This window comes from Gemmobacter aquatilis (assembly GCF_900110025.1).
GTDB lineage: Bacteria > Pseudomonadota > Alphaproteobacteria > Rhodobacterales > Rhodobacteraceae > Gemmobacter > Gemmobacter aquatilis.
Window position 1 is genome coordinate 56,059 of record NZ_FOCE01000008.1, and the last position, 55,558, is coordinate 111,616.

At 65.8% G+C, this 55,558-nt stretch carries 54 protein-coding genes (2 of these 54 running past the window's edge); 23 read left to right on the forward strand and 31 right to left on the reverse strand.

The features are described from left to right. Together BMX43_RS13685 and BMX43_RS13690 are read right to left on the reverse strand one after the other, a co-directional pair. On the reverse strand, window positions 1-505 hold the 5' portion of the coding sequence (locus tag BMX43_RS13685; RefSeq protein ID WP_091302325.1) for a response regulator transcription factor. 200 nt of this gene lie to the left of the window's left edge; only the first 505 of its 705 coding nucleotides appear in the window; its start codon is at window positions 503-505; its stop codon lies off the left edge, out of view. Further along, on the reverse strand, window positions 477-761 hold the full coding sequence (locus tag BMX43_RS13690; protein WP_091302326.1) for a hypothetical protein: 285 nt from the start codon (window positions 759-761) through the stop codon (window positions 477-479). Before BMX43_RS13690 ends, BMX43_RS13685 begins: the two co-directional genes overlap by 29 nt. 195 nt (window positions 762-956) lie before the next feature. Here BMX43_RS13690 and BMX43_RS13695 point away from each other — a divergent pair, with 195 nt between their 5' ends. From BMX43_RS13695 to BMX43_RS13710, 4 genes are all read left to right on the forward strand, one after another. Beyond that, entirely contained in the window at window positions 957-1,136 is a 180-nt protein-coding gene (locus tag BMX43_RS13695; protein WP_091302328.1) for a hypothetical protein, read from the forward strand. Between the two features lie 118 nt (window positions 1,137-1,254). After that, window positions 1,255-1,881 carry a ribonuclease HII gene (locus BMX43_RS13700; protein WP_091302330.1) on the forward strand — a complete coding sequence of 209 codons (627 nt, stop codon included), beginning with the start codon at window positions 1,255-1,257 and terminating at the stop codon, window positions 1,879-1,881. Between the two features lie 100 nt (window positions 1,882-1,981). After that, window positions 1,982-3,106: a site-specific DNA-methyltransferase gene (locus BMX43_RS13705; RefSeq protein WP_091302332.1), complete on the forward strand. Its 1,125-nt coding sequence runs from the start codon at window positions 1,982-1,984 to the stop codon at window positions 3,104-3,106. 233 nt (window positions 3,107-3,339) lie between these two features. After that, a complete protein-coding gene (locus BMX43_RS13710) occupies window positions 3,340-4,725 on the forward strand; it encodes a calcium-binding protein (RefSeq protein ID WP_091302334.1) in 1,386 nt (461 codons plus the stop codon). A 77-nt stretch (window positions 4,726-4,802) separates the two neighbouring features. Here the strand turns inward: BMX43_RS13710 and BMX43_RS13715 are convergent, their stop codons facing one another. From BMX43_RS13715 to BMX43_RS13760, 10 genes are all read right to left on the reverse strand, one after another. After that, window positions 4,803-5,045, reverse strand: coding sequence for a hypothetical protein (locus BMX43_RS13715; protein ID WP_091302336.1), 243 nt, complete (start codon window positions 5,043-5,045; stop codon window positions 4,803-4,805). A 91-nt stretch (window positions 5,046-5,136) separates the two neighbouring features. Further along, window positions 5,137-6,888, reverse strand: a complete 1,752-nt coding sequence (locus BMX43_RS13720; protein ID WP_091302338.1) for a PHA/PHB synthase family protein — start codon at window positions 6,886-6,888, stop codon at window positions 5,137-5,139. Between the two features lie 32 nt (window positions 6,889-6,920). Next, window positions 6,921-7,367, reverse strand: coding sequence for a MaoC family dehydratase (locus BMX43_RS13725; RefSeq protein WP_091302340.1), 447 nt, complete (start codon window positions 7,365-7,367; stop codon window positions 6,921-6,923). A gap of 67 nt (window positions 7,368-7,434) precedes the next feature. Continuing rightward, window positions 7,435-9,228 carry an acyl-CoA dehydrogenase family protein gene (locus BMX43_RS13730; protein WP_091302342.1) on the reverse strand — a complete coding sequence of 598 codons (1,794 nt, stop codon included), beginning with the start codon at window positions 9,226-9,228 and terminating at the stop codon, window positions 7,435-7,437. A gap of 42 nt (window positions 9,229-9,270) precedes the next feature. Then, window positions 9,271-10,194, reverse strand: a complete 924-nt coding sequence (locus BMX43_RS13735; protein ID WP_091302344.1) for a branched-chain amino acid ABC transporter permease — start codon at window positions 10,192-10,194, stop codon at window positions 9,271-9,273. A gap of 10 nt (window positions 10,195-10,204) precedes the next feature. Next, complete coding sequence (locus tag BMX43_RS13740; RefSeq protein WP_217643967.1) at window positions 10,205-11,095, reverse strand: branched-chain amino acid ABC transporter permease; 891 nt, start codon at window positions 11,093-11,095, stop codon at window positions 10,205-10,207. A 70-nt stretch (window positions 11,096-11,165) separates the two neighbouring features. Continuing rightward, window positions 11,166-12,371, reverse strand: a complete 1,206-nt coding sequence (locus tag BMX43_RS13745) for an ABC transporter substrate-binding protein (RefSeq protein ID WP_091302346.1) — start codon at window positions 12,369-12,371, stop codon at window positions 11,166-11,168. 34 nt (window positions 12,372-12,405) lie between these two features. Next, on the reverse strand, window positions 12,406-13,104 hold the full coding sequence (locus tag BMX43_RS13750; protein ID WP_425431808.1) for an ABC transporter ATP-binding protein: 699 nt from the start codon (window positions 13,102-13,104) through the stop codon (window positions 12,406-12,408). 50 nt (window positions 13,105-13,154) lie between these two features. Then, window positions 13,155-13,913 carry an ABC transporter ATP-binding protein gene (locus BMX43_RS13755; protein WP_091302349.1) on the reverse strand — a complete coding sequence of 253 codons (759 nt, stop codon included), beginning with the start codon at window positions 13,911-13,913 and terminating at the stop codon, window positions 13,155-13,157. Between the two features lie 72 nt (window positions 13,914-13,985). Beyond that, on the reverse strand, window positions 13,986-15,629 hold the full coding sequence (locus tag BMX43_RS13760) for an acyl-CoA synthetase (RefSeq protein ID WP_091302351.1): 1,644 nt from the start codon (window positions 15,627-15,629) through the stop codon (window positions 13,986-13,988). Between the two features lie 193 nt (window positions 15,630-15,822). On the opposite strand from BMX43_RS13760, the gene BMX43_RS13765 reads away from it, so the two are divergent. Then, window positions 15,823-17,778: a PAS-domain containing protein gene (locus tag BMX43_RS13765; protein ID WP_175482116.1), complete on the forward strand. Its 1,956-nt coding sequence runs from the start codon at window positions 15,823-15,825 to the stop codon at window positions 17,776-17,778. Next, entirely contained in the window at window positions 17,775-18,491 is a 717-nt protein-coding gene (locus tag BMX43_RS13770; RefSeq protein ID WP_091302354.1) for a winged helix-turn-helix domain-containing protein, read from the forward strand. Before BMX43_RS13765 ends, BMX43_RS13770 begins: the two co-directional genes overlap by 4 nt. A gap of 19 nt (window positions 18,492-18,510) precedes the next feature. Here the strand turns inward: BMX43_RS13770 and BMX43_RS13775 are convergent, their stop codons facing one another. Next, on the reverse strand, window positions 18,511-19,017 hold the full coding sequence (locus tag BMX43_RS13775) for a DUF4405 domain-containing protein (RefSeq protein WP_091302356.1): 507 nt from the start codon (window positions 19,015-19,017) through the stop codon (window positions 18,511-18,513). Window positions 19,018-19,221: 204 nt separating this feature from the next. Here BMX43_RS13775 and BMX43_RS13780 point away from each other — a divergent pair, with 204 nt between their 5' ends. Then, window positions 19,222-19,821: a LolA family protein gene (locus BMX43_RS13780; RefSeq protein WP_091302358.1), complete on the forward strand. Its 600-nt coding sequence runs from the start codon at window positions 19,222-19,224 to the stop codon at window positions 19,819-19,821. A 36-nt stretch (window positions 19,822-19,857) separates the two neighbouring features. Here the strand turns inward: BMX43_RS13780 and BMX43_RS13785 are convergent, their stop codons facing one another. After that, on the reverse strand, window positions 19,858-20,442 hold the full coding sequence (locus BMX43_RS13785; RefSeq protein WP_091302360.1) for a transglycosylase SLT domain-containing protein: 585 nt from the start codon (window positions 20,440-20,442) through the stop codon (window positions 19,858-19,860). A 221-nt stretch (window positions 20,443-20,663) separates the two neighbouring features. Between BMX43_RS13785 and hspQ the strand changes: the two genes are divergently transcribed. After that, window positions 20,664-20,990: a heat shock protein HspQ gene (gene hspQ, locus BMX43_RS13790; RefSeq protein WP_091302362.1), complete on the forward strand. Its 327-nt coding sequence runs from the start codon at window positions 20,664-20,666 to the stop codon at window positions 20,988-20,990. Here hspQ and BMX43_RS13795 read toward each other — a convergent pair. The 3 genes from BMX43_RS13795 to BMX43_RS13805 all read right to left on the reverse strand — a co-directional run bounded on the left by BMX43_RS13795 (window position 20,987) and on the right by BMX43_RS13805 (window position 23,563). Continuing rightward, window positions 20,987-22,564, reverse strand: coding sequence for a gamma-glutamyltransferase family protein (locus tag BMX43_RS13795; protein WP_091302364.1), 1,578 nt, complete (start codon window positions 22,562-22,564; stop codon window positions 20,987-20,989). The genes hspQ and BMX43_RS13795 overlap by 4 nt on opposite strands. 218 nt (window positions 22,565-22,782) lie before the next feature. Then, a complete protein-coding gene (locus BMX43_RS13800; RefSeq protein WP_245749476.1) occupies window positions 22,783-23,211 on the reverse strand; it encodes an ATP-binding protein in 429 nt (142 codons plus the stop codon). A 16-nt stretch (window positions 23,212-23,227) separates the two neighbouring features. Next, the gene (locus BMX43_RS13805; protein ID WP_091302367.1) at window positions 23,228-23,563 is read right to left on the reverse strand and encodes an STAS domain-containing protein; all 336 of its coding nucleotides are present in this window, start codon (window positions 23,561-23,563) and stop codon (window positions 23,228-23,230) included. 182 nt (window positions 23,564-23,745) lie between these two features. On the opposite strand from BMX43_RS13805, the gene BMX43_RS13810 reads away from it, so the two are divergent. From BMX43_RS13810 to BMX43_RS13830, 5 genes are all read left to right on the forward strand, one after another. Then, window positions 23,746-24,204 (forward strand): GAF domain-containing protein, encoded by a 459-nt coding sequence (locus BMX43_RS13810; protein WP_091302369.1) that lies wholly within the window; start codon window positions 23,746-23,748, stop codon window positions 24,202-24,204. Window positions 24,205-24,275: 71 nt separating this feature from the next. Beyond that, on the forward strand, window positions 24,276-25,040 hold the full coding sequence (locus BMX43_RS13815) for a DeoR/GlpR family DNA-binding transcription regulator (RefSeq protein WP_091302531.1): 765 nt from the start codon (window positions 24,276-24,278) through the stop codon (window positions 25,038-25,040). Between the two features lie 41 nt (window positions 25,041-25,081). Beyond that, window positions 25,082-25,705 (forward strand): LysE family translocator, encoded by a 624-nt coding sequence (locus tag BMX43_RS13820; RefSeq protein WP_091302533.1) that lies wholly within the window; start codon window positions 25,082-25,084, stop codon window positions 25,703-25,705. A 5-nt stretch (window positions 25,706-25,710) separates the two neighbouring features. After that, window positions 25,711-26,607: a homocysteine S-methyltransferase family protein gene (locus tag BMX43_RS13825; protein ID WP_091302535.1), complete on the forward strand. Its 897-nt coding sequence runs from the start codon at window positions 25,711-25,713 to the stop codon at window positions 26,605-26,607. Further along, window positions 26,607-27,260 carry an RluA family pseudouridine synthase gene (locus BMX43_RS13830; protein ID WP_091302371.1) on the forward strand — a complete coding sequence of 218 codons (654 nt, stop codon included), beginning with the start codon at window positions 26,607-26,609 and terminating at the stop codon, window positions 27,258-27,260. The genes BMX43_RS13825 and BMX43_RS13830 overlap by 1 nt, the downstream gene beginning before the upstream one ends. Here the strand turns inward: BMX43_RS13830 and BMX43_RS13835 are convergent, their stop codons facing one another. The 5 genes from BMX43_RS13835 to BMX43_RS13855 all read right to left on the reverse strand — a co-directional run bounded on the left by BMX43_RS13835 (window position 27,261) and on the right by BMX43_RS13855 (window position 31,622). Next, entirely contained in the window at window positions 27,261-27,674 is a 414-nt protein-coding gene (locus BMX43_RS13835; protein WP_091302373.1) for a PVV-CTERM domain-containing choice-of-anchor G protein, read from the reverse strand. Between the two features lie 3 nt (window positions 27,675-27,677). Beyond that, complete coding sequence (locus BMX43_RS13840) at window positions 27,678-27,956, reverse strand: glycine zipper domain-containing protein (RefSeq protein WP_091302375.1); 279 nt, start codon at window positions 27,954-27,956, stop codon at window positions 27,678-27,680. 210 nt (window positions 27,957-28,166) lie between these two features. After that, window positions 28,167-29,153 carry a TerC family protein gene (locus tag BMX43_RS13845; RefSeq protein ID WP_091302537.1) on the reverse strand — a complete coding sequence of 329 codons (987 nt, stop codon included), beginning with the start codon at window positions 29,151-29,153 and terminating at the stop codon, window positions 28,167-28,169. A gap of 166 nt (window positions 29,154-29,319) precedes the next feature. Continuing rightward, window positions 29,320-30,765 carry an aldehyde dehydrogenase family protein gene (locus tag BMX43_RS13850; RefSeq protein WP_091302377.1) on the reverse strand — a complete coding sequence of 482 codons (1,446 nt, stop codon included), beginning with the start codon at window positions 30,763-30,765 and terminating at the stop codon, window positions 29,320-29,322. 77 nt (window positions 30,766-30,842) lie between these two features. After that, window positions 30,843-31,622, reverse strand: a complete 780-nt coding sequence (locus BMX43_RS13855; RefSeq protein WP_091302379.1) for a sulfotransferase family 2 domain-containing protein — start codon at window positions 31,620-31,622, stop codon at window positions 30,843-30,845. 201 nt (window positions 31,623-31,823) lie between these two features. Between BMX43_RS13855 and BMX43_RS13860 the strand changes: the two genes are divergently transcribed. Further along, entirely contained in the window at window positions 31,824-32,480 is a 657-nt protein-coding gene (locus tag BMX43_RS13860; protein ID WP_091302381.1) for a peroxiredoxin, read from the forward strand. A 195-nt stretch (window positions 32,481-32,675) separates the two neighbouring features. Then, on the forward strand, window positions 32,676-32,891 hold the full coding sequence (locus BMX43_RS13865) for a DUF1127 domain-containing protein (RefSeq protein ID WP_175482117.1): 216 nt from the start codon (window positions 32,676-32,678) through the stop codon (window positions 32,889-32,891). Window positions 32,892-32,948: 57 nt separating this feature from the next. Here the strand turns inward: BMX43_RS13865 and BMX43_RS13870 are convergent, their stop codons facing one another. The 5 genes from BMX43_RS13870 to rpsO all read right to left on the reverse strand — a co-directional run bounded on the left by BMX43_RS13870 (window position 32,949) and on the right by rpsO (window position 37,850). Then, a complete protein-coding gene (locus BMX43_RS13870) occupies window positions 32,949-33,221 on the reverse strand; it encodes a DUF6525 family protein (RefSeq protein WP_091302383.1) in 273 nt (90 codons plus the stop codon). Then, a complete protein-coding gene (locus BMX43_RS13875) occupies window positions 33,218-34,435 on the reverse strand; it encodes a GTP-binding protein (RefSeq protein ID WP_091302385.1) in 1,218 nt (405 codons plus the stop codon). Before BMX43_RS13875 ends, BMX43_RS13870 begins: the two co-directional genes overlap by 4 nt. Window positions 34,436-34,502: 67 nt before the next feature. After that, window positions 34,503-35,090: a L,D-transpeptidase gene (locus BMX43_RS13880; protein ID WP_091302387.1), complete on the reverse strand. Its 588-nt coding sequence runs from the start codon at window positions 35,088-35,090 to the stop codon at window positions 34,503-34,505. A 147-nt stretch (window positions 35,091-35,237) separates the two neighbouring features. Further along, on the reverse strand, window positions 35,238-37,388 hold the full coding sequence (pnp, locus tag BMX43_RS13885) for a polyribonucleotide nucleotidyltransferase (protein WP_091302389.1): 2,151 nt from the start codon (window positions 37,386-37,388) through the stop codon (window positions 35,238-35,240). 192 nt (window positions 37,389-37,580) lie between these two features. Then, the gene (gene rpsO, locus BMX43_RS13890; RefSeq protein WP_091302541.1) at window positions 37,581-37,850 is read right to left on the reverse strand and encodes a 30S ribosomal protein S15; all 270 of its coding nucleotides are present in this window, start codon (window positions 37,848-37,850) and stop codon (window positions 37,581-37,583) included. A gap of 314 nt (window positions 37,851-38,164) precedes the next feature. Between rpsO and BMX43_RS13895 the strand changes: the two genes are divergently transcribed. Further along, on the forward strand, window positions 38,165-39,169 hold the full coding sequence (locus tag BMX43_RS13895; RefSeq protein WP_139201589.1) for a calcium-binding protein: 1,005 nt from the start codon (window positions 38,165-38,167) through the stop codon (window positions 39,167-39,169). 208 nt (window positions 39,170-39,377) lie between these two features. Here BMX43_RS13895 and BMX43_RS13900 read toward each other — a convergent pair whose 3' ends face one another. Beyond that, entirely contained in the window at window positions 39,378-40,577 is a 1,200-nt protein-coding gene (locus tag BMX43_RS13900; protein WP_091302543.1) for a glycosyltransferase, read from the reverse strand. Between the two features lie 113 nt (window positions 40,578-40,690). Here BMX43_RS13900 and BMX43_RS13905 point away from each other — a divergent pair, with 113 nt between their 5' ends. The 3 genes from BMX43_RS13905 to BMX43_RS13915 all read left to right on the forward strand — a co-directional run bounded on the left by BMX43_RS13905 (window position 40,691) and on the right by BMX43_RS13915 (window position 43,524). Then, a complete protein-coding gene (locus BMX43_RS13905; protein WP_091302393.1) occupies window positions 40,691-42,025 on the forward strand; it encodes an oligosaccharide flippase family protein in 1,335 nt (444 codons plus the stop codon). Between the two features lie 132 nt (window positions 42,026-42,157). Next, on the forward strand, window positions 42,158-42,367 hold the full coding sequence (locus BMX43_RS13910) for a hypothetical protein (protein WP_139201590.1): 210 nt from the start codon (window positions 42,158-42,160) through the stop codon (window positions 42,365-42,367). Between the two features lie 434 nt (window positions 42,368-42,801). Beyond that, window positions 42,802-43,524, forward strand: a complete 723-nt coding sequence (locus BMX43_RS13915; RefSeq protein ID WP_091302397.1) for a sugar transferase — start codon at window positions 42,802-42,804, stop codon at window positions 43,522-43,524. A gap of 83 nt (window positions 43,525-43,607) precedes the next feature. Here the strand turns inward: BMX43_RS13915 and BMX43_RS13920 are convergent, their stop codons facing one another. Both BMX43_RS13920 and BMX43_RS13925 read right to left on the reverse strand, forming a co-directional pair. After that, entirely contained in the window at window positions 43,608-44,888 is a 1,281-nt protein-coding gene (locus BMX43_RS13920; protein ID WP_175482118.1) for a Wzz/FepE/Etk N-terminal domain-containing protein, read from the reverse strand. A gap of 4 nt (window positions 44,889-44,892) precedes the next feature. Then, on the reverse strand, window positions 44,893-45,768 hold the full coding sequence (locus tag BMX43_RS13925) for a CpsD/CapB family tyrosine-protein kinase (RefSeq protein ID WP_139201591.1): 876 nt from the start codon (window positions 45,766-45,768) through the stop codon (window positions 44,893-44,895). A gap of 279 nt (window positions 45,769-46,047) precedes the next feature. On the opposite strand from BMX43_RS13925, the gene BMX43_RS13930 reads away from it, so the two are divergent. Continuing rightward, window positions 46,048-47,040: a glycosyltransferase family 2 protein gene (locus BMX43_RS13930; RefSeq protein WP_091302403.1), complete on the forward strand. Its 993-nt coding sequence runs from the start codon at window positions 46,048-46,050 to the stop codon at window positions 47,038-47,040. A gap of 16 nt (window positions 47,041-47,056) precedes the next feature. On the opposite strand, the gene BMX43_RS13935 is transcribed toward BMX43_RS13930, so the two are convergent. Beyond that, a complete protein-coding gene (locus BMX43_RS13935) occupies window positions 47,057-47,806 on the reverse strand; it encodes a WecB/TagA/CpsF family glycosyltransferase (protein WP_091302545.1) in 750 nt (249 codons plus the stop codon). A gap of 172 nt (window positions 47,807-47,978) precedes the next feature. Here BMX43_RS13935 and BMX43_RS13940 point away from each other — a divergent pair, with 172 nt between their 5' ends. The 3 genes from BMX43_RS13940 to BMX43_RS13950 all read left to right on the forward strand — a co-directional run. Continuing rightward, window positions 47,979-48,878, forward strand: coding sequence for an acyltransferase family protein (locus BMX43_RS13940; protein ID WP_091302405.1), 900 nt, complete (start codon window positions 47,979-47,981; stop codon window positions 48,876-48,878). An 84-nt stretch (window positions 48,879-48,962) separates the two neighbouring features. Then, window positions 48,963-50,336 carry a hypothetical protein gene (locus tag BMX43_RS13945; protein WP_091302407.1) on the forward strand — a complete coding sequence of 458 codons (1,374 nt, stop codon included), beginning with the start codon at window positions 48,963-48,965 and terminating at the stop codon, window positions 50,334-50,336. 564 nt (window positions 50,337-50,900) lie between these two features. Beyond that, window positions 50,901-55,558, forward strand: the 5' portion of a protein-coding gene (locus BMX43_RS13950; RefSeq protein WP_091302409.1) for a type I polyketide synthase. Its footprint extends 1,738 nt past the window's final position; 4,658 of the gene's 6,396 nt are visible here — the first part of the coding sequence; the start codon lies at window positions 50,901-50,903; its stop codon lies off the right edge, out of view.

Sequence of the window (55,558 nt, forward strand, 5' to 3'; positions counted from 1 at the left end):
CGTCATCCATCCGCGCCTCGGCCAGGACGGACAGGGTTTCGATCGCGGCCTCGGTCAGTTTGAATTCCAGATCGTTGATGAAGACCGAGCGCGATTCGCGGCTGATGGTCAGCGAGGCGACCTGGATGCCGGAGCGTTGAATGGCCGAGATGCGGCGGTTCTGCGTGACGATGGTGACGAGGAACACGAGGCAGGCCAGCAAGAGCGCGGTGGAGAACACCAGCAGCACGAAGATCACCATGCGGTAAGAGGCCAGCACCTCCTGAAAGCTGGTGCCGGACTGGGCGATGATTTCCAGCAGCTTGATTTCGGCCAGCGTGCGCAGGTCGTCATTTTCGACGAACAGCCGTTCCACCCTTGCGTTGAAGGCGTTGGCGTCGGGCAGGTTGAGGAACAGCAAAGCGGCGGCCGCCGCCAGAATGGCGACGATGGCGGCAATACCGAAGACCACGACGCGGCTGCCCGCGCGCAGGCTGTCAGTAACGGAGGAAGTAGTCTCCGGCACTCGACCTTCTTTCGTTCAGACCTTCGGGGCCGAAGGTGGACAACACGTTGAGGAGCTTCCACCCCCCGGCGGCAAGGCGGGGCTTCAACTCCTGCTTGGCGGCCTTGCGGTCGCCGCAGGCGCCGATTTGCGCCACACCGTAATGCAGGCGCAAGGGGTTATCCTGTTTCGCCTTGTAATCGGCAAAGCATTGCGCATGGGCCGGCAGCGCCATCACGGCCAGCAGCAGGGCAGCGGCGAGAAAGGGGCGGGTCATCAGGGATCCTCATGCGGTTCGCGGTTTGGGCGATACTGGACGGGGCGGCGGGGTAATTCAATATCAACCCCCCGAACGCGGCCTATACCCGGGGGTGGAGGCGTTGTTATCGCATGACAGGGGGGCTGATATTGCTTGCGGTGCGGGCTTTGCGGAAGGGTTGGGGCAGAAACGAACGCAACAGGGGGCAAACCCATGCAGGCAAATCGGGCAGAGATCTTTCGGCGGGCGGCGCGGCCCGAACGGCGCTTTGCGGTGCTGATGATCGGGGCGCTGGTGGTGGCAACGGCGGTAACGCTGGCGGGCGTGCCGGGGCAGGCCGAACATGCGGTGTGCCGCATGGCGCTGACCGGGGCGGCGGTGGGCTGCCTTTAAGATCGGGACAGATGCTCCTCTCATCCCCTCAGGGGGGCATCGCGGGGGCAGGGCGGATTGGCCGCCCTGCCCCTCATTTCAGGCTTTTCCTTGCGGCGCGGATCGGCTTTCTGGGGGTATGACCCGATTGATCGCCGATTTCAGTTTCGAGACCGCCGCCCGCGCCCGGGGCGCCACTGTCATTGCCGGGGTGGACGAGGTGGGGCGGGGGCCGCTGTGCGGGCCGGTGACGGCGGCGGCGGTGATTCTGGATCCGGCGCATATTCCGCAGGGTATAGGCGACAGCAAGGCGCTGTCATCCGCGAAGCGCGAACGGATTTATGTGGAACTGCTTGCGGTTGCGCAGGTCAGCGTCGCCCATGCCAGCGTGGAGGAGATCGACGCGCTGAACATCCTGCGCGCGTCACATCTGGCGATGGAGCGGGCGGTGGCGGGGCTGGTGATCCGCCCGGATTTCGTGCTGGTCGATGGCAACCGGCTGCCCAAGGGGCTGCCCTGCGGCGCCGAGGCGGTGGTGAAGGGCGATGCGAAAAGCCTGTCGATCGCCGCGGCCTCGATCGCGGCGAAAGTGGTGCGCGATCGCATCATGGTGGATTTGGCGCAACAGCATCCGGGCTATGGCTGGGAGCGGAATGCCGGTTACCCGACCAAGGACCATCTGGCGGCGCTTCTAAATCTTGGGGTGACCCCTCAGCATAGGCGTTCGTTCAGGCCCGTCCACAATATCTTGTATCAAGAGATTTAAGTAAGTGCTTGATTCAATAAAGAATTTGACGACGAATCGCCAATGACTCATCCTCTGTCTCAATAAATCGGCACAAAGAGGCCGAAAGCAGAGGCAGTACATGACGATCAGAAAAGCGCCTGCGGTGGCCCCCGTGCTACCGTTGAACCAGATTCTTGCCGGTGACTGTGTTGAGTTGATGAACGGCCTGCCCGAGGCCTCGGTGGATCTGATCTTCGCGGACCCCCCGTATAACCTTCAGTTGAAGGGCGATCTGCATCGGCCCGACAACAGCAAGGTCGATGCGGTGGATGACCACTGGGACCAGTTTTCCAGCTTTGCCGTGTATGACCGCTTTACCCGCGACTGGCTGGCGGCGGCGCGGCGCATCCTGAAGCCGAATGGCGCGATCTGGGTGATTGGCAGCTATCACAACATCTTTCGCGTTGGCGCCGCCATGCAGGATGCAGGATTCTGGATGCTGAACGATGTGGTCTGGCGCAAGACCAACCCGATGCCGAATTTCAAGGGCAAGCGGCTGACCAATGCGCATGAGACGCTGATCTGGGCCAGCAAGGAAGAAGGGTCCAAATACACGTTCCATTATGAGGCGCTGAAGGCGATGAATGATGGCGTGCAGATGCGCAGCGACTGGGTGCTGCCGATCTGCACCGGGCATGAACGCCTGAAGGACGAGAACGGCGACAAGGCGCATCCGACGCAGAAGCCGGAAAGCCTGCTGCACCGGATCATCGTGTCCACCACCAACCCCGGCGATGTGGTGCTGGACCCGTTCTTCGGCACCGGCACCACCGGGGCGGTGGCCAAGATGCTGGGCCGCGATTTCATCGGGATCGAGCGGGAAGAGGCCTATCGCAAGGTCGCGGAAGAGCGGATTGCGCGGGTGCGCAAGTTCGACGCCTCGGCGCTGGAGATCACCGGCAGCAAGCGGGCCGAGCCGCGCGTGCCCTTCGGGCAGGTGGTGGAGCGCGGGATGTTGCGCCCGGGCGAAGAGCTGTATTCCATCGGCAGCCGGTTCAAGGCCAAGGTGCGGGCCGATGGCACGCTGATCGGCAATGACGTGAAAGGTTCGATCCATCAGGTGGGGGCGTCGCTGGAAGGCGCACCAAGCTGCAATGGCTGGACCTATTGGCACTTCAAGCGCGACGGCAAGATGATCCCCATCGACCTGTTGCGCCAGCAGATCCGTGCCGAGATGGAGGCTGACGAGCGTCAGCGCCACTGAGGCGGGTGGCGGGGGACAGCCCCGCCCAAGGCACCCTAATCCGAAACAATCGGTTACGCCTGTGCTTCGGTCCGCCCGAAGCACACCTCCCCGCCATGTTCTCATGGCGGGGCTTTTTGGCATGTGCGGCAGGGCGGCCTGCCTGGGTGACGTTAGGGCAACTTGCGCTAGGGCGCTGCGGCCTGCGGGTTTACACTGGCATCGGGGACTGAACCATTTCGATGGGGGGAAACATGAGCCGGACCATTAATCTTGGGTATCGTACCGAACAGGCCCATTGCGCCGACGGCGCGGCGGGGTTTGAAATGGCGGTTGTCGCGCTGTATCTGAGCCGGGCAGATGATCTTGGCACGCCGCTGGACCGGGTGATGAAACTGGTGGGCGACACGCTGACCATCAACTGGACCGCGCAGGCGATTGCGGCCTTGCGCGGCGGGATCCTCGCCGATTATGGGCTGGATATCGCGGACACGCTGCGGGGCACCCGGACACGGATCACGCTGGACAACCCGGAGCTGGATTTCAACGGCGACGGCAGTCTGAAGACGCTGGGCGGCGACATCCGGTTCTTTGAACACGCCAACAGCGGCGGTGCGCGCGAGACAGAGTTCTTCGTGCCGGCGTCGATGAGTGACTTTCTGCTGCTGGCGACGGCGCTGGGCACGCTGAACGCGGCGCTGTGGCTGGAGGCGTTCATGGACCTGGTGATCCCGAACCAGACGGTCAGCTATTTCTACACCGGCGATGACGGGGCCGAGGCGATCGGGCTGGGGCAGGGCTGGAACAGCGCGCAGGGTGCTGGCGGCGACGATGTGTTTTTCGGGCCGGAGACCGGCAGCGGGCAGTTGTTCGGCGGCTTGGGGCGCGATGCGTTTTCGGCGGAGATGTGGAGCGCGGGGGCGAAGATCGACCTGCTGGGCGGGTTGGCGGCGAATGTGACGCTGGGCGCCAATTACGAGCTGGACGGGTTCGAGGATGCGAAGGGCTCGGGCTTCCGCGACCGGATCATCGGCGATGGCGCGGCGAATGGCCTGTTCGGGCGGGATGGCAATGATGTGCTGATCGGCAACGGCGGCGATGACACGCTGGCGGGCGGCAATGGCGGCGATGTGCTGGCGGGCGGCGCGGGCGGCGACAGTCAGGCCGGGGGCGACGGCAAGGACACGCTGACCGGCGGCGATGGCGATGACACGCTGGACGGGCAGGGAGGCAATGACCTGCTGCAAGGCGGCAAGGGCCATGACTCGCTGCTGGGCGGCGGCGGGCGCGATACGCTGGAGGGTGGCACCGGCAACGACTCGTTGGACGGGGGCGGCGGCAAGGATCTGCTGCTGGGTGACGAGGGGGACGACCGGCTGACCGGCGGCGCCAAGGAGGATGTGTTCCTGTTCATCCCCAAGGCGGAACAGGGCGATGACACGATCACCGATTTCAACCGCAGCGAGGGGGACCGGATCCGGTTCATCCAGAATGCGCTGCAATTCAGCGATCTGACCATCACCCCCACCGGCGATGGCGGCAGCCGCATCAGCTATCCCGACGGGGCGGGCGGGCAGAATGTGATCACGGTGGACGGTGTGGTGGTGCAGCAGGGCGATTTCGAATTCTTCGGCAACTGACCGGCGGGCTGCTGCGCAAGCGGGGGGCGGGGTGAACCCCGCCCGTCCCGAAGGGTTGCCCGTAGCGGGCGGGCCGTTCAGCCGATGCCGAGGATCGCCATGGCCTTGGCCAGCGTGGCGACCGAGGCGTCGTGATTGCCCGCGACATGCTGCGCCTCGCCCTCGGCGCGCAGGGCCGTCACCTCGGCCAGTTGTTCGGCGGTCAGTGCCGGATTGGCGGCGAGGGCTGCGTCAATCGCGGCCATGTCTGCGGGGCAATGGAAGGCGAGGGCGGGGGTGGCGGCGAGCAGGGCCGCAAGGATCAGGGCTGCGCGTTTCATGGTGCTCCTCCTACAGCGGGAAAATTCCGCTGGAGCATCATGCACCTGTTGGCCGAGTCGGCCCAGCCCCTTGCGGGGCCGGGCGCGGGGCTCATTTCGTCATCACATAGCTGCCGGGGGCATCTTCGATCACGCCCAGCTCGCCGGTGCCCGGCACGCGCGCGGGCACGCGCGCTTCGGGGGAATGGCTGTCGATCCAGTCGCTCCATTCCGGCCACCACGAGCCTTTGTGGGCAGTGGCGCCCTTCAGCCAGTCTTTCGCATCGGCGGGGTAATCGTCACGCGTCCAGTAGCCGTATTTCGGGCGTTCCGATGGCGGGTTGATCACCCCCGCGATATGGCCCGAGCCGCCGAGGACGAATTTCACCGGCCCGCCGAGCAGGCTGGTGGTCGGGTAGATCGAGGTCCAGGGGGCGATGTGATCCTCTTTCGTGGCCAGCACGAAGAAGGGCACGTCGATCTTGGAAATGTCGATCGGGGTGCCGTCCATCGACAGGTGGCCGGGGATGCGCAAGCCGTTTTCGATATAGATCTTTTCCAGATACCACAGCAGCATGGCGGCGGGCAGGCGGGTGCTGTCGGCGTTCCAGAACAGCAGATCGAAGGCCGGGGGCTTGCGGCCCATCAGGTAGTTCATCACATGGAAGGACCACACGAGATCATTCTCGCGGATCATCGAGAACATGTCCTGCAGGTGGTGGTTTTCCAGATAGCCCTTTTCGGCCATATGCGCGCGCAGGGCCACCAGACGGTCGCGGTCGATGAACACGCCGACCTCGCCCACATCGGTGAAATCGACCATGGTGGCCAGCGTGGTGGCGGTGACGATGCGCTTGTCGCCGCGCGCCGCAAGCCAGGCAAGCGTGGCGGTGGTGAGGATGCCGCCGATGCAGAAGCCCAGAATGTCAAAGCGGTCTTCGCCGGTGGCTTTCTGCATCGCCTCCAGCGCCGACAGCGGGCCGAGCTTCATGTAATCTTCGAACGACAGTTCGGCATGTTCCTGCGTGGGGTTGACCCAAGAGATCAGGAAGACGCTGTGCCCCTTTTCCAGCATGAAGCGCACGAGGCTGTTTTCGGGCTTCATGTCGAAGATATAGTATTTGTTGATCCATGGCGGCACGAACAGCAGCGGGCGCTTGTGCTGGGTGGGGGTGAGCGGCTCATACTGGATGAGCTGCATCAGGGTGTTCTGGTAGATGACCTTGCCGGGGGTGATGGCCAGATCCTTGCCCACCACAAAGGCCTGCGGGTCATTGGTGGCGATGTCGAGCCGGCCGTGGCCACGCTCCAGATCCTCGACCAGATTGCGCATCCCGTCGAGCAGGCTGCGGCCTTCGGTTTCGACAAAGCGTTCGCGGGCGGCGGGGTTGAGGAACAGGAAATTGGTGGGGGCAAGCGCGCTGAGCAACTGGCGGGTGTAGAAGCGGACGCGCAGCGATTCCTTGGTCTGGCCGGGCAGCAGGGTCAGGAATTGTTCGGTGGCCTTTTCCAGCGCGATATGGCTGTCGCGCAACCCGCGCGCCATGGGATCATTGCTCCACCGCCGGTCGCGGAAGCGTTTGTCGGCGGTTTCGGGTGCGGTGCCCGTCCAGGCGGCGTGCCAGGCCTGCGCCCAGTCGATCCACATGCGTTGCGAGCGGGCCAGCGTTTCATAGGGCTGTTCCAGAAACGCGGGCAGGGCCGCCGCATAGGCATCGGTGACCGAACGCAGATCGACGATCGAGAATTCTTCGCCTTTGGCCTTGGAGGCCGCGGTTTCCTGCGCGGATTGCAGCGCGGTTTGGGCGCGCAGCAGCAGTTCCATCATTTCTGACGTTTGTTTCGTGACAGTTTCAACATCCATGTCCGCAGCCCTCCCAGATTGCGCCAGCTCCCTCAGACCGTCGCCTCGCGCCGGGCGCGCGACGTGGTCCTGACCGTGGCTTCTCCCTCTACCACGACCTTGTCACCCACAGAACAAATTGTCAGCAAAACTGCGCGACTACGTTCACGGGTGAGTTGTTTTACGGTCACGCGGGCGGTGACGGTATCGCCGGGGCGGACGGGGCCGACAAAGCGCATTTCCTGCGCGATATAGATGGTGCCGGGGCCGGGCAGCCGGTTGGCAATCGCCGCCGAAATGGTGGAGGCGGTGAGGAAGCCATGGGCGATGCGGCCACCGAACGGGGTGGTGCGGGCGAAATCTTCGTTGATATGGATGGCGTTGTTATCGCCCGAGGCACCGGCGAACAGGATGATGTCGGCCTCGGTGATGGTTTTGGAGAAGCTGGCGGTCATGCCGACTTCGAGGTCTTCGATGTCATAGCCGTTGAGTTCGTTCATTCCGCTCTCCTTTGCGGGGCGGGCAGGGCCGGGGATCGGCCCTGCGCAGGCGTCAGGCGTTGGCCTGTCAGGCCACGGCGCCCAGATCTTCGGGCGTCAGGGCCAGCACGGTTTCGGCGCCTTCGGTGGCCATCACGCGCAGCGCCTGGGCCTGCGGAAAGACCTGCGTGCGATAGAAGGCGGCCAGACGCATCTGGCGGCCGGGCAGGGTGCCTGCATCGCCCCGCGCCTGACGTGCGGCGGCGGCAAGGGCGGCATCGGCCATGGCCCAACCGCCGAGGCAGATGCCGAACAGCTCCAGCAGCGCCGAGGCGGCGGCGGCGGGCAGTTGGGCGTTTTGTCGGGCAGAGGCGAGCAGCCAGTCGCCCGCCGCCTCCAGCGTCTCAATCACCTGCGCCAGCATGGCGGCCAGGGCGGCGAAATCGGCGCCCGGTGCGGCGCACAGCCGGGTGCGGCTGGCGCGGATGTCTTCGACCAGTTCGGCCAGTGCGGTGCCATTGTCGCGGATCACCTTGCGCCCCACGAGGTCCAGCGCCTGAATGCCGGTGGTGCCTTCGTAGATCGTGGTGATGCGGGCGTCGCGCAGATGCTGGGCGGCGCCGGTTTCCTCGATATAGCCCATGCCGCCATGCACCTGCACACCGAGCGAGGCCGAAAGGTTGCCGGTTTCGGTGGACCAGCCCTTGACCACCGGGATCAGCAGATCGAGCCGCCGTTGCGCGCGGGCGGCAACCGAGGGATCGGGGCAGCGGCTGGCGATGTCTTGCGCCGCCGCCGCGCGATAGGCGAGGATGCGGGCGGCCTGCGTGCGGGCCTTGATCAGCCCCAGCATCCGGCGCACATCGGGGTGCTGCGCAATGGCGACCGAGCCTTCGACCCCCGGCGCCCCGCCCTGTTTGCGGCCTGCGGCATAGGTGGCGGCCACTTGCCCCGCATGTTCGCCGATGCCGATGCCTTGCAGACCCACACCAAGGCGGGCGCTGTTCATCATGGCGAACATATAGGGCAGGCCCTGATGCGGTGCGCCCACCAGATAGCCGGTGGCCCCGCCATTGTCGCCAAAGGCCAGCGTGCAGGTCGGGCTGGCATGGATGCCCAGCTTGTGTTCGATCGACACGCAGCGCAGATCGTTCATCGCGCCAAGGCTGCCATCGGCGTTGACGAGGAATTTCGGCACGACGAACAGCGAGATCCCCTTCACCCCGGCGGGCGCGTCGGGCAGGCGGGCCAGCACGAGGTGGACGATATTCTCGGCCATGTCATGGTCGCCATAGGTGATGAAGATCTTTTGCCCCGAGATCAGATAATGATCGCCCTGCGGCACCGCCTTGCTGCGGATCGCCGCCAGATCGGACCCGGCTTGCGGTTCGGTCAGGTTCATCGTGCCGGTCCAGCGGCCTGCGACGAGATGATCCAGATAGGTGGCTTTCAGATCGTCCGAGGCATAGTGGCTGATCGCCTCGATCGCGCCCTGGGTCAGCAGCGGGCAAAGCTGGAAGGCCGTGTTGGCGCCGTTGAACATTTCCTGAATGCAGGCGTTGACCACGGCGGGCAGACCCATGCCGCCATGATCGGGCGCGGCGGTGGGGCTGTTCCAGCCCATGTCCACCAGCGTGGCATAAGCCTCTTTCCAGCCGGGCGGCGTGGTCACCGCCCCGTCGGCAAAGCCCAGGCCCGCCTGATCGCCGGTCCAGTTCAGCGGGGCCAGAACCTGACCGGCGAATTTGGCGGCCTCGTCCAGAATGGCGGCGACGGTTTCGGGCGACGCTTCCTCCAGACCGGGCAGGGTGGCGAGGGTGGACAGATCGCACAGATCCTCCAGCACGAAGAGCATGTCCTGAAGCGGGGCTTGATAGGTCATCGCGGGGTCCTGCGGATCAGAGTTTGCGGAAGGGGGCGGGCATCAGAAGGAATTGCGGATCAGGGCGCGCAATTCGCCGACGATGCCGCGGCGGAAGGCCAGAACGCAGATCACGAAGATCACCCCCAGCACCACCGGCACCCAGGCCGACAGCGGCCCCGACGCAAGGTAGTTCTGCAGCGTGACGATGACGCCTGCGCCCACGGCGGGGCCTGCCAGCGTGCCAAGGCCGCCCAGCAGCGTCATCAGCACCACCTCGCCCGACATGTGCCAATGCACATCGGTCAGCGAGGCAAGCTGGAACACCACGGTCTTGGTGGCACCCGCCAGCCCGGCCAGCCCGGCAGACAGCACGAAGGCTAGAAGCTTGTAGCGTTCGATGTCATAGCCGAGCGAGCGGGCGCGGTTTTCATTGTCGCGGATCGCGGCCAGCACCTGCCCGAAGGGCGAGCGGACGGTGCGGGCGATCAGCCCGATGCCCAGGGCGCAGATCGCCAGCACGAAGTAGTAGAGCGTGAGGTTGTTCTGCAGATCGAACAGGCCCAGAGCGGTGCCGCGCGGGATGCCCTGCAGGCCGTTCTCGCCGCCGGTGAAGGAGGAGGTGACGAACAGGAAATAGGCCATTTGCGCCATGGCCAGCGTGATCATGGCGAAATAGATGCCGTGGCGGCGGATCGCCAGTTGCCCGATGGCCAGCCCCATCAGTGCTGCGCCCAGTGCGCCGGCCAGAATCCCCAGCTCGGTCGGCAGGCCCCAGACCTTCAGCGCGTGGCCGGTGAAGTACCCCGCCCCGCCAAAGAAGGCGGCATGGCCGAAGCTGAGCAGCCCGCCATAGCCGAGGATCAGGTTGAAGGCGCTGGCGAACAGCGCGAAGCACAGCAGCTTCATCAGGAAGACGGGATAGACCAGAAAGGGCGCGACCAGCAGCAGGGCCAGCAGCAGAAGATAGGCGAGTTTGGTCTTCATCTGGGGCACCTTACGCGGTTTTGCCGAACAGGCCTGCAGGGCGCAGGATCAGGACGATGGCCATGACCAGGAAGATCACGGTGGCGGACGCCTCGGGCCAGAAGACCTTGGTCAGCCCTTCGATCATGCCCATGGCCAGCCCGGTGACGATGGCGCCGATGATCGAGCCCATGCCGCCGATCACCACCACGGCGAAGACGACGATGATGAGGTTGGAGCCCATCAGCGGGTTGACCTGCGTGATGGGGGCGGCCAGCACCCCGGCAAAGGCCGCCAGTGCCACGCCATAGCCATAGGCGAGCGTGGTCAGCATCGGCACGTTGACGCCGAAGGCCTGCAACAGTTTCGGGTTTTCGGTGCCTGCGCGCAGATAGGCGCCGATCTTGGTGCGTTCAAACAGCAGCCAGGTGGCGAGGCAGACCACGACCGAGGCCAGCACGACCCAGGCGCGATACCAGGGCAGGAACATGAAGCCCAGATTGACGCCACCCGACAGCGCGGCGGGGGCGGCATAGGGGATGCCCGAGGCGCCGAACAGCTTGACGAAGGTGCCCTCGATCACCAGCGCCAGACCGAAGGTCAGCAGCAGGCCATAAAGGTGATCCACGCCGACCAGACGGCGCAGCAGCAGCCGTTCGATCACGATGCCCAGCGCGCCGACCATCAGCGGCGCCAGCACCAGCGCGCCCCAGTAGCCGATGCCGAAAAACTGCACCAGCGCCAGCGTGGCAAAGGCGCCCAGCATGTACAGCGCGCCATGCGAGAAGTTCACGATGTTGAGCAGGCCGAAGATGACGGCCAGACCGAGCGAAAGCACCGCGTAGAACGCGCCGTTGATGAGACCAAGCAGAAGCTGGCCGAAAAGCACTTGCGGGGGGATGCCCAGCAGATCCGTCAGCATGGCGGGATGTCCTTGTTACCGTCGGGGGCAAAAGTCCCCACCGGAGCGGGCTCCGGTGGGGGTACTCGCCTTATTTCGTGGGGCAAGTGCTTTCGGACAGCGGTCCGAACGCCTCTTCTCCGGGGATGGTCCGCACGATTTTGAGGTAGTCCCACGGCTGGGAGGAGTCAGCCGGAGACTTGACCTCGGCGAGATACATGTCGTGCACCATCCGCCCGTCGCTGCGCAGCACGCCGTTTTCGGCGAAGATGTCGTTCACCGGCAGCTCGCGCATCTTGGCCAGAACGGTGTCGGTGTCATCCGAGCCGGTGGCCTCGATCGCTTTCAGGTAGTGGAGCACGGAGGAATAGGTGCCGGCCTGAACGCCCGTGGGCATCTTGCCGGTACGGTCGTAGAACCGCTTCGACCATTCACGGGTCGCATCGGTGCGATCCCAGTAGAAGCTGACGGTCATCTGCATGCCCTGCGCGGTTTCAAGGCCGAGCGCGTGGATGTCGGACAGGAAGACCAGCAGGCCCGCGATCTTTTGCCCGGCGTCAACGATGCCGAATTCCTTGGCGGCCTTGATGGCATTGATCGTGTCGTTGCCGGCATTGGCCAGACCGATCACCTTGGCGCCCGAAGCCTGCGCCTGCAGCATGAAGGACGAGAAATCCGACGCGGGGAAGGGGTGCTTGGCCGCGCCGACCACGGTGCCGCCCGCCGCTTCGACGACTTTGGACACGTCTTTCTGCAGCGCCTCGCCAAAGGCGTAATCGGCGGTGAGGAAATACCAGCTGTCGCCGCCTTCGGCGACGATGGAGGCGCCGGTGCCCACGGCCTGCGCACGGGTGTTGTAGGTCCAGTGCAGGCCGGTCGGGATGCAGGCGTCATTGGTCAGCGCCGAAGTGGCGGCGCCGGAAACGAGGGCGATCTTGTTCTGTTGCTTGGCCACTTCGAACACGGCCATGGCGACCGAGGTGGTCACCAGTTCGGCAAAGGCATCGACCTGGCCGGTATCGCCCCATTCGCGCGCGGTATTGGCGGCGATGTCGGCCTTGTTCTGGTGATCGGCCGAAACCAGTTCGACCGGCGCCCCGGCAACCTTGCCGCCAAATTCTTCGATCGCCATTTCGGCGGCGGCGATGGTGCCCGGACCGGCGAGATCGGAATAGGTGCCCGACATGTCGGTCAGCAGGCCGATCTTCACGCTGCCGCCGCTGATTTCGGCGCTGGCGCCCGAGGCCAGCAGGGCAAGCGCCGAGGCGCTGGCGGCGAGGGTATTGAACAATTTCATCTTTTCTCCTCCACAGATGAATCCGGCGGCGTTTTCAGACGCTCAGGTATTTGTCGAAAATGTGCTGTTTGGCGGCCAGTTCGTCTTGCCGGATGGTGGCGACGATCTTGCCGTGATCCATGACGAAATGCCGGTCGGCCAAGGGGGCGGCGAAGCGGAAGTTCTGTTCCACCAGCACCACGGTATAGCCGCGGGCCTTCAGCGCGATCAGCACCTCGGTCAGCTTGTCCACGATCACCGGGGCCAGACCTTCGGTGATTTCATCCAGCAACAGGATATTGGCGCCGGTGCGCAGGATGCGGGCCATGGCCAGCATCTGCTGTTCGCCCCCCGACAGCCGGGTGCCCTGACTGCGGCGGCGTTCGGCGAGGTTGGGGAACATGTCATAGAGTTCTTCGACCGACATGCCGCCTGCGGCGACACGGGGCGGCAGCATCAGGTTTTCTTCCACCGACAGGCTGGCGAAGATGCCGCGTTCCTCGGGGCAGTAGCCGACGCCGAGATGGGCGATGATGTGGGGGGCGGTGTTGATGACCTCGGTGCCCTTGACCATGATCGAGCCGGTGCGCCGCCCGATCAGCCCGACAATGGCGCGCAGCGTGGTGGTGCGGCCCGCGCCGTTGCGGCCCAGCAGGGTGACCAGTTCGCCCTGACAGACCGTCAGGTCGATGCCGTGCAGCGCGTGGCTTTCGCCGTAGAAGGCGTGCAGATCCTGAATCCGCAACTCCTCGATGCGTTCCGAGACGTGTTGGCCGCCCAGTTCGTGGTTTTCGATGATCGCGCTCATGCCGCCCGCCCCATATAGGCTTCCTTCACCCGCGGATCGGCCGAAACCTCCGCATAGGTGCCTTCGGTCAGCACCGCCCCGCGTTGCAGCACGGTGATCGTGTCGCAGAGCGTGGAGACGACGCCGAGATTGTGTTCGACCATCAGGATGGTGCGGTTGGCCGAAACCTTGCGGATGAGCTGGGTCACCAGTTCCACATCCTCGCGGCCCATGCCCTGCGTGGGTTCATCGAGCAGCATCAGTTCCGGGTCGAGCGCCAGCGTGGTGGCCAGTTCCAGCGCGCGTTTGCGGCCATAGGGCAGATCGGCGACCACGGCCTCGCGGAAGCGTTCCAGCCCGACCATGGCGAGCAATTCATCGGCGCGGTCGTTCAGCGGCGCCAAGGCGCGTTCGCCGCGCCAGAAGTGGAACGAGGTGCCCAGCTTGCGCAGCAAGGCCACGCGGACATTTTCGCGCGCGGTCATATGCGGGAACACGGCCGAGATCTGGAACGAGCGCACGACGCCCATGCGGGCGATTTCCGCCGGTTTGGCGGGTGTGATGTCGCGGCCATTGAAGGCGATGGTGCCGCGCGTCGGCGTCAGGAATTTGGTCAGCAGGTTGAAGACGGTGGTCTTGCCCGCGCCATTCGGCCCGATCAGCGCATGGATCGTATGGCGGCGGATGCGCAGATCGACGCCGTTCACCGCCGTGAACCCTTTGAATTCCTTGGTAAGCCCCTGCGTTTGCAGGATGAAATCGCCTGTCTCTGTCATGTTGTTGGCTTTCGTACAGGGGGGGCGTGCCGGTGGGGGCCGCGCGGTGGCGGCGCCCCGGCTGGCGGTGGGTCAGGTGGCGTCGTTGAGCGCGCGGGCCCGGTCACGCAGGACGAATTTCTGCACCTTGCCGGTGGAGGTTTTCGGCAATTCGCCGAAGACGACCGTCTTGGGGGTTTTGAAATGCGCCATGTTCTGGCGGCAGAAGGCGATCAGATCGGCCTCGGTGATCGTGGCGCCGGGTTTCAGCTCCACAAAGGCGCAGGGGGTTTCGCCCCATTTTTCGTTCGGGCGGGCCACCACGGCGGCCTCGTTCACGGCGGGGTGCTTGTACAGCACATCCTCGACCTCGACCGAGGAGATGTTTTCGCCGCCCGAAATGATGATGTCCTTGGACCGGTCTTTCAGCTCGACATAGCCATCGGGGTGCATGACGCCCAGATCGCCCGAGGCGAACCAGCCGCCGGTGAAGGAATCGTCGGTGGCGGTGGGGTTCTTGAGATAACCCTTCATCACGTTGTTGCCGCGCATGAAGATCTCGCCCATCGTCTGGCCATCGGCGGGGCAGGGGACAAGCGTTTCGGGATCGGCGACCATGAGGCCCGCCAGCGCGAGGTTCTTCACCCCTTGCCGGGCCTTCAGCCGGGCCCGGCGTTCGGGCGTTTCGGCGTTCCAGTCGGATTTCCACGCGCAGACCACCGAGGGGCCGTAGGTTTCGGTCAGGCCGTAAACATGGGTGACCTCGACGCCCATCGCCTCCATCTTCTCGATCACGGCGGCGGGCGGCGAGGCGCCTGCGGTCATCACCCGCACCTGATGCGAGAAGTCCTTCAGATGGTCGGGCGCATTGGCCAGCATGTTCAAGACGATGGGCGCGCCGCAGAAATGGGTGGCCTTTTCGTCGCGGATCAGTTGGAAGATCGGTTCGGCCCGCACGGCGCGCAGGCAGAGACAGACGCCGGCATTGGCGGCGATGGTCCAGGGGAAACACCAGCCGTTGCAATGGAACATCGGCAGCGTCCACAGGTAGCGCGAATGATGCGCCATGCCCCAGGTGGTGATGTTCGACATGGCGTTCAGTGCGGCCCCGCGATGGTGATAGACCACGCCCTTCGGGTTGCCGGTGGTGCCCGAGGTGTAGTTGAGGCTGATCGCATCCCATTCATTGTCGGGCAGGATCGGGTCGAAACCGGGGTCGCCCTCGGCCAGCAGGGCGTCATAGGTGGCCTGACCGACAAGGCGACCGCCGTCGAAGGACGGATCTTCGATGTCGATCACCAGCATGTCGCGGCGGCCGCTGATGCGGATGGCGCGGTCTGTCACCTCGGCAAATTCGGGATCGACGAAGATGGCCTTCGCTTCGGCATGGGCGAGGATGAAGGCGATCGCCTCGGCATCCAGGCGGGTGTTGATGGTGTTCAGAACGGCGCCGGCCATTGGCACGCTGAAATGCAGTTCGAACATTTCCGGGATATTGGCGGCGATCACCGAGACGGTATCGTCCTTGCCGATGCCACGCTGCACCAAGGCCGAAGCGATGCGGCGCATCCGGTCATAGGTTTCGCCCCAGGTGCGACGAATGTCGCCATAGACCACGGCGGGCAGTTCCGGGTAAATCCCGGCTGTGCGCTCCGCGAAGGACAGCGGTGTCAGGGCGACATGGTTGGCCGCAACCGCATCAAGCCCACTGGCGTAGATGCTTGTCTTGTTCAGCATTGTGATCTCCTCCCGAACCGTGCCGAAGTTCCCCCAACCCCGGCGCGACGCAGGCAGATACACATGGCGATGTTGCGCAACTTTCCGCGAAATGTAGCGAATTGTGACGCGGTGGCGTTTGGGGTTGGGAAACCCGCGCGGCTGGCGCAGATTGCGCGGCGGAAGCGGGGCTTGCCTGCGAGGGAATGGGATGATGCGTGACAATCCGTTCGGCCAGCGTCTGCCGCGGCTGGTGATGGAGGGGCTGGGCCATCTGGCGCAGGGCATCACGGTGTTCGATGCCGATCTGCGGCTGGTGGCATGGAACGCGCAGTTTCTGGAGACGCTGGGCTATCCGCCGGATCTGGCGTTCGAGGGGGCGGATTTCGCCTCTTTCATCCGGTTCAATGCCTTGCGCGGCGAATATGGCCCCGGCGACCCCGAAGCGCAGGTGGCCGAACGGGTGGCGGTGGCGCGGCGGTTCGAGAAGCATCAGGTGGAGCGGCGGCGGCCGGATGGATCGGTGATTCAGGTCACGGGAACGCCGCTGCCGAGCGGCGGCTTCGTGACCACCTATACCGATGTGACGGCGGTGCGGCGGCAGGAAGAGCGGCTGCAGGTGATGATCGCGCAGCGCACGCTGGCCTTGCAGGCCAGCGAGGCCCGGCTGAAGCTGATCGCCGACGAGGTGCCCGCCGGGATTGCGCATATCGACCGGGACATGAAGATCCTCTACGCCAACAAGCGCTTTGCCCATGCCTATGGCCTGACGCCCGAGCAGATGATCGGGCTGCGCGCCAGCGATGTGCTGCATCCGCGCACGCTGCGCGAATCGGCGCGGTTCTTTGAACAGGCGCGGCGCGGGTCTTTGGTGGATTTCGAGATGCGGGTGGAACTGCCGGGCGGGCAGATGAAGGACATCCGCACCCTGCTGCGCCCCGAGGCGCCCTCGGCGGGCGAGGTGATCGGGTTCTATCTGCTGTCGATCGACGTGACGCGGCGCAAGGCCACGATGTCGGCCTTGATGCGGTCGCAGAAGATGGATGCGCTGGGGCGGATGGCCAGCGGCATTTCGCATGATTTCAACAATCTGCTGACGATCATTCTGGGCAATCTGGGGCCGTTGCAAGACCAGTTGGGCGAGGGGGAGCTGTGCGACGAATATCTGCGCCCGGCGATTGCGGCGGCGCGGCGCGGGTCGTCGCTGACGCAGCGGTTGCTGGGGCTGGCGCGGCGCGAACAGTTCGACCCGCAGCCCACCGATATCGACGCGGCGGTGAGCGAGATCTGCAGCCTGCTGCGGTCTTCCTTGCCGCAGACGCTGGAACTGGTGCAGCGGCGCCATTCGGACCTGCCGCGCGCGCTGGTCGATCAGGCGCAGTTGGAAATGGCGCTGCTGAATCTGGCGCTGAATGCGCGGGATGCGACGGGCGGGCGCGGGCGGATCGTGATCGAGGCGGACCCCTATGCGCTGCCGCTGGAAGAGGCGGAAATGCTGCATCTGCCGGTAGGCGATTATGTGCGGCTGCGCTTTTCCGACGATGGCTGCGGCATGGGCGCCGATCATGCCGAGCGGATTTTCGAGCCGTTCTTCACCTCGAAAGCGGCGGGGGCCGGGTCTGGCCTCGGGCTTTCCATGGTGTATGGCTTTGTGAAGCAATCCAACGGGGCGATTTCGCTGGAAACGGCGCCGGGGGCGGGGACGGTGTTCACCATCCTGCTGCCGGGCGTGGGGATCGGCGAGCCGGTTGCGCCGGCGGCACACGAGCCGGAGCCGGTGCAGGAGGGCGGCGAAGTGCTGGTGCTGCTGGTGGAGGATGACGCCGAGGTGCGGCGCACCATAAGGCGCAAGCTGACCGGGCTGGGCTATCCGCTGATCGAGGCGGCGGATGGCGATGCGGCGCTGAGCCTGTTGCAGCGGCTGGACAGTATCGGGCTGGTGCTGTCGGATATCGAGATGCCGGGCAGTCTGGATGGGGTGCAACTGGCGCGCCGCATCCGCGACGGGTTTCCGGCGGTGGCGGTGGCACTGATGAGCGGCAAGGCCGGCAGCGCAAGGGCGATGGCCGAGGCGGGGTTGGCGGTGCCGTTCCTGCAAAAGCCGTTCAGCCCGACAGAGCTTGCGGCGGCCTTGACGCAGGCGCTGGATGCGGTGGAGCGGCGGGGATGAGCGATCTGATCTATCTGCTGGAAGACGATCTGGATGTGTCGCGGCTGATCGTGCGCACGCTGACCCAGCACGGCTTTGCCCCGCGCGCCTTTCGCCGCATGGCCGAGTTTGAACGCGAGGCACGGCGCCAGCCGCCCGATCTGTGCATCATCGACCTGTCGCTGCCCGATGGCGACGGGTTGTCGCTGCTGAGCGGCGGGGTGTTGCCGGTGACGGTGCCGCGCATCATCGTGACCGGGCGCATCAGCCTGACCGACCGGATCGTCGGGCTGGAAGTGGGCGCCGATGATTACATCGTCAAACCCTTCGAGCCGCGCGAGCTGGTGGCGCGCATCCGCGCCGTGTTGCGCCGCAGCCGCATCCTGCAGCGCGAGGCCGAGACGCGCGAGGGGCCGCTGGCGGTGTTCGGCTGCTGGACGGCGGATCTGGAGGCCTGCACGCTGACCCATGAAAGCGGGCGGGTGGTGGATCTGAGTTCGTCGGAAACCACGCTGCTGGCGGCGTTCCTGAAAGCGCCGGGCCGGGTGTTGAGCCGGTCGAACCTGCTGGATGCCACGATGGGCCGGGCCTCCGAGCCGTTCGACCGCAGCATGGATGCCCGCATCAGCCGGTTGCGCCGCAAGCTGGATGACGATTCCCGCGCGCCGGAGATCATCCGCACGGTCTATGGCGCGGGCTATATCTTTGCGCAGCGGGTGGCGTGGAGCGGCTGAGCGCCCCACGCCCTGTGGATCAGGGGGCGAGGCTGTTCAGCACCGCCGCAAGTTCGAAGGCGGATTTGCCCGAAGCGGTGGCGGCTTCGCCAAGGCTGGCCTCCTCGCCTGTCACATTGAACCCCGCGGCGGTCAGCGCGGCGACAATCGCCTCGGGCGTGCTGCCCAGCAGGGGCGCCAGTTCGGCGGCGGAATGGGCCATCACCCGGTTGGCCAGCACCAGCGGCGGCGGGCCGTCTGCGGTGGCCTCGCTGCCCCCCAGCGGCACGAGGAAGGCCAGCGCGGCGGCGAGCGAGATCGCCGAGGCAATCGCCATCGGCGCGCGGCGCAGATAGCCCAGCATCGGGCGTCCGTTCTTCCAGACATGCAGGCCGAAGGGCAGGATCAGCACGAGGCTGAGCCATTCATGCATCCCGTGAAAGCCGGAGGGGCCGATATGGAAGAACAGCGCAAGGCCAGAGATCAGCGACACGAGAAACAGGCCGGTGATGAACGGGGTGGCGTAACGGTTGAACAGGCTGGGCATCGAAGATCCTTGGTCTGGCTGGTGCGGACCCGCATGGGGTTGCCCGCGGCATTTGCATCCATGCGGGGGACAGGCGTTCAACGCGGCGGGATTCGGGTTCCGTCGCCCCTGGCGGGCCTCACGCGCGCTCACAGCTTCTACACAATGTCGCAGTCTGGCGCGCCGGGGGCTGTGCAAGCCCGGTGCAGGGCTTATATTCCGCGCATGAACCGCCGCATCCTGCTTCTTGCCCCGCTCGCCCTTGCCCTGTTTGCGCTGCCCGCGCAGGCGGAAAAGATCTCGCTTTCCGCGATCTCTGGCTATCTCAACGGGTTGAAGACCGCCGAGGCGGAATTTACCCAGATCAATTCCGATGGCAGCATCGCCACCGGCAAGCTGTTCATCCATCGGCCCGGACGGGTACGGTTTGAATATGCGCCGCCGGACAAGAGCCTTGTGCTGGCCAGCGCCGGGACGGTGGCGATTTTCGACACGAAATCCAACCAGCCGCCGGAACAGTATCCGCTGGCCAAGACGCCGCTGAACCTGATTCTGGCGCAGAATGTCGATCTGGCGAAGGCCAAGATGGTGATCGGTCACCGCGAGGATGGCACCTCGACCCGGGTGAAGGCCCAAGATCCGCAGCACCCGGAATATGGATCGATCGAGATGGTGTTCACCGGAAAGCCAGTGGAGCTGCGTCAATGGGTCATCACCGATGACGCGGGCGGGCAGACCACGGTGATTCTGGGCGATATGGCCAAGGGCAAAAGCTACCCCGCCAATCTGTTCAGCATTCAGGTCGAGGCTGAGAAGCGCAACTGACCGCATGGCACGCGGGCGGCCGGTGGCGCCGCCCGTTCAGCTGCGCCCGCAGGACGCCAGTTGCGCGGCATAGCGATCCGACCGGCGCTGCACCTTGTCGGCGACATCGACCAGCCAGCTTTTCGCGTTGTAGCTGCCTTTGGCAAAGCCCGTCCGGCCTTCGTGATAGGCCAGATACTGGCTGCGCGCATCCCATTTGGAAATGCCCAGCCCCTTGGTGCTGCCATCCATGTACCAACCCATGAAATCGGTGGCATCGGCGATGCGATCCCGCCGCGCGCCGCGATTGCGGGTTTCCTGCTCGTATTCCTCCCAGGTGCCATCCAGCGCCTGGCTATAGCCATAGGCGGTGCTTTGGCGGCCCATCGGGATGATGCCCAGCGCAAAGCGATGCGGGGTCTTGGCGTTGCCGACGAATTTGCTTTCCTGATGGATCGTCGCCATCTGGACATGCACGGGGATGCCCCAGCGACGCTCGGTATCCTTCATGGCGCGCCAATATTCCGGGCGCTCGCTCAGAATGGCGCAGGCGTCGTCCAGATTGCGTGGCGCCGAAAACCTGCCCCCACCGCACGAGGCGAGAAGCAAAAGCAGGATCGACGCACGGAGAAGTCTGCTCATCTGCCCCTCGTGTGTCTTTATCTTTTGCAGGCAGGATAGGGGAAATCGCCGGGCGGGGAAATGGGGCGCCGCATCCTTTCGCATCAGAAAAACGAGAGGCGCGGCTTGCAGATCGGCAAAAACTGTCGGATCGCGGGGCACAGACTGTTTCCCTGATTCGCTGTGCGTCATGTGGACCTTTGGCCACCTTGGGAGTATTTATGGTGTGGGGGACTGACCGAATGCTGAAAACTCAGGCCAAATATCATCTCGGGCAGGTGTTGCGCCATCGCAAGCACCCCTTTCGCGGGGTTGTCTTCGATGTGGACGCGATGTTCTCGAACACCGAGGAATGGTATGCCGCCATTCCCGAGGACAGCCGCCCCGACCGCGACCAGCCGTTCTATCACCTGCTGGCGGAGAACGACCAAAGCTTCTACGTCGCCTATGTGTCGGAGCAGAATCTGGTGCCCGATGAAACCGGCGAGCCGGTGGAGCATCCGGATGTGCATGACCTGTTTGGCGATTTTCAGGACGGGCGCTATCCGCTGCAGTTTCAGCTGAACTAGTATCCCAGCGCGCAGCCGTCCTTGCGCGGGTCTGACGCGCCTTCCAGCACGCCGCTGTCATGGATATGGATCGCCTGCGCGCCGCCGATCGGCTCTTCCGGGGCGATCACGCTATGGCCCATCGCGGCCAGTGCGGCGCGGGTTTCCGGGGCATAGCCGCTTTCCACCTTCATCCCCTCGGGCGCGGCAAAGCAGCGCGGCGCGTCGATGGCGCTTTGCAGATCCATGCCGTAATCGACCAGATTGGTAACGAAACGCGCATGGCCGCAGGGCTGATAGGCGCCGCCCATCACGCCGAAGGGCAGGGTGACGCGCCCGCCCGCAGCGATCATGCCGGGGATGATGGTGTGCATCGGGCGCTTGCCGCCGCCCGCCTCGTTCGGATGGCCGGGGGTCAGGCTGAACCCGGCGCCACGGTTCTGGAAGTTGATCCCGTATTTCTGCGAGGCAAGCCCCGCGCCGAAGCCCCAGAAGATCGAATAGATCAACGAAACCGCCATGCGATCCCGGTCCACCACGGTGATATAGACGGTGTCACGATGCACCGCCTCGGTCAGCGGGGTGGCGGCGGGCAGGGCGCGGCGCGGGTCGATCAGCGCGGCCAGACGGGCGGCGGTTTCGGGCGCCAGCATATGGGCCAGGCGGGTGGTGCGGTCAGGATCGGCGAGGAAACGGTTGCGCGCATCATAGGCCAGCTTGGCGGCCTCGGCCTCCAGATGCGCGCGGGGGGCGCCCAGCGGATCAAGCGCCGTAAGGTCGAAGTGCTTGAGAATATTGAGCATCAGCAGCGCTGTGGCGCCCTGGCCATTCGGCGGATGCTCGATCAGCTCGATCCCCTTGTAGGCGGTGCTGACCGGATCGGTGTAAAAGCTCTGCGTTGCGGCAAGATCGTCCAGCGTGTGCCCGCCGCCAAGGGCGCGCAGCGAGGCGATCATGTCCTCGGCCGCCTCGCCTTCGTAAAACCCGGCGCGGCCTTCGCGGGCGATGCGGCGCAGCACCTCGGCCTGACCTGGGGCGCGGAAGATCTGCCCGACGCGGGGCACCGCGCCATCCAGCAGATAAAAGCGCCGGGCATCGCCCTGCAGGATCGATTCATCCTCGCCCCAGTCGCGCGCAACGCGCGGTGCGACCGGCACGCCTTCGTCGGCATAGCGGATCGCCGGGGCCAGCAGATCGGCCAGCGGCAGGCGGCCCCAATCGGCATTCAGGCGGCAGAAGGCATCCACCGCGCCGGGCAGCGTCACCGTATCAATCCCGTGGATCGGCATCGCGGTCAGGCCCCGCGCGCGCAGCGCCTCGGCTGACAGGGCCGCGGGGGCACGGCCCGAGCCGTTGAGGCCGATCACACGCTCTTCACCGGCGGGTTTCAGCAGGATGAAGCAATCGCCGCCCAGCCCGGTCATCTGCGGTTCGCAAATGCCCAGCAGCACAGCCCCGGCAATGGCGGCATCGGCGGCGGTGCCGCCCGCCTGCAGCACATCCAGCGCCACTTTGGCGGCCAGCGGGTGCGAGGTGGCGCAGAGGCCATTGGCCGCAAAGACGGCAGAGCGTCCCGGTTTCTCGAAGTCGCGCATCCTGTCCTCCGGCTGTCCGCGGGCAGGCTAGGCTTTTTGATCAAACTTGGGAAGTGCCTCGGCGCCACGATCTGGGTGGGGGCAAAACTCGCGGCGCCGAGGGAAGCTTTATGCAGCTACCCGCTAAACCTAGGGGATGTGTCGGGCGGATTTGCGGGGAAAACGTGGCAACTCTGCGTCACTTTTTCCCGATGTGGAACAGTGCAGCCACTTGCCCCTCATTGATCCAGCGGAATGTTGAAGCTGAGCCGGTTTGACGTGCCGTCACGGCTGTATTTCAGGTCACGGGTGAGACTGCGAATCAGGAACCAGCCAAAGCCGCCCTCGGGAATTTCTCCGCCCAGTTCGGGCAATGTGCCGTCGGGCAGGCACAGGCCCGGCATCGGCCGCCCATGATCGCGCACCTCGATCCCGACAGCCCCGGCGTCCCGGCACAGATGCACGCTGATCCAGCCGCCATCCCCGGCATAGGCATGTTCCACCACATTGTTCAGCACTTCGGCCAGAACGATCTCCACCTGCCCGCCCGCCTCGGGGCCAAGGGCGCGGAAACCCGGCTCGGTGCGCAGCAGGCCCAACGCGTCGCGCACGGCGAAAGGATCGCTGCGCAGATCCAGCCGGATGTCGGGGCCATCGCGGGCAGCCATCGCCGTCGCCCAGCCCTCAGCCCACATCCCGCAGGCTTTCGGGCAGGCTGTCATGGATGACGAAGATCGAATCCATCCGGGTCAGCCGGAACACCTTTTCCACCGTGGGGGTCAGCCGCGCCAGCTCCAGCCGCCGGTCCGGCCCCAGCAGTTTCATCACCGCCACCACCGCGCCCAGCCCCGAACTGTCCAGAAACCGCACGCGCGACAGATCGAGCAGCACCGGCCCCGCCGACCGCCCGACGATTTCGCGCATCCGGTCCTTGAACGCGATTGCGCCTGCGGCGTCGATCCGTTCTTCCATGACCTCGACCACCAGCCGCTCGGCGGTCGGTCTTACCAAAAGCTCCATCTCGGGCCCCCATCGCTATCCTGACCGCCAGCCTAGGTGCCGGAAGTTAGGATTCGGTAACCGCCGCCCGCCTCCGCCCGCCCCTTTCCTCTTCATCCTGGCTCAAATACTCTCAGGGGGTCCGGGGGCAGACTGCCCCCGGGGCTTCCCGCTGCCGGACCGCTTCAGTGACAGGACAAGACATGACCCTTGATTACCCCCAGCTTGCGCAGCAGATCGACGCGCTCTGCCATGGCGAAACCGATACCGTGGCGCTGATGGCGACGGTGGTCTGCGAAATCCATCACGCGCATCCGATGGCCGACTGGACCGGGTTCTACCGCGTCACCGGGCCGGAGATGCTGAAGATCGGGCCGTATCAGGGCGGGCATGGCTGCCTGGTGATCCCGTTTTCGCGCGGGGTTTGCGGGGCGGCGGCGCGCACGGGGCAGGTGCAACTGGTGCCGGATGTGGAGGCGTTCGCCGATCACATCGCCTGTTCCTCGACCACGCGGTCGGAACTGGTGCTGCCGGTGTGGAACGGGCAGGGGCGGCTGCTGGGCGTGCTCGATCTGGACAGCAACACCGAAGCCGCCTTTACGGAGGACGACGCGCAGCATCTGGCGGCGATTCTGGCAGCGGTGTTCCGCGACGCTGCGTAACCGAGCGCCGCAAGCCGCAGATGACATTTCTGCCAAGCTGTGGCACCTGTCGGAAAACGGGGGGCATGACCTTGGCATTGAGTTTCCGGCAAAGCGAGATTCTGGCGATTGCCCGCAGCGAAGGCCGCGTGGTGGTGGAGGGGCTGGCCGAACGCTTTGGCGTCACCTTGCAGACCATTCGCCGCGATCTGACCGAGCTGGCCGAGGCCGGGCATCTGGACCGGGTGCATGGCGGTGCGGTGATCCGCACCGGCGTCAGCAATATCGGCTATGAGGAACGGCGCAGCCTGCATGATGCGGCCAAGGCGGCGATTGGCCGGGCCTGCGCGCAGGCGCTGCCCGACAATTGCTCGATGATCCTGAACCTTGGCACCACGACCGAGGCGGTGGCGCGGGAATTGCTGAATCACCGGCAGATCACGGTGGTGACCAACAACATGAATGTGGCCAATATCCTTGTGGCCAACCCGTCTTGCGAGATCATGGTGGCGGGCGGCGCCTTGCGGCGCAGCGATGGCGGGTTGGTGGGCGATCTGACCTCGGAGTTCATGGCGCAGTTCAAGGTGGATTACGGGGTGATCGGCATTTCGGCGATCGACCCGGATGGCGATCTGCTGGATTACGATCTGGCCGAGGTGCGGGTGTCGCGGGCGATCATCCGGCAATCGCGCAAGGTGTATCTGGTGGCCGATGCCTCCAAACTGGCGCGCAGCGCGCCGGTGCGGCTGGCCAGCCTGTCCGAAGTGGATGCGATCTTCACCGACCGGCCTTTGCCCGAGGCGCTGTTGGCGCGTTGTGCCGAATGGGGCACGGCGGTGCATGTCGCCGAGGGGTGAACCTGCTTGATCTTTGCCGGGCCGCGGCGGAATGTGCCGCGATGATCGACCTGTTTTCCCTCGTCCCGCTATCGGAGCTTGCGGCCTTTCTGGCGGCGGGCATCGTGTTGAATCTGACGCCGGGCGCCGATGTGCTATTCGCCACGGCCAGCGGCATTGCGGGCGGGCCGCGCGTGGGCGCGGTGGCGGGCTTGGGTGTGGGGCTGGGCGGGCTGTTCCATGTCGGGCTGGCGGCGCTGGGCGTCAGCGCGCTGATCGCGGCGCATCCGGGGGCGCTGTTCGCGCTGAAATGGGCGGGGGCGGGCTATCTGCTGGTGCTGGCGGTGAAAAGCTGGCGGGCGGCGGGGGAGGCGGGTATCGGCAAGGGCGAGGCGGCGCTGGGGTCGGCTTTGTGGAAGGGCTTTGTCACCAATGCCTTGAACCCCAAGGTGGCGCTGTTCGTGCTGGCCTTTCTGCCGCAATTCACCGATCCGGCGCGCGGGCCGGTCTGGCAGCAGATCCTGGTGCTGGGGGCGCTGTTCACCTGCACCGGCACGCTGATCACGGCCAGTTATGGTGCCTTGGCGGGCATGGCGGGCCGGGCGCTGGGCGCACGGATGGGGGCGCTGAACAAGGTGGCGGCGCTGATGTTTGGCGGGCTGGCGGCCCGTCTGGTGTGGGAGTGAACGAAATGGCGCAGATTACCCTTCTGGATGGCGGCATGGGGCAGGAACTGGTGGCGCGATCCGGCGATGCGCCGACGCCGCTTTGGGCGACGCGGGTGATGCTGGATCATCCGGGGCTGGTGCGCGCGATCCATGACGATTATTTCGCCGCCGGGGCGACGGTGGCCACCACCAACACCTATGCGATCCACCATGACCGGCTGGAACGCTTTGGCTTGGACGGGCAGTTTGCCGCGCTGCACGCGGCTGCGCTGGCGGCGGCACAGGACGCGCGGGCGGCGCATGGGGCGGGGCGGATTGCAGGCTCCATCGGGCCGCTGGTCGCCACCTACCGCGACGATGTGGTGCTGCCGGTGGACGAGGCCGCGCCGAAGGTGGCCGAGATCGCGCATCTGCTGGCGCCGCATGTCGATGTCATCCTGCTGGAAACGCTGTCCACCGTGGCGCAGGCGGAAGGGGCGCTGAAAGGCGCGGTGCAGGCGGGCAAACCGGTCTGGCTTTCGGTCTCGGTCCATGACCGGCAGGGGCATCTGCTGCGCTCGGGCGAGCCGCTGACCGATCTGGCGCGGCTGGTGGCCGAATACCAACCGGCGGCGGTGCTGGCCAATTGCTCGGTCCCCGAGGCGATGGGCGATGCGCTGGCGGTGCTGGGCACGTTTGGCAAGCCGTTCGGCGCCTATGCCAATGGATTCACGCATATTTCCGACGGGTTTCTGGCGGATGCGCCGACGGTGGCCGAACTGACCCACCGCCATGACCTGACGCCGGAGAAATATGCCGATTTCGCGCTGGGCTGGGTGGCGCAGGGGGCAACCATCGTGGGGGGCTGCTGCGATGTGGGGCCCGCGCATATCGCCGCGCTGGCGGCGCGGTTGCGCGATGCGGGGCACGAGATCGTCTGATGCCGCCTTATGCCTATAACCCGCCCGACGAGCCGCTGAAGATTCTGCACCACGATTCGGCGCTGCTGATCGTGGACAAGCCTGCCGGGCTGCTGTCGGTGCCGGGCAAAGACCCGGGCAAGGAAGACTGTCTGATTGAACGGTTGAAGCGCGTGTTCCCCGAGGTGTTGCTGGTGCATCGGCTGGATTGCGATACGTCCGGCGTGATGGTGTTCGCGCTGAACAAGGCGGCGCAGGGCAATCTGGGGCAGCAGTTCGAGAAGCGGCAGACCAAGAAGATCTATGTCGCGCGGCTGTGGGGGCTGCTGGAGCCGAAAGAGGGCACGGTGGACCTGCCGCTGTGTGTGGATTGGCCGAACCGGCCGCGCCAGCATGTGAACCACGAGATCGGCAAACCGGCGATCACCGATTACCGGGTGATCCGGCATGACGGCAAGACGACCCGCGTGCGGCTGATGCCGCAGACCGGGCGCAGCCATCAGTTGCGGGTGCATATGCTGGAACTCGGCCATCCGATTCTGGGCGATCTGATCTATGCCGAAGGGGCGGCGCGCGATGATTATCCGCGCATGATGCTGCATGCCGAAAGCCTGCGGCTGCGCCACCCGGAAACCGGCAAGAGCATCACGTTCAGCGCGCCGGTTCCGTTCTAGCTAGCGGCGCAGGCGCAGCGCCAGCAGCAGCCCACCGAGGAAAGCCCCGGCAAGGCTGAGGAACGGCGCTTTGCCGATCGCCTCGGGGAACTGGTTCAGCAGGGCGGTTGCTTCAGCCTCAAGTGCCTGAATTTCCGCGGCATTCAGGCCGATGGGGCGGGGGCGGCGCCTGCGGGACACCAGCCAGAGGATCAGCGCCAGCAGCAGAAAGCCCCCGGCGCAGGACAGCGAGGCGAAGATCGGGCCGCACCAGGCGGCCAGCGCTGTCCAGCCTGCGGCGATCAGGAAGCCCAGCGCCACAAGGGCGCAGAGCCCCGCCAGCACCAGCAGGGCCGCGCGGCGGGCGCTGGCCCGGGCGCGGTCTGCCGCGCCTTGGGCCAGAATACTGATGGCAAGCTGGATCAGCGGGCCCATGCCTTAGCGCCGACCGAGGATCAGGCCGAACAGCAGGCCCAGCGCGGCGGCGATGCCGACGGCCTTCAACGGGTGATCCTTCACCGCGCCTTCAGCCCCGGCCAGCCCGGCGGCGCCCTTGGCGCGCAGGGTTTCGGCCTGTTCGCGGGCAGCGGCGGAGAGGGCTGCGCCGTCCTGTTTGCCCATGGCAACCATCTGTTCGGCAAGGCGCGACAGTTCGGCCTTCATATGGGCAAGCTGGGTCTCCAGCGTGTCGGCGGCGGTTTCGATCTTGTTCGGCATGGATGCCTCCTGTGCTGCGGAGATGCGGCAAGGCCCGTGCAGAAGACAGCACGGGCCGCGCGCATCGGTCAAGGGAAAGCGCGCGAGACGCGAAAAGGTTCCCTGTGGCAGACAAAAAACGACAGGTGACTTGCGTACACCGGGCGTACACCCCCCGTACACCCGCTGTGCGGCGGATTTGAGGGGCGGGGGCCGCCCCTCAAATCCCTGTCAGGCGCCGATTTCCTTGGCCGCATCCTGCCGGGTGCGCCACAGGGAATAGGCCACGCCCGCACCAAGGATGGCGAAGGTGATGCCCAGCGACCAGCTTGCCGGGAACTTCTCCCACCCCATCAGATCGGCGATGAAGATCTTCGATCCGATGAACACCAGCAGCACCGCCAGCGCCTGTTTCAGATAGTGGAAGCGGTGCAGCACGGCGGCGAGGGCGAAGTAGAGCGCGCGCAGGCCGAGGATGGCGAAGATGTTCGAGGTGTAGACGATATAGGGGTCGGTGGTGATGGCAAACACGGCGGGCACGCTATCCACCGCGAAGATCAGGTCGGCGATTTCCACCAGGATCAGCGCAAGGAACAGCGGGGTCATGTAGGTGACGATGCGGCCCGCCTTGTTGGGCTGTTTCACGAAGAAGGCCGGGCCGTGCAGGCTTTCTGTCACGCGGAAGCGTTTGCGCATGAAGCGCAGGACGGGGTTCTGCGACAGGTCCATTTCCTTTTCCTCGGTCACCAGCATCTTGATGCCGGTGAAGACGAGGAAGGCGGCGAAGAAATACAGCAGCCAGCCATATTGCGCGATCAGCGTGGCGCCGAGGCCGATCATCACCCCGCGCAGCACGATCACGCCAAGGATACCCCAGAACAGCACGCGGTGCTGCAACTGGCGGGGGATGGCGAAGAACGAAAAGATCAGCGCGATGACAAACACGTTGTCGAGGGCGAGGGTTTTTTCAACCACGAAGGCCGTCATGTATTCGGCGGCGGCGGTGGCGCCGAGCTGATACCAGACGAAGCCGCCGAAGCTGACGCCCAGCGTGATATACAGGGCGGACAGGCGCAGGCTTTCGGGCACGCCGATTTCATGGTCTTCCTTGTGCAGCACGCCAAGGTCGAAGACCAGCAGCGCCAGCACAAGGCCCAGGAAGGTGAACCATAGCCAGAGCGGGGTTCCGAGAAACAGGGTAAAAAGCAGGGTCTCCATGGCATCCTCTTGTTGTGACAGGAGCATACTGGGAGACAGGCCAAAACCGGGCTGGCACCGAGCATGCTCGATGCGGTCCGACATCACGCGATTGCGTCAGAGGGGCCCGGTCCGCCTCACAAAGATGTGTGGGGGGCGCGGGATTTCAAGCCGCGCCCCGAAGTTTTTATTCGGCGTCGCTGTCCCAGCCGGAAATGGCTTTGACCTCGAGGAATTCCTCGATCCCCCAATGACCGCCTTCGCGGGCGCGGCCCGAGGCCTTGACCCCGCCGAAGGGCGAGCCTGCGGCGCGGGATTTGCCGTTCATTTCCACCATGCCAGAGCGCAGCTTGCGGGCCAGTCGGTTGCGGCGGGCGCCATCCTGGCTTTGCACATAGTTGGTCAGGCCATAGGGCGTATCATTGGCGATGCGCACGGCCTCTTCTTCCGTGTCGAAGGGCAGGATCGACAGGACGGGGCCGAAGATTTCCTCGCGCTCGATGGTCATGCCCGGCGTCACATCGGCAAAGACGGTGGGCTTGACGTAGAAGCCGCGGTTCAGATGTTCCGGCAGGCCAAGGCCGCCGGCCACAAGCCGGGCGCCTTCGTCGATGCCCTTCTGGATATAGCCCTGAATCTGTTCCCACTGGCGCTTGTTCACCACCGGGCCGATATGTTTTCCCTCTTCCGAGGCCGGGCCGACGGGGATGGATTGCGCGACCTCGGCGGCGATTTCCACCGCGCGGTCATAGATCGGCCGTTCCACCAGCATCCGCGAGGGCGCGTTGCAGGATTGGCCGGAGTTCTGCATCATGTGGCGCACGCCGCGTTCCACCGCCTTGTCATCGGCATCGGCGAAGATCAGGTTGGCGCCCTTGCCGCCGAGTTCCAGCGTCACGCGTTTCAGCGTCTGCGCGGCGGCGGCGGAAATCGCGCGCCCGGCGCGGGTCGATCCGGTGAAGGAGATCATCTCGACATCCGGGTGCGCAGACAGGCGGGTGCCCACCCCCGCGCCGTCGCCATTCACCAGATTGAACACGCCTGGGGGCAGGCCCGCGTCGTGGCAAAATTCGGCAAACAGCATCGAGGAGAGCGGCGATTCCTCGGAGGGTTTCAGCACGCAGGTGCAACCGGCCAACAGCGCCGGGATCACCTTCAGCGTGACCTGATTCATCGGCCAGTTCCACGGCGTGATCAGGCCGACGACGCCGATCGGCTCCAGCGCGATGCGGTCGTTGGGGGCGTGGGGGCCAAGCGGGCGGACCCATTCGATGGAATCGAAGGCGGTGAGGAAGTTCTTCAGGTGCCACGGCAGGCAGGGCGCCTGACTTTCGCGGGCCAGTTTGATCGGCGCGCCCATCTCGACGCTGATCGCCTGCGCCATTTCTTCGGCCCGCGCCTCGTATTGCGCGAGGATTGCCGCCACATAAGCGCGGCGCGTTTCGGGCGGGGTGACGGACCAGGTGTCGAAGGCGGATTTGGCGGCGGCGACGGCGTGGTCGCAATCGGCCTCGGACCCCAGCGAGATCACGGCGCAGGGCTCTTCGGTGGACGGGTCGATCACCGCGCAATCGCGGGGGGATAGCGGCGCGACCCAGGCGCCGTCGATATAGAAGTCGCGTTTCTCGATCATGGGATCCTCCGGTTTGGGCGGAAAGTGAACCTTTGGCGGCAGGCTTGCAACAGGTTTCTGATAATTTGATCAAATTATCAGAAGTCGCGCCAGCTTTCGGGATCATAGCCGAAGCGCGTCAGATCCTGACCGATCAGGCCGCGCGCAAGGTCGGCCAGCGCGGGGGTGTAGGTTTCGGCGGCGCGTTTGCTGCTGTTGGGGCGGCGGTCCATCCGGGCCAGCACCCAATCCTCGGGGAAGCCGAGGCGGCGGCCGAGGGTGAGGAAGCCCTCTTCCTTTTCTTCCTCGATGCGGAAGATGCGCGCATAGCGCAGCCGGTCGCACATCAGCACGGTGGATTGGCTGTCCCAATGGTGATCGCGCTGGCCTTCGGGTTGGGATGCGGCGTAGCGCAGGAAGGTTTCGAACGGAATCAGTGTGTTGGGGGCGCCCCCGGGCAGGCCCTGCGCCCGGGCGAAGGCGCGCAGCGGCGGCAGTTCGTGCTTGCGCATGGAGCGGGCATAGGCGGCGTCGGCGCCATCGGGGCTGCGGTGGTGGCCATCGAGAAACTTGTTCTTCCACGCCGAGGCAAGGCGCCCGTATGGGTTGCGCACGAAGGCGAAGGTTTCAAACGCGGCGGGATCGCGGATGAAGGCCCAGTAATCGCGCAGCGGTGCCATCGGAAAGCGGCGCGGCACCGACAGGAAGCGCAGTCGCCCGTTGGACGGATCGGCAAGGCCGCGATGATCGCGGTAGCCATCGGTCAACCATTGGCGGGTGAAGGTGGTCAGCACCTTGGGATTGAGCATGAGCGCGGTGCGGCTCTCCCTATCGAGGAAAAGCTTGAACGGACTGAAATGGCGGTTGGGCTTGAGCATGGCATCCCCGGGCTGCGGCTTCTGGTTAGCAGGGCGGGGGCGGGGCGTCCACCATGGCGGCGGGACTTGGGAAAGCGTTCTGCAGCGGGCGTGGCGCGGGTGATTTTCGACTTATTTCGAGCAGTTTGCCGCAGTGGGGTGAAACTTCTGTTCCTGATCGTTATCTAGGAAAGCGAACCGATTCCGTTCTGGAGAACACGCATGTCCATCCGCATCAACGACGTTGCCCCCGATTTCACCGCCGAGTCGACGGCAGGGACCATCAAGTTCCATGACTGGCTGGGTGACAGCTATGCGATCATTTTCAGCCATCCGCGCGATTTCACCCCGGTCTGCACCACGGAATTCGGCGCGGTGGCACAGCTTGCGGGCGAGTTTGCCAAACGCAATACCAAGGTGATCGGCGTGTCGGTCGATGCGGTGGAAGACCACCTGAAATGGAAGCGCGACATCGAGGCGTTTTCGGGCAGCCCGGCGGATTTTCCGATCATCGACGACACCTCGCTGACCGTGGCCAAGGCCTATGACATGCTGCCGGCCGAGTTCTATCTGCCGGTCGAGGGCCGCACCCCGGCCAATACCGCCACGGTGCGCACCGTCTATATCATCGGGCCGGACAAGAAAGTGCGCCTGACCATGACCTATCCGATGTCGGTGGGCCGCAACTTTGCGGAAATCCTGCGGGCGCTGGATGCGGTGCAGGCCACCGATGGCGTGCCGCTGGCCACCCCGGCCAACTGGGTGCCGGGGCAGGATGTCATCGTGGCGCTGAGCCTGAACAACGAACAGGCCGCCGCGAAATACGGCGATCTGGATATCAAGCTGCCCTATCTGCGCTTCGCCAAAGCGCCGAAGTAAGCGGTCTGCCAGACCCGAGAACAGCCCCGGATTCCGGGGCTGTTTGCGTTTGTGGGTCTGGTCTGCCGCACGAGCCATGCGTCTGGTGCATGGCGGGCTTGGGCAAGCCCGGGATTGTGCAGGTGCAGCATAAGGTCCATTTCAACGGGGAGCGCAGGGCAGACCGCTGCCGCGCCTAACCGTATGAGGCATGACATGGCATATCTTTCTTCGCAGCGTGAGACCGGCTTTTCCCTGTCCGGGATCGCCAGCAACGTCGTGGCGGGTGTGAAAGCCGCCATCGCGCGTCGCGCCATCTATAACCGCACCCTTGCGGAACTGAACGGGCTGAGCGACCGCGACCTTGCCGACCTTGGCATCCATCGTGTGCAGATCGCCGAAGTGGCGTCGCAGGCGGCCTATCACGCCTGACCGGCGCTGACGGCAAGAGGTACAGAGGTCCGTGGCGGTTGCCACGGGCCTTTTTCTTTACGATCCGCCCAGCGGATAGCCGTTGCCCCAGACCTGCGCCGCTTCGCGCCGCAGGGTGGCGCGTTCGGCGGCGGCCAGCCGGGCGAGCGCTGCCGTCTCGTTGCCGCCTTCGCGCAGGGTGCGCTGCCACAGCCGCAGGGCGGACTGTGCGCTCCACGGCAGGGCGGCGTGGATCAGCCAGCGGCGCAGGGCGGGGGGCAGGCGGTCATGGCGCAGCATCGGGCTGCCCTTGCGCCAGCGGGCATGGGGCGAGCGGAGGTTGCGGGTCATGCTGCCTGACTGCGCCACTGTGGAAAGGGATCGGCCAGCCCAGCCCAGGCGGCAGGCGTGAACTGCGCGGCGGCGACAAGCGCCGCATCCAGCCGGGCGCGCAGCGCAGCCTCGTCCATCGCCGCGCCGATGAACACGATTTCCTGCCGCCGGTCGCCCCAGACCTCGTCCCATTGGGCCGCCAGCTCGGCGCGGGCTTCGGGGTGTTGCGGCCAGCGCGCCTGTGGCACGGCGGCCCACCAGTGGCCCAGCGGTGCCACCGAAGAGACCGCCCCGGCCAGCGCAAATTCTGCCGCCCAGTCGGGCCGGGTGGCCAGCCAGAAATGCCCCTTGGCCCGGATGACCCCGGCAAGATCGCCGTTCAGCACCGTGTGGAGCCGCGCCGGATCGAAAGGGCGGCGGGCGCGGTAGACGAAGCTGGAAATGCCGTATTCCTCGGTTTCCGGCAGGTGATGGGCAAAGCCATACAGCTCTTTCGCCCAAAGCGGATGTTCATGCGCGCGGTCGAAATCGAACAGGCCGGTGTCGAAGATCGCGCCGGGGGCGACGCTGCCATGATCGGCTTCGATCAGCCGGGCATCGGGGTTCAGCGCGCGGATGATGGTGCGGGCCGTCGCCGCACGCTCTGCCCCCGCATCGCTGACCTTGTTCAACACGACGACATCGGCAAATTCGATCTGATCGGTCAGCAGGGCGACAAGGCTGCGGGTGTCGCCGTCGCCCAGACTTTCGCCCCGGTCGGCGAGAAAGTCGTGGCTGGAAAAATCGCGCAGCAGGTTGATGGCATCGACCACCGTCACCATCGTATCCAGCCGTGCCACATCCGACAGGCTTTGCCCTGCGGCATCGCGGAAATCGAAGGTGGCGGCGACGGGCAGCGGTTCGGCAATGCCGGTGCTTTCGATCAGCAGATAGTCAAAGCGCTCTTCGGCGGCGAGACGGCGCACCTCGGTCAGCAGATCGTCGCGCAGGGTGCAGCAGATGCAGCCATTGGTCAGTTCCACCAGCTTTTCATCGGTGCGGGACAGATCGGCGCCGTTGCGGATCAGGCCCGCGTCGATATTCACCTCGGACATATCGTTGACGATCACCGCGACGCGGCGGCCATCGCGGTTGTTGAGGATGTGGTTGAGCAGGGTGGTCTTGCCTGCCCCGAGGAAGCCGGACAGCACGGTGACGGGAAGGCGGGGATCGGGTCGGCGGTGATCAGGCATGGGTGATTCTCGTTATGTTATAAAATAACAATAACGGGATGAGTCTGGCCCCGCAAGGGGGCGCAGGTCAGGCGCTGCGGGGAAACAGGATGATCTGCGCGCCAAGCTGGGCGCGATCATACAGCAACATGATGTGCTGGTTGGCCAGCCGAACGCAGCCATTGGAGACGGCGGTGCCAATCGTCCAGGGCTCGAACGTGCCGTGGATGCGCAGGAACGTGTCGCCGCGCGCCTCGTCGAACAGGTAAAGCGCGCGGGCGCCCAGCGGATTGCCGGGGCCGCCGGGCATCCCATTGGCATATTTCGCGTAATGGTCCGGGTCGCGGGCGATCATTTCGGGCGTGGGGGTCCAGCTTGGCCATTCTTTCTTGGCGCCAAGGGTGAAATAGCCCGCCTCATACAGCCCGCCCCGGGCGATGCCGACGGTGAAGCGCAGGGCGAACTGGCTGTCGATCATGTAGTAGAGCGCGAAGGCGTCGGGTACGACCATGATCGTGCCGGGCGGATAGGCATCCTGCAGATACAGCGTGTAGGGCTGCTGTTCGGGCGGCACGACCCAGGTTTCGGCATTGCGTTCTTCCTGTGCGACAGCGGGAAGGGCACAACTGGCCGCCCCCGCGGCGAGGAAGTGGCGGCGGGACAGGGGAGAGGGCATGGGGCATCCTTCGGCTTGCGGCTTGCACAGAAGAATCGTCCTGAATGGCCTTCGGTTCCAGAGGAGAATGCCCCGCCTCACGCAGGGTTGACGCAAAAGGCCCCGGATCGCTCCGGGGCCTTGCGTTTTCGGTCGAAGCGGCGGGGATCAACCCTCGGCGGCTTCTTCCTTTTCTTTCTTGTCGCCAACGATTTCTTCGCCGGTTTCCTGATCGACCATCTTCATGCCAAGGCGCACCTTGCCGCGATCGTCGAAGCCCAGAAGTTTGACCTTCACTTCCTGGCCTTCCTTGAGGATCTCGTTCGGGTGGTTCAGACGCTTGTTGGCGATCTGCGACACATGGACGAGGCCGTCACGCTTGCCGAAGAAGTTCACGAAGGCGCCGAAATCGACCAGTTTCACCACTTTGCCGGTGTAGATCTGGCCTTCTTCCGGCTCTGCCACGATCGACCAGATCATGTCATAGGCCTTCTTGATCGCCTCGGCCGAGTTCGATGCGATCTTGATCATGCCGTCATCGTTGATATCGACCTTGGCGCCCGAAAGCTCCACGATCTCGCGGATGACCTTGCCGCCCGACCCGATCACTTCACGGATCTTGTCGGTGGGGATGGTCAGGGTTTCGATCTTCGGCGCGTATTCCGAGAAGCCTTGCGGCGCGGAAAGGGCCTTGTTCATCTCGGCCAGGATGTGCAGGCGGCCATCTTTGGCCTGTGCCAGCGCCTGTTCCATGATTTCCGGGGTGATCCCGGCAACCTTGATGTCCATCTGCATGGTGGTGATGCCGTTTTCGGTGCCTGCGACCTTGAAGTCCATGTCGCCGAGGTGATCCTCGTCGCCCAGAATGTCGGTCAGCACGGCCCAGCGGCCATCGTCTTCGAGGATCAGGCCCATGGCCACGCCCGCCACCGGGGCTTTCAGCGGCACACCGGCATCCATCATCGCCAGCGACCCGCCGCAGACGGAGGCCATCGAGGAGGAGCCGTTGGATTCGGTGATCTCGGACACGACGCGGATGGTGTAGGGGAAATCGGTCGCAGCGGGCAGAACGGCCTGCAGCGCGCGCCAGGCCAGCTTGCCATGGCCGATTTCACGACGACCGGGCGAACCGACGCGGCCCACTTCGCCGACCGAATAGGGCGGGAAGTTGTAGTGCAGCAGGAAGTTGGAGCGCGAGTTGCCATGCAGCGCGTCGATGATCTGTTCATCTTCGCCGGTGCCGAGCGTGGTCACGACCAGCGCCTGGGTTTCGCCACGGGTGAACAGGGCCGAGCCATGGGTGCGCGGCAGGATGCCGGTTTCGCCGGTGATGGCACGCACGGTCTTGTTGTCACGCCCGTCGATCCGGGCGCCACCGCTGATGATGTCGCCGCGCAGGATCGAGCTTTCCAGCTTCTTGATCGCCGAACCGAGGTTGATGTCGGCCAGATCGTCTTCCGACAGCGTGGCCTTGATGGCGGCGACGGCGGCAGAGATCGCGTTGGTGCGTTCCTGCTTGTCACGCAGCGCGAAGGCGGCGCGCATCTGGGTTTCGCCCGCGGCTTTGACCTTGGCATACAGGTCCGAATAATCGGGGGCCTGGAAGTCGAAGGGTTCCTTGGCGCTGAGTTCGGCGAAGTCGATGATCAGGTCGATCACCGGCTGCATCGCGGCATGGCCGAATTTCACGGCGCCCAGCATCTCGGCTTCGGTCAGCTCGTAGGCTTCCGATTCCACCATCATCACGGCATCTTTGGTGCCGGCGATGACCAGATCAAGGCGCTGTTCCGGGTTGTCGCGCAGTTTCTGCAGATCTTCGACTTCGGGGTTCAGCACATATTCGCCATTGGCGAAGCCGACGCGCGCGGCGCCGATCGGGCCCATGAACGGCACGCCGGAAATGGTGAGCGCGGCGGAGGCGGCGATCATCGCCACGATGTCGGGTTCGTTCACGAGGTCATGCGACAGGACGGTGCACATCACGAGCACTTCGTTCTTGAAGCCTTCGACGAACAGCGGGCGGCACGGACGGTCGATCAGGCGCGAGGTCAGCGTCTCTTTTTCGGACGGCCGGGCTTCACGCTTGAAGAAGCCGCCCGGGATCTTGCCGGCGGCGTAGTATTTTTCCTGGTAATGCACGGTCAGCGGGAAGAAGTCCTGGCCCGGCTTCGCCTGTTTGGCGAAGGTCACGTTGGCCATGACCGAGGTTTCCCCCAGCGTGGCGATCACGGAGCCATCGGCCTGACGCGCGACCTTGCCGGTCTCGAGCGTCAGGGTCTCGTTGCCCCATTGGATCGACTTTTTGGTAATCTTGAACATCTGTTTTCCTATCTTGCCGGGGGACCCTCCACCCGGCGCGGTTTTCGTCATTCGGTTCGGGCGGGCCAGATGCCCGCGGCGCCTTCTCTTTTCTCTTTCCCGCGCGATGGTGCCCGGTCGCGCTGGACCCTCCTCCCGGATATTCGGGGCTCGAAAAGAAAGACGCGCCCCGCAGGGCGCGCCTTTGTCATGTCAGCGACGCAGACCCAGACGCGCGATCAGCGACTGGTAGCGGCCTTCATCCTTGCCCTTCAGATAGTCGAGCAGTTTGCGGCGCTGGGCCACGAGCATCAGGAGACCACGACGGGAGTGGTTGTCCTTTTTGTGGGTCTTGAAGTGCTCGGTCAGCGTTGCAATGCGCGAGCTGAGGATCGCAACCTGAACTTCCGGCGAGCCGGTGTCGCCTTCCTTGGTCGCGTAGTCCTTGATCAGACGGGCTTTTTCTTCGACGGTGATCGACATCGGGATCTCCTTTTCAGGGTTGAGAGTGACGGCGCAAGCCGGGATGTCGTCCAGCAGGGCCCTTGGGCTCCGCGCGGAATCCCGCAGCGGATGCGCGCACATACGCGAAAAGGCCCCAAAAGGGAAGCAGGATTTGCCGGGGCGGGATGCCTGGCATTTTAACCAATTGTTCAATGAATGTCCCCGGCCCATGGCCGGATTGCCGGTTTTGTGCCATGATCTGAGGGATGAATGTCATGCAATCCCAAGGGCTTGGTGTGGTTCTTGGTTAATGCGGGCGGCCTGCTTGTGTGGGCCTGGGTGGAGTGGGTGCAGTGCTGGGTCTGGTTGCGGTTCTGGGAGCCCTGAGCGCGGGGCTGATGCTGGATGCCCTCTTCTCGTCCTCGGACGAGGGGGGGGAGCATGACGCGGAGGCGCCGAGGGAGGACAGCGACGACTCGTCGGGCGAGACGGGCGATCTGCTGGATCTGGCGCTGGCCGCGCCAGAGCGGGCGGAAGGCGGCGCCGGGGACGCACTGCAAGAGGGCACTGCGGGCAATGACAAGCTGGCAGGGGGCCGCGCGGATGACGGGTTCGACGGTCTGGGCGGGATGGATCAGATCGTGTCGCGCGGCGGCGATGACTGGATCGCGGGCGGTGCGGGCAATGACTATGTGTTCGGCGGCTCTGGCGCGGATACGATCCTGGGCCAGGGCGGCGATGACGCGCTGACCGGCGAGGGGGGCGCCGATCTACTGGGCGGCGGCGCAGGGAATGACAGTCTGGCCGGGCATGACGGTGACGATCTGCTGGCGGGCGGCAGCGGGGATGACACGCTGATGGGGGGCAGCGGCGATGATACGCTGCGCGACGGTGCGGGGGATGACTGGCTGGCGGGGGGCTATGACGACGATCTGCTGCAGGCCGGGGCGGGCAGCGACACGCTGGACGGCGAGTTCGGCGCGGATACGCTGATCGGCCATACGCCGGGCGAGGCGGACAGCGAGACGGATTTCCTGAACGGCGGCACGGGGGATGACCTGCTGGTCGCGGGGGCGGGCGATTATGCCACGGGCGGCGAAGGGGCGGACAGGTTTCAACTGGGCGACTGGCTGGAGGAGGGCGACGGGGCGCGGCTGATGGATTTTGACGGGGCAGCGGACAAGATCGAGGTGGTCTATGACCCGGAGGTTCACCCCGAGCCGCAGTTGACGCTGGAGCCTGCGGGCGCGGGCGGGGACGTGGCAGTCTTTCTGGACGGGCTGCCGCTGGCGGTGGTGGCGGGCGGTCAGGGTCTTGCCGTGTCGGATATCGTGCTGACCCCGGCGCCGAAGGGTTGAGCGGGCGGTGAGGGGAGAGGGGGCGCTGCCCCCGTCGCCTTTGGCTGTCCGGCCCGATCCTTGCGGATCGTGCGTTCGGACCTGACGTGCTTCCACTGGAAGCACGTCAGGGCGGCCCTCACCCCCGAGTATTTTTGCCAGGATGAAGCGGGGGCTGCGTGCCTGTGGGTCTGGCCGGATCAGGCTGCCAGGGGGCGGTTCGGGTCGGTCAGCTTTCGGCGGCGGCGCGGATCAGCAGGGCGAGTTTGGTCGCCTCGCGGTTGACATCGTGGCGGGCAAGCACGCGGGCGCGGGCGGCGCGGCCCATTTCTGTCAGGCGGGCGAGGGGGAGGCTGGCGATCTGGTTGATCCCTTCGGCCAGCGCTGTGGCATCGCCCGCGGGCACCAGCCAGCCGGTTTCGGGGGTGACGAGTTCGGGCAGACCGGCAATCGCGGTGGCCAGCACCGGGCGACCGGCGGCCATCGCCTCCATCACCACCATCGGCAGGCCCTCGGCGAAAGAGGGCAGGACCAGCGCCTGCGCGGCAGCGAGTTCGGCGCGGACCTGCGCTTCGGTCAGCCAGCCTGCCAGCGTGACGTGGCGGCGCAGGGTATGGGTTTCGATCAGCGCCTCGATCTCGCCGCGCAACGGGCCGTCGCCGACGAGGGTCAGGTGCAGGTCGGGATGGTGCCTGATGGCCTGGGCCACCGCCTCGATCAGCAGGGGGAAGCCCTTCTGTTCGGAAAAGCGGCCAATGGCGACGAGGCGCAGTTTGGCGGGCACGGGGGCCGGGTCGGGGAAGCGGGCGGGTTCGATGCCGCAATGCACGACTTTCAGGCGCGGCCAGTCGGTGACGGCGGACCAGCGGCAAAGCTGGCTGCGTCCGAAGGACGAAATGGCGACGGTGAAGGCGGCGTGGCGGATCTTTTCATCCAGCGCGAGGCTGTGCGGCGCGTCAAACTCCTCTGGCCCATGGACGGTGAAGGAGTAGCGCGGGCCGCCGAGCAGATGCGCCAGCAGGGCCACGCTGGCGGAATTGGTGCCGAAATGGGCGTGGATGTGGTGGATGCCGAGGGTATGGCAGCGGGCGGCGACATAGGCTGCCTCTGCCAGATAGACAGCATGGCGGGGGCGGTTGCCCGCGCGTTTGCCCAGGCGCCAGGCGCAGGCCAACGCCCGGGCACTGGCCGCCGGATGGCGCAGCATCCAGCCAAGCGCGGTGCCCGCCAACCTGCTGCGGCCCAATTCCAGCACATGTTCGGTGCGCAGGTCTTCGGCCTTGTCGGCCTCGTCCTGCAGGGCGGCGCGGTCGGAGCGCATGGCGAGGCGGTGCACGGCGAACCCCATCCGCTCCAGCGCGTGAATCTCGCGGCGGATGAAGGTGTGCGAGGCACGGGGATAGGTGTTGACGAGGCAGGCGATCTTCACGGCATATCCGGTTGCAAGCAAGCTGTTGTAGCAGAGACCCGATCCTTGCTGAAGCATATGGCCGAAGAATGGCGTGATTGACCCTTTGGCGGGGCGGCCCTAGGGTCCGTGCCATGGAAATGGCCCGCCCCAGCATGTTCCGACGCGCCCTGCACGGCTCTGCCGTGACGGCGGGCGCCTATGCCGCCTCGCAGATCTTGCGATTGGGGGCGAATCTGATCCTGACGCGGTTGCTGTTCCCCGAGGCCTTCGGGCTGATGGCGCTGGTGTCGGTCTGCCTCGTGGGGCTGGCGATGTTTTCCGATGTCGGGCTGGGGCCTGCCATTGCGCGCAGCCCGCATGGCGACGAGCCGGAGTTTCTGGATACCGCCTGGACCTTGCAGGCGTTTCGCGGGCTGATGCTGTGCCTTGGCACGGTGGCGCTGGCCTGGCCCGCCGCGTATTTTTACGACGCGCCGGAGTTGCAGGGACTGCTGCCGGTGGCCGGGCTGGGGATGCTGATCGGCGGGCTGTTTCCGACGCGGATCGAGACGGCGACGCGGCATCTGCTGTTTGGCCGGGTGACGGCGCTGGATCTGCTGTCGCAGGTGATCGGCACGGCGGCGATGGTGGCGCTGGCCTTTGCGATGGGCTCGGTCTGGGCGCTGGTGATCGGCACGACGATCGGCACGCTGTCGAAGCTGGTGCTGATGCATTACGGGCTGCCGGGGCACCGCAACCGCTTTCGCTGGGATGCAAAGGCGGGGAAAGAGCTGATCCATTTCGGCAAGTGGATCTTCCTGTCCACCGCCTGCGGTTTTGTGCTGTCGCAGGGGGACAAGGCGATTCTGGGGGCGTTTTTGCCGCTGGATGCGCTGGGGGTCTATAATATCGGGTATTTCTTGGCCTCTTTCCCGATGCTGCTGGGCGGGGCGATCACCGGGCGGGTGCTGATCCCGCTGTACCGCGACCACCACCCTTCGGCCAGCGCCGCGAATTTCCGCAAGCTGCGGCGGCTGCGGCTGGGTTTACAGGGCGGGATCATGGCGATGCTGGCGGTGGGGGCCCTTCTGGGCCCTGCGGTGGTGGAGGTGCTGTATGACAGCCGCTATGCCATGGCGCAGGCGGTGGTCGTGGCGGTGGTGCTGGTGCAATTGCCGCAGGTGATCGGCATGACCTATGACCAGTCGGCGCTGGCCGCCGGGGATTCGCGCACGTTCTTTGTGGTGATGGCGGTGCGGGCCGGGGTGCAGACGCTGGCCTTTCTGATCGGCGTGTCGCAGGCCGGGCTGATGGGGGCGCTGCTGGCGCAGTTCCTGTCCTCGGCCTTCATGCATCTTTTGGTGATCTGGATGGCGCGGCGCAACCGGGCCTGGGATGGGGCGCTGGATGCGGGATTCGCGCTGGCCGGGCTGGCAATCGTGGCGCTGGCGCTGGGTTTGCATGGCGATCTGCTGCGAGCGCTGTAATTGCGGCGGGTTGCCGTTTTGCTGCTGAACTGCTGCCGTGTTTTTGCCCTAATTCCGTTCTAGCGTTTTTTGGCAGGCCCCGGGTTTCGGCGGTCTGGCCACTAGCGCAGAGGTAGCGGGATGGTAATCGGCGTGATGCTTTCGGGAATCCTGTCCGGTCTGGTGGCCACGGTTTCGGCGCTGCTGTCCGGTTTCCCGATCTGGCTGTCGCTGCTGCTGTATCCGATGGGCGGCATGGTGGGGGTGGCGCTGCTGCTTCTGGTCGCCCTGAAAACCCAGGCGCCCCGGGCCGAGTATTCGGCCTCTCTGGACGGGCAAGCCGATCTGCAGCGCATCGCTTGATGCCGCATGGGAAACAGTGCTTTGTGGCTTCAGGGCCGGGGCGCTGAAATCTCTGGCGCGGTATCCTGTCTTTGAGACGGGTCTGCCGACAGGCGCCATGTGCCCGAGCCCCGCGAATCAGCCAGATTGAATAGAGTGTGCGCAGGGTGAGGCGATCTCCCTTTGGTTGTGTCAGCTCAATTGCGGCGCGAATATGGCAGCAAGGCGGCAAAATTTCCCCTGAAATTGGGCATTAACTTTTGGTTAAGTAGTCGGATATCTGTCGCCAAACGAAGGGCGGAGCGGATAAAATCGTCCTTGGGGGCGTAACTTCCGAGTATGCGCAATGAATTTCTGGCCGACTGAAATCCAAGCGAGTTGCAGATCACAAGCGATCGGAATCGCTTTGCTTTATCTGCACTCTGATCCTTTCCACTGTTAACGGGTGACGGACAATGACCATCAGCTATCCCCGCTTTCAGGCGGATGATGCCCTTGTGCGTGTCACACCGGCGCAGGTCGTGCCCGGGCTGGCGCTGCCCAGCGCAATTGTGGCGGAAAAAAGGAAATCCGGCGCCTATCGCCGTTTTTTCAAGCGGGCGCTGGATGTTGGCGCGATACTTCTGGCGGCGCCAATCGTGGTGCCGGTGGTGGCCGTGCTGGCGGTGGCCGTGTCACGCGATGGCGGGCGGGCGTTCTACACGCAGCAGCGGGTGGGGCAGCAGGGGCGGGCGTTCCGCATGTGGAAGCTGCGCTCGATGGTCAGCGATGCGGATGCGCGGATGGCGGATTATCTTGCCGCCAATCCCGCCGCGCGGGCGGAATGGGACAGTACCCAGAAGCTGAAGAATGACCCGCGCGTCACGGCGTTCGGTCGGTTCCTGCGGCGCACCTCGCTGGACGAGCTGCCGCAGCTGTGGAACGTGCTGATCGGCGACATGAGCCTGGTGGGGCCGCGCCCGATGATGCTGAACCAGCAGGCGCTGTATCCGGGGACGGCCTATTACGCGCTGCGCCCGGGCATCACCGGGCTGTGGCAGACCGCCGGACGCAACCGTACCACCTTTGAATCGCGGGCCGATTTTGATGCAGCCTATGAGGCACAGGTGTCACTGGCCGCAGATATGAAGATCCTGTTTCGCACCGTCGGGGTGGTGATGAACGCGACAGGCTGCTGAACCGGGCGAGACCGAGACCGGCAAGACAAAACCCGCGACGCAGGCCAGGCGTCGCGGGTTTTTCTATGGGGTGCGGAACGCGGTCAGTCTTGCGGCTGTGGTGGTGGGGCGCTGCGGCTTGCCCCCAGCGATTGCCAGAGCCGCTTGAGCAGGCTGTGGCCCGGGCGGCGGCGGGGCAGTTCGGGGATGGTGATCACCGGGCGGATGCCCAGCTGACGTTCCATCTGGGCGGCACTGCGCAGGACCGGGTTCATCAGGTCCAGCGCAAAGGCCGCCACCAGCGCAAGCATCACACTGGCCATCCCGCCCGCCAGCGCGATCTTCTTGCCGCCGCCGCTGGTGGGATAGGCGGGGGCGGTGGCGCGTTCCAGCAGGCTGAAGCGTTCGGAGTGCTGCTCTTCCTCCAGCCGCAGGGCGGTTTCGGCTTCGGCGCGGCGGGCATTGGTCAGGTCGTACTGGCTTTGCAACTGTTGCAGGCGGCGGTCATAGGCGGACAGTGTGCGTTCCACCTCGGGCGCTGCGGATTGCCGCTGGTCCAGCGCGTCGCGCTGGACGGTCAGCGCGTCGATCTGCGATTGCAGCACGCCTTCTTGCGCGGACAGGCTTTCGATCTGGCGCCGGTCGGTTTCGCGCTGACGGGGCTTTGCCTCCAGCGCCTTGCGTTCGGTCTGCAGTGCCAGCAGGTCTTGCTGGGCCTGCCGCAACTCGGTGTCCAGCGCCACCCGCTCGCCGGTATCCGTGCGGCCGAGGGCGGCAAGATTGGCGTTCTTGTAGGCGGTCAGCTCGTCTTCCAGCACCGAGATTTCCTGGGCGAGCCGGGCCTCTTCTTCGGTGAAAAACGCCAGCGTGTCCTTGGCGCGGCTGGTCTGGCGGGCGACCGACAGGTCCAGCACGTTTTGGGCCAGGTCATTGGCCACGCGCGCCGCCTGTTCGGCATTTTCAAACCGGGCAAAGATCACCAGCGCCGAAACCGAGCTTGCCGTGCCATACCCCGCCCCGGCCGCAGCGGCGACGCTTTCAAAGCGCACCGACTGGCGCAGGGCCCAGATCTTCTGGTCGTCGGTCAGCCCGGGGGCATCGGCGAACAAGCCCTGCCGGTCGATCAGCGCCAACAGGCTTTCGCGCGTGGTCAGCCGCTGTTCGATCGCCTGCAGCAGCCGCGCGGACTGCGCCCCGGAATTGGGGCCGGCATCCAGCACCACCGGCCCTTCAACCTGGATCACGGCGGCGGTTTCATAGACCTTGGGCCGCGAAATCGCCACCATGACCGAGGCGATGCAGCCCAGCAGCACGATCACGCCGATCAGCAGCATCCGCCGCCGCAGCAGGTTCAGAAGGTCGCTCAGGTTCTGGACGGGGCCCATCGGGTCAGGTCTTTCTGTAACGGTAGCGGCGTGCCACCGGATCATGCGCGCGGTTCAGCACGACACCCAGCAGCGGCACGCGGTCTTCGAACAGGCGTTCGCAGGCGCGGATGTCGTCGGCGGTGGTGCGGGTGGCATCGGCGACCAGCAGCACGGCATCGACGCGCGGCAGCATCGAGATCACATCGTCATTGCCCAAGGCATGCGGCAGATCCATCAGGATCACCGCCGGGTCCAGATCGGTTTGCAGGCGGCGCAGGGTTTCGTCGAGCCTTGGGTTCAGCAGGGTTTCGGCGGCATCCGCGCAGGGCTCACCGTTCAGGGCAAGGGCGAGGTTCGGGCCGAAGCGGCGCAGATGGGTTTCCATCAGCTCGCCCCCGGTGAGGTAGTCGCGCAGCGATCCGGCCTCGATCCCCAGCGTGTCGGCAAGATCGGGGTGGCGCAGTTCCAGGTCGATCAGCACGGAGCGGCAACTGGGCAGGCGGGCCAGCGCGAAGGCGAGGTTGGCCGCGACAAGGCTTTTGCCGCAACCATGGGTGGGCGAGGTGATGGCGATGCGGCGCCAGCCCCGTTCGGCCATGGCCTGCAGCATCCGGGTGCGCAGGATGTCGAATTGCGCGGTAACGGCGTTTTGTGCCGCATTCAGGAACAGACCGTTTCCGGCGAGGTTTTCGCGGTTCAGCATCACCCGGCCCAGCGATTCCCATGCCCGGTCGGGGTTGGGGGTCAGCAGGGCGGGGGCCGAGAAGGGCGTGATGGTGGCCGGGGGGCCGATGATACGCTTGGGCGTTTCGGCGCGCGGATGGAACAGCCAGACCCCGTTCTGGCGGTTGGCGTTCGGGTCGCCCAGTCGTTCTTTGAATTCGTCATCAGACAGCATGGGAGACCCCATATCTTCGCTTTCGGAGGACTCGGGCACCAACATCGTGTGTCGCGTCATCTGCAAGACAGGCTCCAGAAACGGTGCGGCAGCGCCGCAGGGGTCACATAAACGCCTGCCCTGCGGCAAGCCACTATCGGGATCTGATCTGCGCGGCATCGCAGGATGCGCACGGTGTTCAGGATTCGCCCGGCCCCCGCCCAGCCTTTTCCAACTAACAGATTTCGCATGAAAATGGAAGGGCGGGGGGAGTGGTTGCGGCGTGACAAGGCCGCTAGGATGAGGGCGAATCCGGGGCAGGAGGGGCGTGTGACCGAAGCGGCGAACGGGCGGATCGACGCGGTGGTCATCGGCCGCAACGAAGGGGCGCGGTTGCTGGTCTGCATCGCGTCGTTGCGGGGGCAGGTGCGGCGCGTGGTTTATGTCGATAGCGGTTCGACCGATGGCAGTGTGGCGGCGGCGGCGGCGCTGGGGGCCGAGGTGGTGGCGCTGGATCTGGCGGTGCCGTTCACCGCAGCGCGGGCGCGCAATGCCGGGCTGGACCGGCTGGCCACCGATCCACCCGATCTGGTGCAACTGGTGGATGGCGATTGCGAGGTGCAACCGGCATGGGTGGCCGAGGCGGCGGGATTTCTGGCAGCACATCCCGAGGTGGTGGTGGTCTGCGGGCGGCGGCGCGAGCGCTATCCCGAAGCCTCGGTCTATAACCGGCTGTGTGATCGGGAATGGGATACGCCGGTGGGCGCGGCAGCGGCCTGTGGCGGCGATGCGCTGATGCGCTATGCCGCCGTGCGGGCGGTGGGCGGCTATGACCCGACGCTGATCGCGGGCGAGGAGCCGGATCTCTGTCTGCGGCTGCGGCGCGCGGGGGGCAAGATCTGGCGGCTGGAGGCCGAGATGACGCTGCACGATGCCGCCATGCGGCGCTTTGGCCAGTGGTGGCAGCGCACGCGGCGGGCGGGCCATGCCTTTGCCGAGGGGGCGCATCGCCATGGCGCGGGGCCAGAGCGGCATTGGGTGCGGGAAACCCGGCGGGCGCTGCTCTGGGGGGCGGGGGTGCCACTGGCGGCGCTGATTGCCGGGGCGGTGCATCCGGCGGGGCTGGGGCTGCTGCTGGTCTGGCCCGCGCAGGTGCTGCGGCTGGCACCGCGTCTGGGGCTGGAGGCGGCGTTCTTTACCGTGCTGGGCAAGCTGCCCGAGGCGCAGGGGGGGATCGGCTATCATCTGGCGCGGCTGCGCGGGCAGCGGCGCGGCTTGATCGAATACAAGTGATCTGATGCCGCCGGGATCAGCCGCGTTGCGCCAGGGCGCGCAGCGCCTCGCCCGGCAGAAGCTTCAGGCAGGCCCAATAGCGCGGCACCAGACGGCGCGGGCTGGACAGCATCCGCCAGACCCATTCCATCGCGATGCGCTGCACCCAGTCCGGCGCGCGGTTCTGCGTGCCGGCCAGAAAATCCAAGCCCGCCCCGATCGAGGCAAAGCCGACATGCGGGGCAAGGTGGCGGCCGCGCGCGGCAAAGATTTCCTGCTTGGGGGCGCCCAGCGCGATCAGGCAGAGGCCGATGTCCGACGCCTCCATCAGCCGCAGAAAACGCGCGGCTTCTTCCCCTTCGGGGTCGAAGCCCATGGGCGGGGCGATCTGCAGCGCGATGTCCAGCCCCGGCAAGCGGCTGCGCAGCCGTTCTGCCGCCCCTTCCAGCGCCGCTTCGGTGGCGCCGAACAGGGCGACCCTGACCCCGGCCTGCGCCGCCAGCCGCGCCAGCGGCAGCACCATTTCAGATCCGGGCACAAGGCCCACCGGCTGTCCGGCCAGACGCGACAGCCAGACGATGGGATTGCCATCCGCCACCACCAGATCCTGCGCCGCATAGGCGCGCAGGAAGGTAGGGCTGGAATGTAGCTTTACCAGATGGTCCAGATTGATCGTGGCCAGTGCGAAGCCCTGCCGATCTTGCAGCCGTACCCGCACCTCGGCCAGCAGGGCGGCGGCATGGGGCACGTTGACGGAAATCGTCGTGTCGTGAAAACGGAACTGCACGGCGGACACCTTACTGTTTAAGGCCTGCTGCGTAACACGAATTGCCGGGCAAATCAGCAAGCGCCGCCGTTTCACCCGTGACGGCGCGGTGGACACTCTGTTTCCAATCGGCGGGGTGGGTCAAGCGCAGATCGCGTTGGCCGACTCGGGCCCAAGGCGTTAGCGGTGGGGCATGTCAGCGCAGGCCCGTCAGCATCGCCAGTCCATCGACCTTGCGCGCACGCTGGCGGCGTTCGGGGTGGTGGCGGTGCATATCCATGCTTCGGTCAATGATTGGTTCGGGCATGTCGCGCTGGCGCTGTTTCTGGTGCTGTCGGCCTTTCTGACGGCGCGCGCGGCAGATCGCAATGGCGGGCGGCCCGACTGGCCGGTGCGGGTGCGGCGCATCCTGCTGCCCTGGGTGTTCTGGTCGGCCGCTTATTGGCTGCTCAACGCCCTCACCGCCGAAGGGGCGAGCCTCGACGTGTTGCCGCGCGAGCCGCTGTCGTTGCTGGTCGGGGCGTCGATCCATCTGTGGTTTCTGCCTTTTGTGCTGCTGGCGGGGTTGGTGGTGCGGCCCGTGCTGGCCTTTACCCGGACGGTGCCGCGTCTGGCGCTGGCCGCGCTGGGGCTGGGGCTGGTGGGGGTGCCGCTGTTCTGGGTGCATACGGTTTTTCCCTTTGCGCCGGAGCCGCTGCCGCAATGGGCCTATGCCGTGCCGCCCTTCCTGTGCGGCGTGTTGCTGGTGCCCGCCCACCGGATGCAGCGGATTGTGTTGCCGCTGGCCGCACTGGGGGGGCTGAACCTCGTGGCGCTGGTGATGTCGCATGGGGCACCCTGGGCCTGGACGACCCTTGCCGGGGCGCTGGCCTTCGAGACATTCTGGAACCTGCCGGTGGAACATCCGGTGTTGCCGGTGCTGGGCCGATCCTGTTTCGGGGTCTATCTGCTGCACCCGTTCTTCATGCTGGTGGGCTACAAGCTGTTCGGGACCGGGGTGCCATGGCCGCTGTTTTCGCTGCTGGTCTTTGCGCTTTCGGCCTTGACGGCCTTGGGGTTGCAGCGCCTGCCACTGATCCGGGCCGTGGTCTGACAGGGGCGTGTGTGTTATGACTATGATCGCGCGTGCCGCGCAAGGAGTGTCCCGCTGATCTCTGCCAACCCCCTCGCATGGTTCATGCTGGCGATCTGGCCGGTGGTCGTGATCGTGCTGTTTCAGCGCCTGCCGCCGGACAGGGCGCTGATCTGGACCATTCTGGGCGCCTATCTGGTGCTGCCGCCGGTCATCGCGCTGAATTTGCCGGTCGTTCCGGATCTGGGCAAGAATTCCATCCCGGCCTTGATGGCGCTGGCGATGGTGCTGTTTGCGCGGCACGAGAAGATCTCGTTCCTGCCGGACAGCGCGGTGGGCCGGGCGCTGATCGCGGTATTCGTGCTGTCGCCCTTTGCCACGGTGCTGACCAATGGCGAAGCGGTGCAGGCGGGGCCGACGCAGCTTCAGGGCATGGCGATCTATGACAGTGTGGCGGCCGTGGCCAATCAGGCGATTGCCGTGCTGCCCTATTTCCTTGCCCGCCGCTATCTGGGCACGGATGAGGCGATGCGCAACATGCTGCGGGCGCTGGTGGCTGGCGGGCTGGCCTATTCGCTGCCGATGCTGATCGAGCTGCGCATGTCGCCGCAGATGAACGTCTGGGTTTACGGCTTCATGCAGCATGATTTCACGCAGACGATCCGCTTTGGTGGCTACCGTCCGATGGTGTTTCTGCCGCACGGGTTGTGGCTGGCGTTTTTCGTGCTGATGACCTCGGTTTCCGCGCTGCTGCTGTTGCGCGAGGCGCCGGTGCAGGAGCGGGGGAAGCGGCTGATGATCTGGCTGTACCTGACGGCGATGCTGGTGCTGGCCAAAAGCGCCGGGCCGCTGGTGTACGGGGTCGGGTTGTCACTGCTGATCCTGCTGGCGCCGCGCCGGATGCAGGTGCTGGTGGCGGCGGTGCTGGCGGTGATGGTCATCACCTATCCGCTGCTGCGCGGGCTGCATCTGGTGCCGCTGGATGCGATCCTGAACCTTGCCGGAAGCGCCTCGGCGGAACGGGCGGATTCGCTGCAGTTCCGCATCGAGAACGAAGAGGCGCTGCTGGCCCATGCAAGCCTGAAGCCCTGGTTCGGCTGGGGCGGCTATGGGCGCAATCTGCTGTATGATCCGGTGACGGGCGAGATGGCCTCGGTGTCGGATGGCGGCTGGATCATCGTGCTGGGGATCTATGGCTGGCTAGGCTATATCGTGCAGTTTGGCCTGCTGATCCTGCCGCTGCTGCTGCTGGCAGGGCAGGCGATGCGGCGCGGGGTGACGGTTGCGGCGCCGGTGGCGGGGGTGGCGTTGCTGCTGGCGGCCAATCTGGTGGATCTGTTGCCCAATGCGACGCTGATCCCCTTCACCTGGCTGATGGCCGGGGCGGTGCTGGGGCGGGCCGAGGCAATGGCGCGCGAACGGGCCGGCACGAGCCGGACTGCGAGGTCTGGTATTCCCCGAACGCGGACGATTCTATGAGGGAGGCCTCTGCGACGGCTGCCCGTCGCAAGGTGGTTTGGCCGTGTTTTCGCAACAATTCTGCCGCCGCCGAAGCGGGCGTGCAGGCCGCTGCGGCTGCGGGTGCAGGGGCGGGGCTGGCGGCGTGGCAGGGGTGGGGCGCCTTGGGAGGCACTGTTCCAGCGCCGGGCCGCGAAACGGGGCAGGATGGGCACATGGGGCCTGATCACACGGCGAGAATCGTCCGTTTCCAACCCGCCGGGAGCCGCCGAGACCGGCAGGTGTGGCCCCCGCGATTGTGGAGCAGGGCGCATGAATGAGAGCCGCGCCAAGGGCCATATGGGCATTGCGGAGGCAGGTTTTCACGGTTCCGCCTGTAAACCGGCCTGAAATGCGGCGGCATTGTGGCGACATTGCGGCATTGTTCCCGATGTGGCGACGCTGCCGGAGCGCGCTTTCGCCCGCTATCGCCAAGTCTATGTTTACGATAGGTTAAGTAGATGTGGTGTGGCACGCATCCGCTCCGTTGCCGGGGGGCTCTGGCGGGGGGAATGGCGTTGCGTGAGGTGAGGACAACGAGTGACCATGGCTGATCAGACCCTGTTGTCGGACCCCGTGTCCGAGACCGATATTGCCATTGTCGGCATGGCGGCGCATCTACCCGGAGCCCCTTCGATTGTTGACTATTGGGAAAACCTGCGCGCCGGGATCGAAAGCATCCGCCACCTGACCGAGGCGGAACTGCTGGCCAATGGCGAAAGCCCCGCGAAGATGCGGCACCCCAATTATGTGCCCGCCGCGGCCCCGCTGGACAAGTTTGCCGAGTTCGATGCGGAGTTCTTCGGTTTCAGCCCGAAAGAGGCGGCGATCCTTGACCCGCAGCACCGCCAGTTTCTGGAGGTGGCTTGGGAGGCGCTGGAGAACGCGGCACATGTGCCCGAACGCTTCAACGGGTCCATCGGGGTTTATGCCGGCTGCGGCATGGGCAGCTATTTCTATTTCAACCTGTGTTCCAACCCCGATCTGGTGGAAAACACCGGCATGTTCTTGCTGCGGCACACCGGCAACGACAAGGATTTCCTGTCCACCCGGGTAAGCCATATCTTCGACCTCAAGGGGCCGAGCATCAATATCCAGACCGCCTGTTCCACATCATTGGTGGCGGTGCATTTCGCGTCGCAGGCGCTGCTGAACGGCGAATGTGATATGGCGCTGGCGGGCGGGGTGACCATCGAGTTGCCGCAGGGCCGGGGCTATGTGTTCAACGAGGGCGAGATCCTGTCGCCCGACGGGCATTGCCATGCCTTCGATCACCGCGCGCAGGGCACGGTGTTCGGGTCTGGCGCGGGCTGTGTGGTGCTGCGCCGCGCGGTGGATGCGATCCGCGACGGCGATCACATCTGGGCGATCATCAAGGGCAGCGCCATCAACAATGACGGCGCGGCGAAGGCGGGCTATCTGGCGCCTTCGGTCGATGGGCAGGCGCGCTGCATCGCCGAGGCGCAGGCAATTGCCGGGGTGCCTTCGGACACGGTGGATTATGTGGAATGTCACGGCACCGGCACCTTTCTGGGCGACCCGATCGAGGTGGCGGCGCTGACCGCAGGCTTCCGCGAAAGCGCCGACAGCGTGGGGACATGCAGGATCGGTTCGGTGAAAACCAATATCGGGCATCTGGATACGGCGGCGGGGGTGGCGAGCCTGATCAAGGTGGCGCTGCAACTGCATCACCGGGAAATGGCGCCCTCGCTGGGATACGAGGCGCCGAACCCGGCGATTGATTTTGAAACCTCGCCCTTCAAGGTGAATGACCGGCTGACTGCGTGGGAGGCGAAGGCCCACCCGCGCCGCGCCGGGGTGAACAGTCTCGGCGTCGGGGGCACAAATGCACACGCCGTACTGCAGGAGGCGCCCGTTCGCGGCGCCTCCGACGAAAGTGACTGGCCGTTTCAGCCGCTGGTGATTTCGGCCAGATCGAAAGGCGCGCTGGACGATGCGGCGCGCAATCTTGCGGCGCATCTGCGGGCGCATCCGGAACAGAAGCTGGCCGATGTGGCCTGGACGCTGAAAGAGGGCCGCCGGGCGTTTGAAAAGCGCCGGGTGCTGGTGGCCGGCAGTCCCGACGAGGCGGCGGACCTGCTGGAGGGCAAGGACGCGCGGCGCGTGTTCAGCCATGACCATCTGGGCGACAACCCCGAGGTGGTGTTCATGTTCCCCGGTGGCGGCGCGCAATATGCGGGCATGGCGCGCGGGCTGTATGACACCGAGCCGGAGTTCCGCGACTGGATGGACAAGGGTCTGGCGATCCTGCAGCCCAAGCTGGATTACGACATCCGCGCGCTGTGGCTGCCCGAACCGGGGCAAGAGGCGGCGGCGGATGCCCGGTTGAAGCGGCCTTCGGTGCAACTGCCGCTGATCCTGATCACCGAATATGCGCTGGCGAAGCTGTATCAAAGCTGGGGCGTGACGCCTGCGGCGCTGATCGGGCACAGCATGGGGGAAAATACCGCTGCCTGTCTGGCCGGGGTGATGAGCTTTGAGGATTGCATCGGGCTGGTGCATCTGCGCGGGCAATTGTTCGATACCGTGCCGCCGGGCGGGATGCTGTCTGTGCCGCTGGCCGAGGCCGATCTGCGCCCGCGCCTGACCGGCGATCTGGATATGGCCAGCGTGAACGCGCCGGGGCTGTGTGTGGTGTCCGGTTCCGATGCGGCACTGGCGGCGCTGGCGGCAGGGTTGGCGGCGGAAGGGGTGGAGACGCAGCGCATCGCCATCGACATCGCGGCGCATAGCCGGATGCTGGAGCCTATCCTGGGGCGGTTTGGCGAATATCTGCGCGCGATCCGGCTGCACGCGCCGCAGATCCCGATCATTTCCAACCGCACGGGGTTGCCGCTGTCGGCTGATCTGGCGCGCAGCCCGGAATATTGGGTGCAGCATCTGCGCAATACCGTGCTGTTCCAGCAGGGGCTGGCGCAACTGACCGCAACGCCGGGGCGTGTCTACATGGAAATGGGGCCGGGGCGGGCGCTGTCCTCGCTGGCGCAGGCCAATGGGGTTGCGGCGGGGCAGGTAATCCCGGCGCTGCGCCACCCGGAACAGAAGATCTCCGATGACCAATGGCATATCGCCAGCATCGCCCGGCTTTGGGCTTGCGGTGTGGCGGTGGATTGGGAGCCGATCTGGGGCGGCGCGCGGCGCTTGCGGCTGCCGCTGCCGGGCTATGCCTTCCAGCGCAAACCCTATTTCATCGAACCGGGCAAGGCTGGGGTGGTGGAGGCCGAGGCGCTGCCGATGCGCCTTGCCGATGTGGCAGACTGGGGCTGGCAGCCGGTCTGGCGCCAGCACGCGGCGGCGGTGGAGTTTGATGAACCCGCCGAGGCGCCAAAGCATAGCTGGCTGGTGTTCGTTGATGAGGCGGGGCTGGGCGCGCAGGTCGTGGCGCAGTTGCGTGCGGCAGGGCAATCGGTGGTCACGGTGCGGGCGGGCGATGCCTATGCGCGCGATGGTGAAGGCGGGTTCATCCTGAACCCCGAACGCGGGCGCGAGGGCTATGACGCGTTGATCCGCGATCTGGTGGCGGCGGGCCGCGCGCCGGACCGGATCGCGCATTTCTGGCTGGTGACGGCGCGCGAAAGCTTCCGCCCGGGGTCCAGCTTCTTTCACCGCAATATCGAGCAGGGCTTTTATGCGCTGATGTTCCTGGGCCAGGCGATGGCCGAGGAAAACCTGCCCCGGCCGATCCATCTGTCGGTGGTGACGACGGGGGCGGCGCAGCTGAAGGACGAGGGTCTGCCCTACCCGGAAAAGGCCGCGATTGCCGGGCCGGCCAAGGTGATGCCGCATGAGCTGCCGGGGGTGAGTTGCGCCACGCTGGACGTGCAGCTTCCCGCCGCGCCGAAGGGGCGCTGGGCCAAGGCCGACCCGCAGGCGATGGCGGTGCTGGCCGGGCAGGTGGTGGAGGATCTGCTGGCCGCGCCCTCCAGCCACGCGGCGCTGCGCCGGGGCGAAAAACGCTATGAACGGGCGTTGAAGCGGCTGGCGCTGCCCGAGGCGGCGATGGGCCTGCCGGAGGGTGCGCCGGTGCTGATCACCGGCGGGTTTGGTGGCATCGGGCTGACGCTGGCCGAAAAGCTGGCGGTGGAGGCGCGGGCCAAGATCGTGCTGATCGCCCGCAGCGCCCTGCCCGCGCGGGCGGATTGGCCGCAGCATCTGGCGCAGGGCGATGCGGTGGCACGGCGGATTCTGGCGGTGCAGCGGCTGGAAAGTCTGGGCGCCGAGGTGCTGGTGGCGCGGGCCGACGTGTGCAACGCCGAAGAGATGCGCGCGGCGGTGGCCGAGGCCGAGGGGCGGTTTGGCCCGCTGCGCGCGGTGATCCATGCGGCGGGCGTGGTGGATGACGCGCCGCTGCTGGCCAAGACCCCGGCGCAGGTGGAAGGCGTCTTTGCGCCGAAACTGCACGGCACGCATGTGCTGGATGCGCTTTTCCCCGATGGGCGCCTTGATCTGCTGGTGCTGTTTTCCTCCACCTCGACCGTCACGGGGCCGGTGGGGCAGGTGGATTATGTGGCGGCGAATGAATACCTCAACGCCTATGCGCAGGGGCGGCGGGGCGGCAAGACGCGGGTTCTGGCGCTGAACTGGGGCATCTGGGCCGATGTCGGCATGGCGGCCGAGGCACTGGCCGAACGCACCGGCGCCAGACCGCTGGCGCCGCGCGTGCCGGTGAAGCGCCCGCTGCTGGACGAGGCCGGGTATGACCGGGCGGGCAACCGCATCTTCGCCACGCGGCTGACGACCGAGCGCTGGATATTGGACGGGCACCGCACCAAGGGTGGCACGGCGCTGATCCCCGGCACCGGCTATCTGGAGATGGCCGCCGAGGTGGCGCGGGAAGAGGGCTTTGGTGCCTTCGAGTTGCGCGACCTGACCTTCTTCCGCGCGCTGGACGTGGCCGATGGCGCCAGCCGCGAGATGCGGGTCAAACTGCTGCGGTCCGATGAGGGCTTTGGCTTCGAGGTGCGGTCTGGCGTGGACCATCGCGGGCGCACCGGCTTTGCGCTGAATGCGCAGGGGCGGCTGATGCCGTTGCGCGCCAAGCCGGGGCAGATTGATCCGGCGGCGATTGCGGCGCGCTGTGGCGTGGCGCGCGAGGATATTCGCGGCTTGCGCTCGCCGCAGGAGGAGCATCTGAACTTCGGGCCGCGCTGGCGGGTGCTGCACCGGATGGCGCTGGGGCAGGG

What these genes read in the sequence shown, in the direction of transcription:
- BMX43_RS13825 (WP_091302535.1), top strand. Translation starts at nt 25,711, where the DNA reads ATGGCGCAGATTACCCTTCTGGATGGCGGCATGGGGCAGGAACTGGTG.
- BMX43_RS13745 (WP_091302346.1), bottom strand. Translation starts at nt 12,371, where the DNA reads ATGAAATTGTTCAATACCCTCGCCGCCAGCGCCTCGGCGCTTGCCCTG.
- BMX43_RS13835 (WP_091302373.1), bottom strand. Translation starts at nt 27,674, where the DNA reads ATGGGCCCGCTGATCCAGCTTGCCATCAGTATTCTGGCCCAAGGCGCG.
- BMX43_RS13940 (WP_091302405.1), top strand. Translation starts at nt 47,979, where the DNA reads ATGTCAGCGCAGGCCCGTCAGCATCGCCAGTCCATCGACCTTGCGCGC.
- BMX43_RS13880 (WP_091302387.1), bottom strand. Translation starts at nt 35,090, where the DNA reads ATGCCCTCTCCCCTGTCCCGCCGCCACTTCCTCGCCGCGGGGGCGGCC.
- BMX43_RS13870 (WP_091302383.1), bottom strand. Translation starts at nt 33,221, where the DNA reads ATGACCCGCAACCTCCGCTCGCCCCATGCCCGCTGGCGCAAGGGCAGC.
- rpsO (WP_091302541.1), bottom strand. Translation starts at nt 37,850, where the DNA reads ATGTCGATCACCGTCGAAGAAAAAGCCCGTCTGATCAAGGACTACGCG.
- BMX43_RS13865 (WP_175482117.1), top strand. Translation starts at nt 32,676, where the DNA reads ATGGCATATCTTTCTTCGCAGCGTGAGACCGGCTTTTCCCTGTCCGGG.
- BMX43_RS13695 (WP_091302328.1), top strand. Translation starts at nt 957, where the DNA reads ATGCAGGCAAATCGGGCAGAGATCTTTCGGCGGGCGGCGCGGCCCGAA.
- BMX43_RS13700 (WP_091302330.1), top strand. Translation starts at nt 1,255, where the DNA reads ATGACCCGATTGATCGCCGATTTCAGTTTCGAGACCGCCGCCCGCGCC.
- BMX43_RS13735 (WP_091302344.1), bottom strand. Translation starts at nt 10,194, where the DNA reads ATGAAGACCAAACTCGCCTATCTTCTGCTGCTGGCCCTGCTGCTGGTC.
- BMX43_RS13920 (WP_175482118.1), bottom strand. Translation starts at nt 44,888, where the DNA reads ATGGGCCCCGTCCAGAACCTGAGCGACCTTCTGAACCTGCTGCGGCGG.
- BMX43_RS13690 (WP_091302326.1), bottom strand. Translation starts at nt 761, where the DNA reads ATGACCCGCCCCTTTCTCGCCGCTGCCCTGCTGCTGGCCGTGATGGCG.
- BMX43_RS13765 (WP_175482116.1), top strand. Translation starts at nt 15,823, where the DNA reads ATGCGTGACAATCCGTTCGGCCAGCGTCTGCCGCGGCTGGTGATGGAG.
- BMX43_RS13770 (WP_091302354.1), top strand. Translation starts at nt 17,775, where the DNA reads ATGAGCGATCTGATCTATCTGCTGGAAGACGATCTGGATGTGTCGCGG.
- BMX43_RS13945 (WP_091302407.1), top strand. Translation starts at nt 48,963, where the DNA reads ATGCTGGCGATCTGGCCGGTGGTCGTGATCGTGCTGTTTCAGCGCCTG.
- BMX43_RS13740 (WP_217643967.1), bottom strand. Translation starts at nt 11,095, where the DNA reads ATGCTGACGGATCTGCTGGGCATCCCCCCGCAAGTGCTTTTCGGCCAG.
- BMX43_RS13715 (WP_091302336.1), bottom strand. Translation starts at nt 5,045, where the DNA reads ATGAAACGCGCAGCCCTGATCCTTGCGGCCCTGCTCGCCGCCACCCCC.
- hspQ (WP_091302362.1), top strand. Translation starts at nt 20,664, where the DNA reads ATGCTGAAAACTCAGGCCAAATATCATCTCGGGCAGGTGTTGCGCCAT.
- BMX43_RS13875 (WP_091302385.1), bottom strand. Translation starts at nt 34,435, where the DNA reads ATGCCTGATCACCGCCGACCCGATCCCCGCCTTCCCGTCACCGTGCTG.
- BMX43_RS13855 (WP_091302379.1), bottom strand. Translation starts at nt 31,622, where the DNA reads ATGCTCAAGCCCAACCGCCATTTCAGTCCGTTCAAGCTTTTCCTCGAT.
- BMX43_RS13725 (WP_091302340.1), bottom strand. Translation starts at nt 7,367, where the DNA reads ATGAACGAACTCAACGGCTATGACATCGAAGACCTCGAAGTCGGCATG.
- BMX43_RS13760 (WP_091302351.1), bottom strand. Translation starts at nt 15,629, where the DNA reads ATGCTGAACAAGACAAGCATCTACGCCAGTGGGCTTGATGCGGTTGCG.
- BMX43_RS13755 (WP_091302349.1), bottom strand. Translation starts at nt 13,913, where the DNA reads ATGACAGAGACAGGCGATTTCATCCTGCAAACGCAGGGGCTTACCAAG.
- BMX43_RS13775 (WP_091302356.1), bottom strand. Translation starts at nt 19,017, where the DNA reads ATGCCCAGCCTGTTCAACCGTTACGCCACCCCGTTCATCACCGGCCTG.
- BMX43_RS13780 (WP_091302358.1), top strand. Translation starts at nt 19,222, where the DNA reads ATGAACCGCCGCATCCTGCTTCTTGCCCCGCTCGCCCTTGCCCTGTTT.
- BMX43_RS13830 (WP_091302371.1), top strand. Translation starts at nt 26,607, where the DNA reads ATGCCGCCTTATGCCTATAACCCGCCCGACGAGCCGCTGAAGATTCTG.
- BMX43_RS13785 (WP_091302360.1), bottom strand. Translation starts at nt 20,442, where the DNA reads ATGAGCAGACTTCTCCGTGCGTCGATCCTGCTTTTGCTTCTCGCCTCG.
- BMX43_RS13915 (WP_091302397.1), top strand. Translation starts at nt 42,802, where the DNA reads ATGACCATCAGCTATCCCCGCTTTCAGGCGGATGATGCCCTTGTGCGT.
- BMX43_RS13905 (WP_091302393.1), top strand. Translation starts at nt 40,691, where the DNA reads ATGGAAATGGCCCGCCCCAGCATGTTCCGACGCGCCCTGCACGGCTCT.
- BMX43_RS13720 (WP_091302338.1), bottom strand. Translation starts at nt 6,888, where the DNA reads ATGGATGTTGAAACTGTCACGAAACAAACGTCAGAAATGATGGAACTG.
- BMX43_RS13705 (WP_091302332.1), top strand. Translation starts at nt 1,982, where the DNA reads ATGACGATCAGAAAAGCGCCTGCGGTGGCCCCCGTGCTACCGTTGAAC.
- BMX43_RS13800 (WP_245749476.1), bottom strand. Translation starts at nt 23,211, where the DNA reads ATGGCTGCCCGCGATGGCCCCGACATCCGGCTGGATCTGCGCAGCGAT.
- BMX43_RS13930 (WP_091302403.1), top strand. Translation starts at nt 46,048, where the DNA reads ATGAGGGCGAATCCGGGGCAGGAGGGGCGTGTGACCGAAGCGGCGAAC.
- BMX43_RS13860 (WP_091302381.1), top strand. Translation starts at nt 31,824, where the DNA reads ATGTCCATCCGCATCAACGACGTTGCCCCCGATTTCACCGCCGAGTCG.
- pnp (WP_091302389.1), bottom strand. Translation starts at nt 37,388, where the DNA reads ATGTTCAAGATTACCAAAAAGTCGATCCAATGGGGCAACGAGACCCTG.
- BMX43_RS13840 (WP_091302375.1), bottom strand. Translation starts at nt 27,956, where the DNA reads ATGCCGAACAAGATCGAAACCGCCGCCGACACGCTGGAGACCCAGCTT.
- BMX43_RS13850 (WP_091302377.1), bottom strand. Translation starts at nt 30,765, where the DNA reads ATGATCGAGAAACGCGACTTCTATATCGACGGCGCCTGGGTCGCGCCG.
- BMX43_RS13810 (WP_091302369.1), top strand. Translation starts at nt 23,746, where the DNA reads ATGACCCTTGATTACCCCCAGCTTGCGCAGCAGATCGACGCGCTCTGC.
- BMX43_RS13925 (WP_139201591.1), bottom strand. Translation starts at nt 45,768, where the DNA reads ATGCTGTCTGATGACGAATTCAAAGAACGACTGGGCGACCCGAACGCC.
- BMX43_RS13710 (WP_091302334.1), top strand. Translation starts at nt 3,340, where the DNA reads ATGAGCCGGACCATTAATCTTGGGTATCGTACCGAACAGGCCCATTGC.
- BMX43_RS13845 (WP_091302537.1), bottom strand. Translation starts at nt 29,153, where the DNA reads ATGGAGACCCTGCTTTTTACCCTGTTTCTCGGAACCCCGCTCTGGCTA.
- BMX43_RS13795 (WP_091302364.1), bottom strand. Translation starts at nt 22,564, where the DNA reads ATGCGCGACTTCGAGAAACCGGGACGCTCTGCCGTCTTTGCGGCCAAT.
- BMX43_RS13730 (WP_091302342.1), bottom strand. Translation starts at nt 9,228, where the DNA reads ATGACCTATCAAGCCCCGCTTCAGGACATGCTCTTCGTGCTGGAGGAT.
- BMX43_RS13820 (WP_091302533.1), top strand. Translation starts at nt 25,082, where the DNA reads ATGATCGACCTGTTTTCCCTCGTCCCGCTATCGGAGCTTGCGGCCTTT.
- BMX43_RS13805 (WP_091302367.1), bottom strand. Translation starts at nt 23,563, where the DNA reads ATGGAGCTTTTGGTAAGACCGACCGCCGAGCGGCTGGTGGTCGAGGTC.